The 55,914-nt window shown below is 69.1% G+C and carries 55 protein-coding genes and 1 tRNA gene (2 of these 56 running past the window's edge); 22 read left to right on the plus strand and 34 right to left on the minus strand.

What is annotated here, in order from left to right:
• The 5 genes in view from AC6CCG_RS05630 to AC6CCG_RS05650 are tightly spaced (at most 47 nt apart) and all read right to left on the minus strand, a layout consistent with a single transcriptional unit that may run on beyond the window.
• Positions 1-865, minus strand: partial view of an amidohydrolase family protein gene (locus tag AC6CCG_RS05630; RefSeq protein WP_496653488.1) — the 5' portion only. Its footprint begins 239 nt before the window's first position; only the first 865 of its 1,104 coding nucleotides appear in the window; the start codon lies at positions 863-865; its stop codon lies off the left edge, out of view.
• Between the two features lie 47 nt (positions 866-912).
• Positions 913-1,362 carry a Rieske (2Fe-2S) protein gene (locus tag AC6CCG_RS05635; protein WP_496653489.1) on the minus strand — a complete coding sequence of 150 codons (450 nt, stop codon included), beginning with the start codon at positions 1,360-1,362 and terminating at the stop codon, positions 913-915.
• Positions 1,363-1,380: 18 nt separating this feature from the next.
• The gene (locus tag AC6CCG_RS05640; protein ID WP_496653490.1) at positions 1,381-2,301 is read right to left on the minus strand and encodes a carbohydrate ABC transporter permease; all 921 of its coding nucleotides are present in this window, start codon (positions 2,299-2,301) and stop codon (positions 1,381-1,383) included.
• Complete coding sequence (locus AC6CCG_RS05645) at positions 2,298-3,236, minus strand: carbohydrate ABC transporter permease (protein ID WP_496653491.1); 939 nt, start codon at positions 3,234-3,236, stop codon at positions 2,298-2,300. Before AC6CCG_RS05645 ends, AC6CCG_RS05640 begins: the two co-directional genes overlap by 4 nt.
• The gene (locus AC6CCG_RS05650) at positions 3,233-4,633 is read right to left on the minus strand and encodes an extracellular solute-binding protein (RefSeq protein ID WP_496653492.1); all 1,401 of its coding nucleotides are present in this window, start codon (positions 4,631-4,633) and stop codon (positions 3,233-3,235) included. Before AC6CCG_RS05650 ends, AC6CCG_RS05645 begins: the two co-directional genes overlap by 4 nt.
• A 234-nt stretch (positions 4,634-4,867) precedes the next feature.
• Here AC6CCG_RS05650 and AC6CCG_RS05655 point away from each other — a divergent pair, with 234 nt between their 5' ends.
• The 3 genes from AC6CCG_RS05655 to AC6CCG_RS05665 all read left to right on the plus strand — a co-directional run bounded on the left by AC6CCG_RS05655 (position 4,868) and on the right by AC6CCG_RS05665 (position 7,519).
• A complete protein-coding gene (locus AC6CCG_RS05655) occupies positions 4,868-5,305 on the plus strand; it encodes an NfeD family protein (protein ID WP_496653493.1) in 438 nt (145 codons plus the stop codon).
• Between the two features lie 24 nt (positions 5,306-5,329).
• Positions 5,330-6,394 (plus strand): SPFH domain-containing protein, encoded by a 1,065-nt coding sequence (locus tag AC6CCG_RS05660; RefSeq protein ID WP_496653494.1) that lies wholly within the window; start codon positions 5,330-5,332, stop codon positions 6,392-6,394.
• A 501-nt stretch (positions 6,395-6,895) separates the two neighbouring features.
• Entirely contained in the window at positions 6,896-7,519 is a 624-nt protein-coding gene (locus tag AC6CCG_RS05665) for a hypothetical protein (protein ID WP_496653495.1), read from the plus strand.
• On the opposite strand, the gene AC6CCG_RS05670 is transcribed toward AC6CCG_RS05665, so the two are convergent.
• Entirely contained in the window at positions 7,459-8,121 is a 663-nt protein-coding gene (locus tag AC6CCG_RS05670) for a hypothetical protein (RefSeq protein ID WP_496653496.1), read from the minus strand. The two genes, AC6CCG_RS05665 and AC6CCG_RS05670, sit on opposite strands and share 61 nt — an antisense overlap.
• Before the next feature lie 101 nt (positions 8,122-8,222).
• Between AC6CCG_RS05670 and AC6CCG_RS05675 the strand changes: the two genes are divergently transcribed.
• On the plus strand, positions 8,223-8,831 hold the full coding sequence (locus AC6CCG_RS05675) for a hypothetical protein (protein ID WP_496653497.1): 609 nt from the start codon (positions 8,223-8,225) through the stop codon (positions 8,829-8,831).
• 1 nt (position 8,832) lies between these two features.
• On the opposite strand, the gene AC6CCG_RS05680 is transcribed toward AC6CCG_RS05675, so the two are convergent.
• From AC6CCG_RS05680 to AC6CCG_RS05700, 5 genes are all read right to left on the minus strand, one after another.
• Entirely contained in the window at positions 8,833-9,987 is a 1,155-nt protein-coding gene (locus tag AC6CCG_RS05680; RefSeq protein ID WP_496653498.1) for a Wadjet anti-phage system protein JetD domain-containing protein, read from the minus strand.
• Positions 9,984-13,388 carry an ATP-binding protein gene (locus AC6CCG_RS05685; protein ID WP_496653499.1) on the minus strand — a complete coding sequence of 1,135 codons (3,405 nt, stop codon included), beginning with the start codon at positions 13,386-13,388 and terminating at the stop codon, positions 9,984-9,986. Before AC6CCG_RS05685 ends, AC6CCG_RS05680 begins: the two co-directional genes overlap by 4 nt.
• Positions 13,381-13,965: a DUF4194 domain-containing protein gene (locus AC6CCG_RS05690; protein WP_496653500.1), complete on the minus strand. Its 585-nt coding sequence runs from the start codon at positions 13,963-13,965 to the stop codon at positions 13,381-13,383. Before AC6CCG_RS05690 ends, AC6CCG_RS05685 begins: the two co-directional genes overlap by 8 nt.
• The gene (locus AC6CCG_RS05695; RefSeq protein ID WP_496653501.1) at positions 13,962-15,389 is read right to left on the minus strand and encodes a DUF3375 domain-containing protein; all 1,428 of its coding nucleotides are present in this window, start codon (positions 15,387-15,389) and stop codon (positions 13,962-13,964) included. Before AC6CCG_RS05695 ends, AC6CCG_RS05690 begins: the two co-directional genes overlap by 4 nt.
• Before the next feature lie 80 nt (positions 15,390-15,469).
• Positions 15,470-16,645 carry an IS30 family transposase gene (locus AC6CCG_RS05700; RefSeq protein ID WP_496653502.1) on the minus strand — a complete coding sequence of 392 codons (1,176 nt, stop codon included), beginning with the start codon at positions 16,643-16,645 and terminating at the stop codon, positions 15,470-15,472.
• Positions 16,646-16,782: 137 nt separating this feature from the next.
• Here AC6CCG_RS05700 and AC6CCG_RS05705 point away from each other — a divergent pair, with 137 nt between their 5' ends.
• Positions 16,783-17,229, plus strand: coding sequence for a hypothetical protein (locus AC6CCG_RS05705; protein ID WP_496653503.1), 447 nt, complete (start codon positions 16,783-16,785; stop codon positions 17,227-17,229).
• Positions 17,230-17,326: 97 nt separating this feature from the next.
• On the opposite strand, the gene AC6CCG_RS05710 is transcribed toward AC6CCG_RS05705, so the two are convergent.
• Together AC6CCG_RS05710 and AC6CCG_RS05715 are read right to left on the minus strand one after the other, a co-directional pair.
• The gene (locus tag AC6CCG_RS05710; RefSeq protein WP_496653504.1) at positions 17,327-18,013 is read right to left on the minus strand and encodes a hypothetical protein; all 687 of its coding nucleotides are present in this window, start codon (positions 18,011-18,013) and stop codon (positions 17,327-17,329) included.
• Positions 18,014-18,027: 14 nt separating this feature from the next.
• On the minus strand, positions 18,028-18,483 hold the full coding sequence (locus AC6CCG_RS05715; RefSeq protein ID WP_496653505.1) for a helix-turn-helix domain-containing protein: 456 nt from the start codon (positions 18,481-18,483) through the stop codon (positions 18,028-18,030).
• A 226-nt stretch (positions 18,484-18,709) separates the two neighbouring features.
• Between AC6CCG_RS05715 and AC6CCG_RS05720 the strand changes: the two genes are divergently transcribed.
• Both AC6CCG_RS05720 and AC6CCG_RS05725 read left to right on the plus strand, forming a co-directional pair.
• Positions 18,710-19,231, plus strand: coding sequence for an HNH endonuclease (locus AC6CCG_RS05720; RefSeq protein ID WP_496653506.1), 522 nt, complete (start codon positions 18,710-18,712; stop codon positions 19,229-19,231).
• The gene (locus AC6CCG_RS05725) at positions 19,228-19,677 is read left to right on the plus strand and encodes an SMI1/KNR4 family protein (RefSeq protein WP_496653507.1); all 450 of its coding nucleotides are present in this window, start codon (positions 19,228-19,230) and stop codon (positions 19,675-19,677) included. The genes AC6CCG_RS05720 and AC6CCG_RS05725 overlap by 4 nt, the downstream gene beginning before the upstream one ends.
• A 17-nt stretch (positions 19,678-19,694) precedes the next feature.
• Here the strand turns inward: AC6CCG_RS05725 and AC6CCG_RS05730 are convergent, their stop codons facing one another.
• Together AC6CCG_RS05730 and AC6CCG_RS05735 are read right to left on the minus strand one after the other, a co-directional pair.
• Entirely contained in the window at positions 19,695-20,924 is a 1,230-nt protein-coding gene (locus AC6CCG_RS05730; RefSeq protein ID WP_496653508.1) for a type II toxin-antitoxin system HipA family toxin, read from the minus strand.
• Complete coding sequence (locus AC6CCG_RS05735) at positions 20,902-21,147, minus strand: helix-turn-helix domain-containing protein (protein WP_496653509.1); 246 nt, start codon at positions 21,145-21,147, stop codon at positions 20,902-20,904. The genes AC6CCG_RS05730 and AC6CCG_RS05735 overlap by 23 nt, the downstream gene beginning before the upstream one ends.
• A gap of 155 nt (positions 21,148-21,302) precedes the next feature.
• On the opposite strand from AC6CCG_RS05735, the gene AC6CCG_RS05740 reads away from it, so the two are divergent.
• The 3 genes from AC6CCG_RS05740 to AC6CCG_RS05750 are packed head-to-tail and all read left to right on the plus strand — an operon-like array spanning position 21,303 to position 23,951.
• Positions 21,303-22,313 carry an ABC transporter ATP-binding protein gene (locus tag AC6CCG_RS05740; RefSeq protein WP_496653510.1) on the plus strand — a complete coding sequence of 337 codons (1,011 nt, stop codon included), beginning with the start codon at positions 21,303-21,305 and terminating at the stop codon, positions 22,311-22,313.
• Entirely contained in the window at positions 22,306-23,154 is an 849-nt protein-coding gene (locus AC6CCG_RS05745; protein WP_496653511.1) for an ABC transporter permease, read from the plus strand. The genes AC6CCG_RS05740 and AC6CCG_RS05745 overlap by 8 nt, the downstream gene beginning before the upstream one ends.
• Complete coding sequence (locus AC6CCG_RS05750) at positions 23,151-23,951, plus strand: ABC transporter permease (RefSeq protein WP_496653512.1); 801 nt, start codon at positions 23,151-23,153, stop codon at positions 23,949-23,951. Before AC6CCG_RS05745 ends, AC6CCG_RS05750 begins: the two co-directional genes overlap by 4 nt.
• Here AC6CCG_RS05750 and AC6CCG_RS05755 read toward each other — a convergent pair.
• Positions 23,930-24,505 carry a P-loop nucleotide/nucleoside kinase family protein gene (locus tag AC6CCG_RS05755; RefSeq protein WP_496653513.1) on the minus strand — a complete coding sequence of 192 codons (576 nt, stop codon included), beginning with the start codon at positions 24,503-24,505 and terminating at the stop codon, positions 23,930-23,932. The genes AC6CCG_RS05750 and AC6CCG_RS05755 overlap by 22 nt on opposite strands.
• Positions 24,506-24,569: 64 nt before the next feature.
• On the opposite strand from AC6CCG_RS05755, the gene AC6CCG_RS05760 reads away from it, so the two are divergent.
• A complete protein-coding gene (locus AC6CCG_RS05760) occupies positions 24,570-25,004 on the plus strand; it encodes an ester cyclase (protein ID WP_496653514.1) in 435 nt (144 codons plus the stop codon).
• 80 nt (positions 25,005-25,084) lie between these two features.
• Positions 25,085-25,720: a TetR/AcrR family transcriptional regulator gene (locus AC6CCG_RS05765; protein ID WP_496653515.1), complete on the plus strand. Its 636-nt coding sequence runs from the start codon at positions 25,085-25,087 to the stop codon at positions 25,718-25,720.
• A 5-nt stretch (positions 25,721-25,725) separates the two neighbouring features.
• Here the strand turns inward: AC6CCG_RS05765 and AC6CCG_RS05770 are convergent, their stop codons facing one another.
• Genes AC6CCG_RS05770 through AC6CCG_RS05800 form a run of 7 tightly spaced genes read right to left on the minus strand, consistent with a single transcriptional unit; the run spans position 25,726 to position 30,972 of the window.
• On the minus strand, positions 25,726-26,199 hold the full coding sequence (locus AC6CCG_RS05770) for a PPOX class F420-dependent oxidoreductase (protein WP_496653516.1): 474 nt from the start codon (positions 26,197-26,199) through the stop codon (positions 25,726-25,728).
• 50 nt (positions 26,200-26,249) lie between these two features.
• The gene (locus AC6CCG_RS05775; protein ID WP_496653517.1) at positions 26,250-27,290 is read right to left on the minus strand and encodes an NAD-dependent epimerase/dehydratase family protein; all 1,041 of its coding nucleotides are present in this window, start codon (positions 27,288-27,290) and stop codon (positions 26,250-26,252) included.
• Entirely contained in the window at positions 27,290-27,730 is a 441-nt protein-coding gene (locus tag AC6CCG_RS05780; RefSeq protein ID WP_496653518.1) for a hypothetical protein, read from the minus strand. Before AC6CCG_RS05780 ends, AC6CCG_RS05775 begins: the two co-directional genes overlap by 1 nt.
• Positions 27,727-28,872: a molybdopterin-dependent oxidoreductase gene (locus AC6CCG_RS05785; RefSeq protein WP_496653519.1), complete on the minus strand. Its 1,146-nt coding sequence runs from the start codon at positions 28,870-28,872 to the stop codon at positions 27,727-27,729. The genes AC6CCG_RS05780 and AC6CCG_RS05785 overlap by 4 nt, the downstream gene beginning before the upstream one ends.
• A complete protein-coding gene (locus AC6CCG_RS05790; protein WP_496653520.1) occupies positions 28,869-29,531 on the minus strand; it encodes a methyltransferase domain-containing protein in 663 nt (220 codons plus the stop codon). Before AC6CCG_RS05790 ends, AC6CCG_RS05785 begins: the two co-directional genes overlap by 4 nt.
• A complete protein-coding gene (locus AC6CCG_RS05795; protein WP_496653521.1) occupies positions 29,528-30,283 on the minus strand; it encodes a TIGR04282 family arsenosugar biosynthesis glycosyltransferase in 756 nt (251 codons plus the stop codon). The genes AC6CCG_RS05790 and AC6CCG_RS05795 overlap by 4 nt, the downstream gene beginning before the upstream one ends.
• Entirely contained in the window at positions 30,280-30,972 is a 693-nt protein-coding gene (locus AC6CCG_RS05800; RefSeq protein WP_496653522.1) for a glycosyltransferase family 2 protein, read from the minus strand. The genes AC6CCG_RS05795 and AC6CCG_RS05800 overlap by 4 nt, the downstream gene beginning before the upstream one ends.
• Positions 30,973-31,086: 114 nt before the next feature.
• On the opposite strand from AC6CCG_RS05800, the gene AC6CCG_RS05805 reads away from it, so the two are divergent.
• The 3 genes from AC6CCG_RS05805 (at position 31,087) to AC6CCG_RS05815 (ending at position 34,237) form a co-directional block, all read left to right on the plus strand.
• Positions 31,087-32,436 (plus strand): hypothetical protein, encoded by a 1,350-nt coding sequence (locus AC6CCG_RS05805; RefSeq protein WP_496653523.1) that lies wholly within the window; start codon positions 31,087-31,089, stop codon positions 32,434-32,436.
• 89 nt (positions 32,437-32,525) lie between these two features.
• Positions 32,526-33,215, plus strand: coding sequence for a response regulator transcription factor (locus AC6CCG_RS05810; RefSeq protein WP_496653524.1), 690 nt, complete (start codon positions 32,526-32,528; stop codon positions 33,213-33,215).
• Positions 33,215-34,237, plus strand: a complete 1,023-nt coding sequence (locus tag AC6CCG_RS05815; protein ID WP_496653525.1) for a sensor histidine kinase — start codon at positions 33,215-33,217, stop codon at positions 34,235-34,237. The genes AC6CCG_RS05810 and AC6CCG_RS05815 overlap by 1 nt, the downstream gene beginning before the upstream one ends.
• Before the next feature lie 4 nt (positions 34,238-34,241).
• On the opposite strand, the gene AC6CCG_RS05820 is transcribed toward AC6CCG_RS05815, so the two are convergent.
• The 4 genes from AC6CCG_RS05820 to AC6CCG_RS05835 all read right to left on the minus strand — a co-directional run bounded on the left by AC6CCG_RS05820 (position 34,242) and on the right by AC6CCG_RS05835 (position 38,358).
• Positions 34,242-35,294, minus strand: a complete 1,053-nt coding sequence (locus AC6CCG_RS05820; RefSeq protein WP_496653526.1) for a hypothetical protein — start codon at positions 35,292-35,294, stop codon at positions 34,242-34,244.
• A gap of 44 nt (positions 35,295-35,338) precedes the next feature.
• Entirely contained in the window at positions 35,339-36,619 is a 1,281-nt protein-coding gene (locus AC6CCG_RS05825) for an RNA polymerase sigma factor (RefSeq protein WP_496653527.1), read from the minus strand.
• 34 nt (positions 36,620-36,653) lie between these two features.
• Positions 36,654-37,064: a YciI family protein gene (locus AC6CCG_RS05830; protein ID WP_496654393.1), complete on the minus strand. Its 411-nt coding sequence runs from the start codon at positions 37,062-37,064 to the stop codon at positions 36,654-36,656.
• Between the two features lie 256 nt (positions 37,065-37,320).
• Positions 37,321-38,358, minus strand: a complete 1,038-nt coding sequence (locus AC6CCG_RS05835; protein ID WP_496653528.1) for a LacI family DNA-binding transcriptional regulator — start codon at positions 38,356-38,358, stop codon at positions 37,321-37,323.
• Between the two features lie 123 nt (positions 38,359-38,481).
• Here AC6CCG_RS05835 and AC6CCG_RS05840 point away from each other — a divergent pair, with 123 nt between their 5' ends.
• Together AC6CCG_RS05840 and AC6CCG_RS05845 are read left to right on the plus strand one after the other, a co-directional pair.
• Positions 38,482-39,936 (plus strand): ABC transporter substrate-binding protein, encoded by a 1,455-nt coding sequence (locus AC6CCG_RS05840; RefSeq protein ID WP_496653529.1) that lies wholly within the window; start codon positions 38,482-38,484, stop codon positions 39,934-39,936.
• A 36-nt stretch (positions 39,937-39,972) separates the two neighbouring features.
• Positions 39,973-42,225, plus strand: coding sequence for a family 43 glycosylhydrolase (locus AC6CCG_RS05845; protein ID WP_496653530.1), 2,253 nt, complete (start codon positions 39,973-39,975; stop codon positions 42,223-42,225).
• A gap of 12 nt (positions 42,226-42,237) precedes the next feature.
• Here the strand turns inward: AC6CCG_RS05845 and AC6CCG_RS05850 are convergent, their stop codons facing one another.
• On the minus strand, positions 42,238-42,918 hold the full coding sequence (locus AC6CCG_RS05850; RefSeq protein WP_496654394.1) for a GntR family transcriptional regulator: 681 nt from the start codon (positions 42,916-42,918) through the stop codon (positions 42,238-42,240).
• 142 nt (positions 42,919-43,060) lie between these two features.
• Between AC6CCG_RS05850 and AC6CCG_RS05855 the strand changes: the two genes are divergently transcribed.
• The 5 genes from AC6CCG_RS05855 to AC6CCG_RS05875 all read left to right on the plus strand — a co-directional run bounded on the left by AC6CCG_RS05855 (position 43,061) and on the right by AC6CCG_RS05875 (position 48,452).
• Entirely contained in the window at positions 43,061-44,386 is a 1,326-nt protein-coding gene (locus tag AC6CCG_RS05855; protein ID WP_496653531.1) for an MFS transporter, read from the plus strand.
• Entirely contained in the window at positions 44,383-45,156 is a 774-nt protein-coding gene (locus AC6CCG_RS05860; RefSeq protein WP_496653532.1) for a LamB/YcsF family protein, read from the plus strand. The genes AC6CCG_RS05855 and AC6CCG_RS05860 overlap by 4 nt, the downstream gene beginning before the upstream one ends.
• An 11-nt stretch (positions 45,157-45,167) precedes the next feature.
• The gene (locus AC6CCG_RS05865) at positions 45,168-45,818 is read left to right on the plus strand and encodes a 5-oxoprolinase subunit B family protein (RefSeq protein ID WP_496653533.1); all 651 of its coding nucleotides are present in this window, start codon (positions 45,168-45,170) and stop codon (positions 45,816-45,818) included.
• Complete coding sequence (locus AC6CCG_RS05870; protein ID WP_496653534.1) at positions 45,815-48,337, plus strand: 5-oxoprolinase/urea amidolyase family protein; 2,523 nt, start codon at positions 45,815-45,817, stop codon at positions 48,335-48,337. The genes AC6CCG_RS05865 and AC6CCG_RS05870 overlap by 4 nt, the downstream gene beginning before the upstream one ends.
• Before the next feature lie 33 nt (positions 48,338-48,370).
• Positions 48,371-48,452, plus strand: a tRNA-OTHER gene (locus AC6CCG_RS05875).
• A gap of 32 nt (positions 48,453-48,484) precedes the next feature.
• Here AC6CCG_RS05875 and AC6CCG_RS05880 read toward each other — a convergent pair.
• From AC6CCG_RS05880 to AC6CCG_RS05905, 6 genes are all read right to left on the minus strand, one after another.
• On the minus strand, positions 48,485-49,834 hold the full coding sequence (locus tag AC6CCG_RS05880; RefSeq protein ID WP_496653535.1) for a class-II fumarase/aspartase family protein: 1,350 nt from the start codon (positions 49,832-49,834) through the stop codon (positions 48,485-48,487).
• Positions 49,831-51,558: an ABC transporter permease gene (locus tag AC6CCG_RS05885; protein ID WP_496653536.1), complete on the minus strand. Its 1,728-nt coding sequence runs from the start codon at positions 51,556-51,558 to the stop codon at positions 49,831-49,833. Before AC6CCG_RS05885 ends, AC6CCG_RS05880 begins: the two co-directional genes overlap by 4 nt.
• Entirely contained in the window at positions 51,555-52,622 is a 1,068-nt protein-coding gene (locus AC6CCG_RS05890) for an ABC transporter ATP-binding protein (protein ID WP_496653537.1), read from the minus strand. Before AC6CCG_RS05890 ends, AC6CCG_RS05885 begins: the two co-directional genes overlap by 4 nt.
• A gap of 6 nt (positions 52,623-52,628) precedes the next feature.
• The gene (locus tag AC6CCG_RS05895) at positions 52,629-53,678 is read right to left on the minus strand and encodes an extracellular solute-binding protein (protein ID WP_496653538.1); all 1,050 of its coding nucleotides are present in this window, start codon (positions 53,676-53,678) and stop codon (positions 52,629-52,631) included.
• Positions 53,679-53,761: 83 nt separating this feature from the next.
• Positions 53,762-54,814 carry a LacI family DNA-binding transcriptional regulator gene (locus AC6CCG_RS05900; RefSeq protein WP_496653539.1) on the minus strand — a complete coding sequence of 351 codons (1,053 nt, stop codon included), beginning with the start codon at positions 54,812-54,814 and terminating at the stop codon, positions 53,762-53,764.
• A gap of 115 nt (positions 54,815-54,929) precedes the next feature.
• A protein-coding gene (locus tag AC6CCG_RS05905) for a DUF4091 domain-containing protein (protein ID WP_496653540.1) crosses the window boundary here: on the minus strand, positions 54,930-55,914 show its 3' portion. The gene runs 1,538 nt beyond the window's last position; only the last 985 of its 2,523 coding nucleotides appear in the window; its start codon lies beyond the right edge, outside the window — the gene reads right to left on this strand; the stop codon is at positions 54,930-54,932.

Consider the following 55,914-nt stretch of genomic DNA (forward strand, 5'->3'; position numbering starts at 1 on the left):
GCGGTCTGGTGACCCAGGGAACCTCCCGGCGCAAGCCCTTCCAGTCCTTGTCGAACCGCCACATCAGGGACGGCAGCCAGGCGAACCCGGCCTCGATGGTGGCGATCCGCAGTTCGGGGAACTTCACGAAGACGCCTTCGGACACCAGGCTGAGCAACTGTGCCTGGAAGGCCAGCGAACCGTCGACGTAGTCCTCGACGAAGTAGGTCGGCCAGCCGACCGGCGTCGTCGGATTGCCACTCTGGCCGCCGGCCTGGATGCCGACCGTGAGCCCCGCCTCGGTCGCGGCCCGATAGATCGGCCAGAATCCGCGGCGGCCCAGCGGTTCGCGGCTGCGCGCCGGAACGGTGACCTGGACGAACTCGCCGAACTGGGCGGCCCAGGCGATCTCGGCGGCCGCGTACTCCGGGTTCTGCAACGGCACCACGACCGAACCGCGCAGACGCTGGTCGGCCTGCAGCCATTCCTCCAGCTGCCACCGATTGATCGCGCGAGCGATCACCGCGGCGAAGTCGTCATTGTGGATCGAGTCCACGCTGTAGCCGCAGTTGAGCACCGCGATGTCGAGCTGCCATGGATCCAGCAGTTGGCTGCGGAGAAGATCGAGGTTCGATCCCGGTGGGCCGTCCGGAGGTCGAGATCCCGGCAGGTAGAGGTTCGGCGCACCGGCGGGAAGGTTGGCCGGCAGCCCACCCAGGCCGGATTCGCTGATGTAATCCTGCCATCGCGGTTCGAGATACGGATACAGGGTCTTCAGCCCGCCGATCGTGATCCGTACATCGGTGTCGATCAAGCGCTCCCCGACCCATTCCGGCGGCCGTGTGTAGGTTGCCGCGGGGCGATGCTCCAACTCCACCTCAGTCATCCTCGGGACTCCATTCCATGTTCGCCGCGCAGCGCCCGCGGCGATGATCAGATATTGACGATGACGTATTCGCGATCGATCTCGACCTCGTACATCTCGGACTTGTACGGGCCCGGCTGATAGCCGGCGGCCAGCAGTTCGGGGTTCGTCCGGGGCATGTCCCGGCCGGCTTCGACCTCGGCCGGATAGGCGGCCACCCGGGTCTTGGACGGATCGAACCAGGACTGCCCGGTGGCGATCTCGTACTCCCAACCGTGCCAGGGGCAGCGGATGATCTCGCCCCGCATGATGTAGTCGTAGTGGCCCGGCTCGTTCGAGGTGGCCAGACCCGACGTGATGCCCTCGCACATCGGTCCGCTGGCATGCGGGCACTTGTTCCGGATGGCGTAGAAGCGGCCCTTCACGTTGAACACGCCGATCGAACGTCTGGCGATCTCAACGATCTTCCTTCCTCCCGGCGGGATCTCATCGACGGTGCCTACGACATATTTCGTCACAACGGCTTCCCTCCTGTCTCACTTGATCCCGGTCAGCGTGATGCCGCGGCTGAAGTACCTCTGCGCGGCGACGAACACCACGACCGTCGGGATGATCGCCAGCGTCGCGCCGGCCATCAGCGGTCCGTACTGGGTCGAATCCTGGGTCTGGAAGAACGCCAGCCCGACCGGGATCGTGAACTTGTTCAGGTCGGTGAGGTAGATCAACGGACCGAAGAAGTCGTTCCAGACGTTGACGAAGGTCAGCACCCCGAGCGTCGCCAGGGCCGGCTTGGACAGCGGCAGGATGATGCTGACGAAGATCCGGAAATGACTGGCTCCGTCGACCAGCGCCGCCTCGTCGTACTCCTTGGGGATCGACAGGAAGAACTGCCGGAGCAGGAACGTGCCGAAGGTGTTGGCGACGATCGGTGGGACGAGCAGCGGGAAGTGCGTGTCGATCAGTCCGGCCTGCACATAGATCGAATACAGCGGTAGCACCATGAGGAGTTCCGGGATCATCAGCGAACCGAGCAGCACGCCGAACGCGACGTCGCGGCCGCGGAACTCGAGCCGGGCGAATCCGTACGCTGCCAGCGCGCAGACGAACAGCCGGCCGATGATCACGACGATCGTGATGTAGGCACTGTTACCGAGGAACCTGCCGAACGGGAGGATGCCGTTGTTGATCAGGTAGTCGTAGTTCTCGAACGTGACCGGATCCGGGATCAGCCGTGGTGGCAGGCTGATCACGTCGCCGGCCTCCTTGAACGAGCTCGACACCATCCACAGGAACGGGCCGATGGCGATCGCGGCCATGAGTACGCAGCCGAGGTAGGTGAAGGTCGCCGCCGAGATCTGTCGTCGGCGTCGCCCGCCGCGGGCTTTCGGGGCGACCCGATCCGGCTCGATCGTGGCCGTTCGGGTGCGGCTGGCGGGGAGCATCTCGGTCCGGGTCACTGGTAGAACACCCACCGTCGGGACAGGCGGTTCTGCAGCCAGGTGATCACGGCCAGCACGATGAACAGGACGATCGCCATCGCCGACGCGTAGCCCATCTTGCGCAGCGTGAAGGCCTCGTACCAGAGGTGGTAGATGTAGACATAGGTGCCGTCTCCCGGGCCGCCACCGGTCATCACCAGGATCAGGCCGAAGACCTGGAACGATCCGATCGTCTGCAAGATCAACAGGAGGAAGATCGTCGGGGTCAGATACGGCAGCGTGATGTGGCGGAATCGATTCAGCCTGCCAGCACCGTCCAGCGTCGCGGCCTCGATCAGGCTGTCCGGAACACTCTGCAGCGCCGCCAGCATGATGATCATCGTGAAGCCCATGTTGGCCCAGACGGCGGTGACGATCACCGCCGTCATGGCCCAGAACCGCTCGCCGAGCCAGTGCGGGCCCGAGATCCCCGCCAGGTCGAGCAGCCCGTTGATCACGCCGTACTGATCGCTGAACACCCAGCGCGCCACGATGCCGACCGCCACGAGGGATGTCACGTAGGGCAGGAAGATCAGCGCGCGGAAGACGGCCATCCCCGGAAGGTGGTTGTTGACCAGTAACGCCAGCAGCGTGCCGAGGATGATCCCGCCGGGCACGAAGCCGGCCGTGTAGATCAACGTGTTCACCAGACTGCGGGAGAACAGGGGATCGACGCCGGTGAACATCTCCTGATAGTTGGCCAGCCCGATGAATTCGGGAGCAGTCAGTCCGTTCCAGTTCGCAAAGCTCGTGATCGCGGTCGGGATGATCGGGAGCACGTTGAACAGGAGCGTGCCGACGACGACCGGACCGATGAACATCCATCCCCGCAGGTGCTTCCGCAGCCGACGACGTCCGGAAGGGTCCGGCGGCGGACCGGGCCTTCCGAGGACGACGTCCGTGGCTGCGCTCACGTGATCACCTTCGTGTCCGGGTCGGTGAGCGATCCGCCCTTCTCCAGCAGTTCGGTGCCCTGGCTGGCATCCCAGCCACGCTTGGCGATCTCGGCGTTCACCTGTTTCCGCCCGTTGTCGATGTAGTCGGCGGTCGGTAGTTCGCCGCTCATCAGTCCGTTGGCGTTGACGCCGTTGACGAAGGCGTCCGCGAGTGCGGTGCCGATCGGTCCGCGCGGAAACGGGATGTCGATCGGTCTGCCGCCGATCTCATCGAGCGTCTCGGACCAGATGGTCGGTGTCTGCGGATAGGGATGATCGGTGAACGCGGATCCGGTGGCCGCCGCGGTCAACGCGGGCACCGCGAACCTCGCCTTCGCCAGCACCTCCGAGGCCGCCGGCCCGCAGAGCGCCTTCAGCGCGAGGTAGGCCGCCTCGGGATCCTTGGCGGTCCTGGGGATGACCCAGGTCCGGGCATAGTTCTTGGTCATGGCATACAGCGGGGTCTTCGGCCAGGGCATGATGTCCCACTCGATCTCGTCACTGATCTGTGCCGCGATATCCATGCCCTGCCAGGCCATGGCGACCTTGTCGGCGTTGAGCAGCGGCAGGACCTCGACATCGACGGTCGGCGCGAATCCCTCCCGGATGTAGGCGATCTGCTTGTCGATCGCCTGCAGCGTCTCCGGCTTGGCGTACCCGCACTCCGTCTGCTCCTCGTTGAGCGCGGTGTCCCCCGCGCCGTACGCGGTGGCCTGGATCGTGTTGACGGCGAACTGGACGCCATAGACGTCGGTACGGTCGCCGTTGCGTTTCGTCAAGGCGCGGACAGCGGCGTCGAACTCCTCCCAGCTCCAGGCCTCCGCCCAGGAGGTGGGGGCCGAGATTCCGGCTTCGGCGAAGAGCTTCTTGTTGTAGTACAGCACGTTGGCGCTGACCGCCGGCGTGATCGAGAACTGGTAGTTCTCGACCGCGACCCGGGTCGGGAACGTCGGGCTGTACTGCGAAAGGTCGAAGCCGATCTTGGGGTCGAGCATCATCTTGTCGAGTTGCACGATCTTGCCGCTCGTGGCGAGGTCGTAGACCCGGTCGTCGTCGATCCGCTGGATGTCCGCGGTCGTGCCGGAGGCGAACTGGAGCATGACACTCGGCCAGTCGTCTCCCGGCGCCGGCTTCCAGATGATCTTGATCTGTTGATCGTCCAGGCTCTCCTCCTGGGCCGCGGCGATCATGTCCTTGAACATCTGCTGCGTCTTGGCATCGCCGATCGAGCTGAAGGTGACCTCGGTGAAGCCGGGTGGCGTGCCGGACGAGCTCTCGCCACAGCCGGTCAGCGCACCGCCCAGTGCGCCGGCTCCCGCGACGGCCAGACCTCCCTGCAGCAACCTCCTGCGTGGAACCCGGATCCCTGTGCTCATGTTGCCGTCCCCCTTGACGTCACCGACGCGGAGGTCGGCAGCCAGGCCATCGGCCGATGGACGAGGCAGTGGGATAATGGAACTAAAATGTCGCTATATGGAAGATTAACTCTGTGTTGATCGACCTGCAATAGGCATCTCGGCGTCCTGATCCGGCGAGTCAGTCCGAGCGGATCGGGATCCTTCCTTTCCGAGCTAGAGTGATCGTCAACCCCGATGGAATGGGTTGACACAATGGCGTGGATCGTTTGGCTCGTGCTCGCGGCCGCCTTGGGCGTCGTGGAGTTCTTCACCCTGTCGCTGATCTTCGGGATGCTCGCGGCAGCGGCGCTCGTTGCCGCGCTCGCGGCCGGGCTGGGTGCCCCGGTGCTGATCCAGGTGCTCGCGTTCGCCGCGGCGGCCGCCGCCGGTCTGCTCGTGGTGCGGCCGATCGCCCGGCGCCACATGGCACATCCGCCGCTGACGCGTGAGGGCAGCGACGCCCTGATCGGCCGGACGGGCGTCGTCCTGCAGCAGGTCACGGCGGGGCAGGGGCTGGTCAAGCTCGCCGGCGAGGAGTGGTCGGCGCGTTCGTACGACGAACACCAGGTGATCGAGGCCGGCACGATGGTCGACGTGCTGGAGATCGACGGTGCCACGGCTGTCGTCTATCCACGGGAGTTGCTGCCTTAGCGCACCTCGAAAGGTGGAAGGGTCATGGGGATCTTCGTACTGTCCATCGTCATCGCGGCCGTGGTCGTGTTCCTGGTCGCCGCCACGGTACGGATCGTGCCGCAGGCGCACCGCTACAACATCGAGCGGTTCGGCCGCTATCGCGGGACGCTGCAGCCAGGCCTGAACTTCATCATCCCGCTGGCCGACCGGGTCAACACCAAGCTGGACATCCGTGAGCAGGTGCTCTCCTCCCGCCCGCAGCCGGTGATCACCCAGGACAACCTGGTGCTCAACATCGACACGGTGCTCTACTACCAGATCACCGATCCGCGGGCGGCCGCGTACGAGGTCGCGAACTATCTCCAGGCGATCGATCAGCTCACCGTCACCACGCTGCGCAACGTCATCGGCAGCATGGACCTGGAGCAGACGCTGACCTCCCGGGAGAACATCAACAACCAGCTGCGCAAGGTGCTGGACGAGGCGACCGGCAAGTGGGGCATCCGGGTCAACCGGGTGGAGATCAAGGCGATCGACCCGCCGAACACGATCAAGGAGGCGATGGAGAAGCAGATGCGCGCGGAACGCGACAAGCGGGCCGCGATCCTGCACGCGGAAGGCGAACGCCAGGCCAAGATCCTCACCGCGGAAGGCACCCGGCAGCAGGAGATCCTGGTCGCCCAAGGTGATCAACAGGCCGCCATTCTCCGGGCGGACGGTGAGGCCAAGGCGATCGAGCAGGTCTTCCAGTCCGTGCATCGCAACAACGCCGACCCGAAGGTGCTGGCCTACAAGTACCTGCAGATGCTGCCCCAGTTGGGCGGCGGCGAGAACAGTACGTTCTGGGTGATCCCCGGCGAGCTGACCCAGGCGATCAAGTCCGTCACCGAGGCCTTCGGTGATCATGCCGCCAGCCAGCTCCCGCTGCCGAAGCAGGACACCGGCGAACCGCCCGCGAAAGCGGACGACAACACCCGCGAACTGACCGACGGCAAGAACGGCCGCGACGCCTCGACCGCCGCCCTGGAGGCCGCCGAGCAGGCCGCGGCCGCCGTGGACGAGGCCAAATCCCAGGTCGCCGCCGTCGAACGCAACTCGCTGACCTAGCGCTGACCCTCAGGAGATGCCTATTCGCACTGACGCGAGGCAGTACTGCGACTGCACATGGACCCTCCGGACGGGTCGCGAATGCCGGGCATTTAAACCGGCAGCCTAGAGTTCCATGCCTCCATCGATCCAGGTGAAATCGCATCTGCTCCACCGATCTGTGGTTGATCGGCACGTCCGAGGCATCTACTGTCGGAGGCATCCTTTGGAGTCCTGCACTACCAGGTCTGCCGCCAGTTCATCGAGAGCCCGGCTTTCTCGACAGATTCGAGATAGCGCTTGTACGTCGAGTCCCCAGCCGAAGCCTCACCGACTGCATGTCCAAGTCTGGAACGTGAGATTTGTTCAGATGGAGGCGATCTTAGGGCTCGAACACGCCACCGCTATTCTCAACCAGAAGCCCCTCGGTCACCGAGCACCGCAATACGGACTCCAACCGTTCTCGTACCTTTGCTCCGAGGCGCACAACGCCGAGCGACGCTCATCGCCCTGCCGTTGGACGTGACCTGGCTGACCAAGTGGGTCGATGAGTTGTGCGATGAGATCGACCAAGTCGGACTGCCCGTCGCACTGATGCTCGGACACACCGTCGACCCGCTGAGCTTGGTTGGTGCGATCAGTGGTCTGATTGAAGTCCTCAGCGTTCCGGTGCCGTTTTGTCTGCTGCGTTGTGATGTCAGCGCGATCGGAGCGCTCGCCTATGGAGCGGCCGTCGGGGCGGTGGGGACCTCGACCAGTTTGAGGCACATCTTCCCCGTGGGATCTGGCGGCGGCCGTAACCGCGGGCAGACCGCAGCGATCGTGCCGCGCGCGCTGATGTACAAGCAACTGGACCGGATCCAGGAAGCGATCAGGGTCATCGACGACGTCACGTTCTGGACGTGCAGCTGTGTCGTGTGCGAGGGGAAGACTATCGATTGGATCATCGCCGACGAGGACGCCTTCCGTCATTCCATCGCGACGCTGGCGGATCTCTCGGCCCATGTTCTGCATTCAACGGACCCCGTGAGCAGCTGGCTGTCGTCCTGCCGGGTTGCATCCCACCTAGTCGACGAAATCGCGATTCAAGGGCTCGGCTGGGAGATTCCGACCGGCATCCGACGCTGGCTTGAGCTGCGCTCCTGATCTGCGTCCAACCTGAGCATGCCGGTGTCCAGGGCGAACTGAAACATCTGCTCGTTGCGAAGGAGATCCCACGCCGTTCTTGGGCGTTCGGCCGGCGGGTCGACGGTGGATTTCGTTCCGGCTGCCATTGCGTTCCGGCCGTCGCAGGCGACGGCACAATGGTCGAAGTAGTCGCACTGCGCCACCTGAAACGGATCGAGCGGTCGCCACAGGGGGATCGCCGCGCACGTCGGGGCCCAGGTTCGCAGTCCGACCAGATGGTCCTTCACGTCCCTGAACGGCTCGACAGTGACGTAGCCGGACAACTGCACGGCGGTTCGTGGAGCCAACCGCGGAGACGCTGATCGGTCGCGAAGGACCGAGCGGTCCAGAATCGGCCCTTCCCCCATACTCGTGCGCTCGGCTATTGCATCCGCGTCGACTTGCACGAACGGGAAGACCAATCGGCCGTCGACTCGGGTGTAGCCGAGACCCTGTCCCTTGATACCTGCGTGCTCGGCCACAACCGATGCCACGAGCCCCAGATCGAGACCGTTCCAATGGCGCACGGTCCGCTCCTGGAAGTCAACGGACACCAGGCGGTCGCTGCTGCGGATGACCACGATTGCTCCCACTTCTAGTCGCTGACCAAGGTAGCGTCACCGCATTCGGCACCGAGTCCGGGGCCGGTCACAAGACGCTGTCGAGGACGAAAATGTGGGAGGTGACGGACGTGGACGGAGCTGACGGCACGGACGATCGGGCGCAACCGGAGCAGGACGGCTTCGATCCGGAGCAGATCAATTCCAGCGACAATCTGGCCCGAGTGCCGACTCCGGTGGGGCGCGCGAAAACGGCGCGGTACGGGAGGTTGATCCCGGGGCGGACCGAGACCGTGCGGGAGGCGCTGCGCGGCGTGTCGTGGGACGACCAGTACCAGCTCGGGGTCGACACGCTGAATCAGGAGTTCGCCCGCTACCGCCGGGATCCGGTGGACGAGTCCCGGGACGCGATCAGGAGCCTGCTTCTGGACGCCGAGGCGCGCATTCGCATCTCCGCATCGGCGGAGGAGTCGAACGCCGCAACGGAGTACGCGGTGGCGATCGCAGACTACTGGGAGAGGGAGGGGCGTCTCCTCGAACTGCTGACTCCGTTGACGGAGGAGCAGGAGCCGGACCAGGTGAGATTCGGTGCGGCGTCCGTCCTGCTGCATCGCGGGCACGCCGAGATGGCACTGCCCGTACTGGCCGCGCTGGAAGCCATCGAAGCCAAGGCGCTCATGATGATCTGGGAACGCGATCGGCGTCGCGGGGACAAGCCCTGGACCGGCTGAATCACGTTTCCGACAGTCGCTGATCGACCCAAGCCCAGTCGAGGCGCTCCTGCTCCAGCCGTACGGACTCGCCATACCGGTCGGAGACGAGGTCGCGGTAGAGGGCCTCTTCGGCCGGCTGGAGGCGGTTGAGGTGGGCCCGGGTGGGGGAGGGTTCGCGGACCCAGCGATCTTGGTGTTCCAGCAGGGTCTCCCAGTCCATCAGGGTTGAGCGGGTCTGGGGGAGCCAGGCTCGGAGTTGATTCAAGATCGCGAAGCCGTGGGTGTCCAGGTCGCCCCAGTAGGTGATCGCGGAGCCGGCGAGCCAGGGCATCGCGCCGGCGCGGTCGACCTCGAAGCCCTTGCCCCAGATGATCATGCCGCGGTCGGGTACGGGGACGGAGAGGAAGGTGATCTCGTTCTCGATGATCATCGCCGATTCGACCTCGGCGGGGAGCGCGGCCAGTTCCTCGACCCGCAGCGTGGCCTCGGTCAGGCAGGAGGGCAGGGCGAGGACGGCCGGGTCGAAGCGGACCCGGATCAGGTCCGGCTTCGCCCGCAACCCCAAGTCGGCCAGGAATCCCTGCGACGTCTGGGAAACGCCGAGGAGCTGACCGAGCAGGCTCCGATGCCGCTCGACAAACTTCGTGTCCACGCCGGGGGCACTGATCTCGCGCAGGTAGTGGCCGGAGCCGCGGGCGCCGTCGAGCCAGGCGTAGGCAGCCAGCAGGCCCGGCCATTCCGGGTCGGCGGCGAGAGTCTTCAGCGGATTCTTGATCATCCAGCCCTGCACCCTGGAGGTCGAAGCGGCGAGGTCGAGGATGGCTCGGAACCGGCTCGCTTGGCGGGAGACGCCGAGCATGGCCCAGGCTTGGTCGTAGGTTTCAATCCGGGCCCGGGCCGGGATCTGGTTGCGGCCGAAGTGCCGGCCGCCGATCGCTGCATAGTCGATCAGATATCGCCGGCCGTCCTGAGCCCCGCTCTCCAGGTCGGCGATCCAGGCCCGCACCTCGTCGAGCCGCAGCCCGATCTCGGCGGCCGTCGGCCCGGTGATCGGCAGGTCCAACGCCGGGAACGGTTCGCCACGGCCGAACGCCGACAGCAGGGTGCCGTCGTTCCAGCGGCGCCTGACCCTGGCGATCAGCTCGGCCGACGCTGTCCACCGCTTCCCGGTCACCCGCCTTCGGCCCGTCCGTCACGGCGGGCACGGAACTCCTCGATCGTCAGTGTCTGCAGCCGCGAGTAGCTGCCGGTCGGGTTGTCGACGAATCCGATCGATCGCACGTACGGCTCGATGATGTGCACCTTCTGCAACGGAGTGACGATCAGAAGTTGCAGGCCGAGTTTGGCGAACAACTCCAGCGCGTATCGGGTGGAGAGGTCGGAGCCGCGGCCGAACGCCTCGTCGATCACCGCGAACCGGAAGTCCTTCGATTTCTCAACACCCCACTCCAGCCCGAACTGGTAGGCCAGCGAAGCCGCCAGGATGGTGTACGCGAGCTTCTCCTTCTGGCCGCCGGACTTCCCGTCGGAATCGCGGTAGTGCTCCCATTCCGCGTCGGACTCCCGGTCCCGCTCCGACGCCGAGAACGTAAACCAGTTCCGGACATCGGTCACCCGCCGGGTCCAGGCCTTGTCCGCGTCGGTGTGGTTGGGTCTGCCGCGGAACCGCTCGATGATCCGCTGCACGTCGAGGAACCGCTGCTCCGAATAGTGATCATCGGCCGGCGCCAGGGCGTCGTCGGTGGCGGCGCGCAGCTCTGACCGGAACGCCTGGATCTCCGTATTGACGGTCCGCTCCATCTCCAATCTGATGTAGCGGCCGGGCGCGTAGTCGATCGCGCCGAGCGCCTCGTTGATCCTGTCGATCCGGTCGCCGATCTCGTCGGACTGGCGTCGCAGCCAGCTGTTGAAGCCGGCCAGTTCGCGGATCGTGTTCGTGTTCAGCTGGCGCTTGAACTCGTCCTCGAACGCCGGCAGGTCGTCGGTCGCCACCCGCTCCCGGAACGAGCGAAACTCGTCGCGGGCCTCGATGTCGGCGTCCATCTCGGTGGTCGCTTCCGGCCAGCGGCGGCGGACCTCGTTCATGTAACCGACCAGGCTGGTGATGTAGCCGCCGATCTCCTTGCCGAGCCTGTCCACCTCACGCTGCAGCCGCTGGGTCAGCTCGGCGGCCACGCCCTGACAGGCATCAGCCTCGGTCGGCCGGTCCCGGCCCAGCCGATCGGTCAGGTCGTCGTACCGGGACCTGGCCTCGGCAAGATCGACATCGGTGTGGTCATCGACGAAGTCGAGCTCCTGCCGGCGGGCCCGGTCGGCGCGGCCGATCCGATCGTCGAACACGGAGATCCGTGAACTGAGCTTCGTGATCTTGTCGCCGAGCCCGGCCAGCGCCTCCCGATTGAGCTGGAGTTGCCGGTCCAACTCGGCGAGTTCCGGGGTCCCGTCCAGCAACCGCTGCCGCTCCTGCTTCGCCGCGTCCGCCCTGCCATCCGCTTCCTGCCAGTCCAAATCCCGCCAGTCCGTGACGGTCTCCAACTTGTCCAGCGCGGTGACACGGGCGTCGAGATTCGTGCGCTCCTCGTCGATCTCGCGGAGGGCCTGCTCGGTCCGGTCGAGTTCCTGCTGCTGCTCGTCCAGGTGCGCGGTCAGCGCCTCGATCTTGCGCGCGTTGGCCCAGCCCAGCACCCAGGTGCGCGGATCGTCGACCCGAGACCGGTCGTCCTTCTCGTGATGATCACCGGAACGGACCTGGCCCTCCGGCGTGACGGCGCGGTGCTCCTGCCGGAACTCGGCCAGCGACTCGGTGCACCGGTGGTCGGCGCGCCGGTGAAGTTGATCACCGAGATAAGATTCGAACGGACCGGGCGCGACCTCCAGCGTCTGCGCCAGCAGCAGTCCCGCTGCGTGGCTCGGCGGCTGCAACGCCACCTGACGCAGCGGTACGCGCTCGTAGACCAGCCGCATCCCGCGCCGCTCACCGTCCCGCCGCCGGTACGTCAGCCGACGCCCGTTCACCCAGTCGGCCACCGCCGGGTAGTCGTCCTGCCGGACCAGCAGGGACTGCGCGAAACCGCGCAGCACCCGTTCAGCGGCGCCGCGCCAGGCCTCGTACCCCTCGGCCACGTCGATCAACTCGCCGGCGAACGGAACGGACTCGACGTCGAGGCCGAGGTCCTGGCAGAGCTGGTCTCGCAGGTCGAGCAGGCTGCTCGGCAGGTTGCTGCTGCGGCCGGCTAGGCTGGCGAGCTCGAGCCTGGTCTCCTCCTGCTGCCGGCGGAGTTCCGAACGCCGGGCGGCGTGCTCGACCAGCCGGGTATCCAGCTCCGTACGCTGCCCACGCAGCTCGGCTAGCCGCCCCGTGATCATCGGAAGCAGTGCCCTGAAGCCGGCGGAGTCGGTCACCGGAGCCAGGCCCGCGGTTTCGAGCTGATGACTGAACCGGTCGAAGCGCTGCCGCCGGCTCTCGGCCTCTGCGCGGGCGACGGCCTCGTCGCGTTCCAGCTGGGCGACCCGGTCGCCCCCGACCGCGGCACGCTGCGTGATCAGCCCCTCGCCGCGCTCCCGGAGCCGGTCCTGCTCCAACTCGGCCTCGGCGAGCTCGTCTCGATGACCTTGCTGGTGGGACTCGTGACCCTCGATCTCTTCGCTGAGCAACGCGATCCGCAACTCGGCGAAATAGAGCCGGACCGCGTCGCGCTGCCGCTCCAGACCGCTCCGGCGATCCAGCGCGTTGTCGTACCGCTCGGCGGTCGCGACCAGCGGTTCTAGCGCAGCCAGTTGCTCGCGCGCTCGCCGTACCGCCTCGTGCGCCTTCGTCAGATCCTCGAAGTGACCGATGATCGCGTCCACCCGTTCGGCCGCGTCAGCCGGTTCGAGCATGTGGTTGCGGACGAACTCGTTGAGGTTGCCGACCGACTTCATCGACACGGTCTGGTGGAACAGGTCGAGCGCCTGGTCGGACTTGATCCCGAGGGCTCGGCGCAGTTGCCGCGCGTACTCAGGATAGACGTTACTGATCACCGAGCCCGAGGACCGCAACCGGCGGCGCAGCTCGCCCAGGTCGGCACCGAAGTCGGTGAAGTCGGCCTCAATCGACAGCGGCTTGTCCGACGTGACGAAGAAGCGGTCCGGCTGACCGGCCCGGTCCTTCTGGTGGAACACCTGGGCCAGCGTCACCGTCTCGTCGTGGCCCTCGTTGCCGAAGACCCCCAAGATCACCGAGTACGACGTGTGATCACGAAGCCCGACCGCCTTCGAGGTGCCAGTGCGCTCGATCCGCTCCGACTTGTAATGTCCCTCGACGTAACTGCGCAGCGTACGCTCCCGGGACTCGGCGCCGGCCGCCTTGTTGTAGGCGATCCGGTGCGCCGGCAGCAACAGCGTGGTGATCGCGTCGACCAGGGTGGACTTGCCGCTGCCGATGTCGCCGGTGAGCAGGGAGGTCTCACCGTCCGGCGTGAGCTGCCACACCCGGCCGTCGAACGTGCCCCAGTTGAACAACTCGATCCGGTGCAGTCGGTAGCCGGCCCGGTGCCCGCGGTCGAGCTCGATCGCCGAGAACAGTCCGCTACTCATCCTGATCACCGCCGCCGGCGTACTCGCGCAGCTTGCCCGCGTAGTCCGACAGCGTCTGGGCGTCGACGTAGGCCTTGAGAATTCGTCGCACCTCCCACTGGTCCGGCTGCCCGCGCAACGGACGCAGAAAGCCAAGCTCGGCGACCTGCTTGATCGTCGTCTCGGCCCGGTCGATCACCCTCGCCTCGTTGGTGGAATCGGCCAGGAAGACCCGCAGGAGGTCGACGAGTTGATCTTTGCTGAGCACCAGCTTGCCCTCGGCGCCCTTGGTCTCGAACTCGACCAACCGCTTGCGCAGCAGGACCAACAGCAGGCTGACGTTGTAGGTGAGGCTGCGCCGCCGGACCAGCCGGGGGAGTTCCTCGCCCTCGTCGTCGACCGGTTCACTGCGGAGATAGGCGTACCCCTCGACGTCGTCGACAACGAGCTCCACGCCGATCGCGCCGAAATGATCACGAACCGCCGGCCCGAATCGATCAAGCGACTGCCACACCGTCTCCTGGGTCTCGCGATAGACGACCCCTCGCATCAGTTCGATGATCGCGGTCGCGATCGCCTGCTCCTCCGCGGTTCTCACTGCCGGCTCACCGTCACTTTCGGCAGCCGGGCCCGTCGGCTGCACCCCTCCGGATCGCGGTAGTCGATGATCGTCTCCTCGGCCTCGTCGAGGTCGACGGCAAGATCGGCTTCGTTCAGCGAGAGGTAGCCGATGATCTCCGCGGCGCCCTGAGTGACGGGATAGAACTCGACGATGTCGGATAGCAGGGTGGAGCTCCGTTCCGGGAGCACCGCGCGGATGTTCTCGGCAAGCCGGGCCTGATCGACGAACGACTGCCCGAACAGGGCGGACAGATCGAAATCCTCCTCGCCGGTCGGCGCCAGCAGGCTGTCCACCCGGGCGGCCGGCCGCGCATCGTAGAGCGGGCGTTCGAACGGCAGCATGATCGGCACGCCAGGCAGGTCGACGGTCAGCCCCTCGGCCGGCGGGTCGTCCCGGCAGGCCAGGGCGGCCGCCTCGATCGAGCGGACCAGCTCCAGCACCCGCCGATTCTCCAGCCAGACTTGATCATCGAGGAAACGGCGCAGTTGTTCGGAGATCTGCCTGACCGTCTGCTGGGTCCGTTCGGCCGCCTCGGCCCAGTCGTGGTGGATCGAGGCGAGCCGCCGGTCCGCGTCGATCGGAGCCAGCGACTGCACCTGGTTCAGCAGCTCGCCGAGTTCGTCCTGCCGCGCCTCGGAGAGTAGGAAGTCGTAGAACGCCTGGAAGCTGCTGCCCTGATCGGAACCGGCGATGTCGGAGCGGCTGGCCACCAGTTCGGCGAGCAGCTCGCCCTTCGACCCATCCCAGGAAGCGATCCGCTCCCGGGCGGCGCGGTCGAGCAGCCGGAAGTTCTCCTCGACCTCGCGGAAGTCCGACAGCAACTCTCGTGCCGTCCTGGCGAACTGCTGATAGCGGTCCCGGACCGCGGTGTCGCCGAGCAGGTCGAGGTTCCCGGCCTCGGCCTCGGCAATGCGGCGGTCGAGCTCGTCCCGCTCCCGGCGCAGCATGGCGATCCGGGTGTCCGGGTCCGCCTCGGTGCCGTGCACGATCTGGCGCAGCAGGTCGACCAGGATGTGCAGCCTGGACTCCGTACCCACGAAGGCGCGGGCGCGCAGGCCGGTGACCCAGCTGTACGCCTTCTCGAATTCCGCCGTCGCGTCGTAATGCACCTCGTCCGACCGGGTCGGATAGAACCGCCGCAGCCATCCGGACTCCGGCTGCGACCAGGCCTCCAAATAGCCCTGTGGCGGCCTTGGGAAACGCGGCTCGGCAGCCGTGGCGTTGATCTCGTACAGGTAGTCGTCGAGCCCGCTGATCAGCTCGTTGGCCGGCGTCGAGCCCCGATTGCCTTCGACGAAATGGGAACCGAGGAAGCCGAGGATCAGCGCCGCGTTGTCCGCACGGAGCAGTCGCCAGGCGGGATGCCGATCCCGCAGCGCCTCGATCGCCTCGAACTCCACCCGTCGCCCTCCGCTCCTTGCGATGCAGGAGCCTAAATGACCCCGCCGACAACGGTAGCGACCTCGTGGGGTGCTTGGATTCAAGCGGTGAACGCAACGGAATCGGTTGGTTCGGATAGTAGTTCCTCGAGTTTCTCGGCCGGGGTCTTCCAGTCGTGGCGTTTGCGGGGTCTGGCGTTGAGTTCGGCTGCGATGTTGTCGAGCATGCCGGGCCCGTAGAAGGAGAGGTCGGTGCCCTTGGGGAGGTACTGCCGCAGGAGCCCGTTGGTGTTCTCGTTGGTGCCCCGCTGCCAGGGCGAGTGCGGGTCGCAGAAGTAGATCGGGAGTCCGGTGGCCTCGGTGATCTTGGTGTGCAGTGCCATCTCGCGGCCCTGGTCCCAGGTCAATGATCGGCACAGGATCTCGGGAATCTCCGGGATCTTGGCGGTGATCGCCTCCGCGAGGGTGGCGGCGGTGCGATCACCGCGAAGATGCAGCAGCACAACGAAGCCCGTGCTGCGTTCGACCAGCGTCCCGACCGCGGACAAGCCCTTGGCGCCGATGATCAGATCACCCTCCCAGTGGCCCGGGACAGCCCGGTCAGCGGCCTCGGCAGGGCGCTCGCTGATGTTGATCATCCCGCGTAGCTTCGGCCCGTCGGCGCTGGCCCGGCCGCGGACCTTGCGGCGGGTCCGACCGGACCGCAACGCGGCCTTGACCTCCTCGCGCAGTTCCCCACGGGCTTGCACGAACAAGGCCTGGTAGATCGTTTCGTGAGACACCCACATCTCCGGATCGTCGGGAAACTCGGCATGCAGCCGGTTCGCGATCTGCTCCGGACTGTGCCGCTTCTTCAAGCGTTGCAGCACCTCGGTGAACAGTCGAGTCCCCGGCGCCAGCTTCCGGGCCCGAGGCCGCCGCCGGTTCTCATCCACTCGGCCCTGAGCGATCACCGCCCGATACGGGCCCTCCGGGCCGGTCCGGCCCCGGGCGATCTCCCGGGTGATCGTCGCGGTCGGCCGACCCAGCAACTCACCGATCCGCACCGGCCGGTATCGGGCCCGGAGCAGGTCCTCGATCCGGCAGCGAGTGACGAAGTCCAACCTCCCTTTTCCCGGCGTGATCGACGCTTCCAAGACCGGGTTCACCGTTCGTGGTCTCACCCCGCCAGCCTCGGCCAGCCACCCGGCCCCCGTGAACCGTGACACGCCAGCCGCCGCTGACGCCGCCTTCACCGTGATCCCAGTCCGCAAGGCATCCCAGAACGCATCACGCATCGAGTCCGGAAGCCGACCGCCCTCCGGACGCCCACGACCGCGAAAACCCATCAACAACTCCACTCAGCTCGGAGTTGCGTTCACCACTTGAGTCCAAGGTGGTAATGCGCCCCAGCGGTGAGGTATTGACGCGGACCGTGCAGGAATCACGCCGATATCCCGCCACTCGATCCCTGCCCCGGGCGGACGGCGACGCGAAGGCGATCGAGCAGGTCTTCCAGTCCGTACACTGCAACAACGCCGACCCGAAGGTGCTGGCCTACAAGTACCTGCAGATGCTGCCCCAGTTGGGCGGCGGCGAGAACAGTACGTTCTGGGTGATCCCCGGCGAGTTGACCCAGGCGATCAAGTCCGTCACCGAGGCCTTCGGTGATCATGCCGCCAGTCAGATTCCGCTGCCGAAGCAGGACACCGGCGAGCCGCCCGCGAAAGCGGACGACAGCGCCCGCGAACTGACCGACGGCAAGAACGGCCACGACGCTTCGACCGCCGCCCTGGAGGCCGCCGAGCAGGCCGCGGCCGCCGTGGACGAGGCCAAGTCCAAGGTCGCCGCCGTCGAACGCAACTCGCTAACCCAGCGCTGACCCTGCCTTCGCCAAGTGGCACTGGATGGCATCTCAATGCCGCCTCGAGGCCGAAATCCGGCCTCCGGATCGCTTTGAGATGCAATCCCGTGCCACGTCATTCGGTCTTGGTTTGATGTGGCCGATCCGTACCGCGTTCCTTGGCGAGGATTGCCATCGCCAAGGAACGACAGTCGAGGTCGTGATCGAAATCGCCCGACTCCACTCGCCCAAGGACGGACCTGATGATCCGCCTCCCTGCCAACTGTCGGGTGGTGGACATCGATACGTACCTGTCGGCGAGGACGAGCCCGTGGAACTGGTCGAACAGATGATCGGGGCGTTCAACGGCGTTGAGCACCATCCGCGGAGTGACCAGGTCGAGACGCTCCTGCAAGACACCGAGCGCCCAAATGCGCAAATCCTCGTTACCAGTCCAGAACTGTCGGCGAACCTCATCTGGGTCGACCGCGCGATCACGACCGTCCGCGCGAGCCTGGTCGATCAGCCGTTCCAGGGCGGCTGTGCGCTCGGGTCCTGACGGAAGGTCTCTCCTCGCCGCGCGGTACGACTCCGCTGTGCCGTGCATGCGGGCACCGATCCGATCGGCCGCGCGCGCAAGGTCTGCGGCGGCCGCCACGTCCCCCGCATCGGCCGCAGCTTCGGCCTTCCTCCGGAGCACGAGTTCGAGATCGCCGTACTTGCGACTCTCCAGTCGGTCACCGAAGGCAGCGAACAGCAGGAGGACCCCTCCGACGGCGACGAGGGCTGCGCCACCACCCTCCCGCGTGCTGATCAAGATCACGAGGAACCCCGCGGCTATCGCGGCCGCACCCAGCCCACCAAGGATGAGCACTCGGATCCGGGTTCCGCTGGAACGCAGGGACGGATGGGATGCGGTAGGATCCGACAATTCTGTGATGGACGAAATCCCTGCCCAGATTCGAAGATCTCGTCGGGTATCCAGTCGAATCCGAGTTCACGTCCCGCGTGTCGCCTCGCCGGCGGTCGGGCCGACCGCGACGTCGCGGGTCGGGCCACGTCGGCGTGATCCGGGTCGATCACCGCGATGAGGCTGGTGCCGGTCAGGCCCAGCAGGGCGAACAGGCGGTCGACGACGATCGAATGCTTGCCGGCTTCGAATTCCCAGATGTAGCGCTGGGTGGTGCCGAGCCAGCGGGCGAGTTCGCGTTGGCTTAGACCGTTGGGGCGCCTGGCCTGGCGCAGGACGTTGCCCAGGGATTCGGGGCTCGAGATCAGTTCCGTGTACGCCACGCCGCCCTCCCGTGACTACCTTTGCGTAGTCTTCGGAACCTGACTACGCATTCGTAGTCAGCTTGTCGCAGTCGCAGCAGTGCCGGTCACTCGATCTTGATCATCGAATCCTCCGCAAACCGTTGTGGGACAACGGGGTGACGCGGGAGAGGCCATCGGCCGAAGAGTTGTGGCTGATGCCTGCCGCACCAGGTTCGATGGGAGATGACTGCGGGAGGTGACCGCCATGGCCGTCGATGAGCCCAGGAGTACCGAAGCGGGCCACACCGAGGAGCGGCCTGAGGTGTCGCCACCGAGGGAGTTGGGCGGTCCGCGATCGAAGTACGACCCGAGCCTGACTGAGGCGGAACGGCAGGAGCGGATCGCCGAGCTGGCGCCGAACGCCGAGCGGGCGGTCGGCGCCACCAACTGGTCGAACCGGAGCCGGGCCGGGACGGTCTATCGCGACTACTGGAACCCGACCCTGCACGAGAAGTACCCGGACGGTGTTCCCTTCTCCTACGAGGGATTTCCGCAGTTCGAGGACTACGCGATCGCCGCCGTGCCCTTCGAGGAAGGCTTCGTGGGCGACTACGAGACTGACTTCAGGAGATCCAACCTCGGTGCTGGACTTTCCCGGCAGCCCAGGGGAACGGTCTGGCATCATCACGAGGACGGCAAGACGCTGCTCCTCCTGGACCGTGATCTTCACAGCGATGTGCGGCATTGGGGCGGTGTACGGGTGATCCAGGAAAGGATCCATGGATGAGGTTGGCGATTGAACCCGAGGCTCCGGCCTCGGAGGAGCAGATCGCTGCGGTCGAGACCGAATTGGGGGTACGGCTCCCCGTGCAGTACCGGAACTGGTTGAAGCAGACCAACGGTTGCCTGGTGGGGGAATACACCCGGGTGCCCGGCGTCGGCGAGGGTACGTTCTCCGAGATCGACGCGGTCGAGTCGCTGCCGTCGATCAACCGGTCCTCCTTGAACGACCTGATCCCCGATGACTACCTGCAGGTGACGATCAGCTTCGGCGGTTCGCTGGCGATCAAGATCAAAGGGGACGACGAGGGCTCGGTCTGGTGGGCGAGCTCTTGGAAGGCAGAGGTGGAAGGCATCCTGGACGAGCCCAGCCGCGAGATCATGATCCGGCTGGCCGACGACTGGGACTCCTTTTTGGCGATGGACTTCCCGGAACCGAAGATGCGGTCCTGACCTTCGGCGGCACCCGGCTACGGTTCTCCGATCGGCTGTCCTGCCCGTAGTCGGTCGATGAACGCGGAGAGCTGCTCCTGGAGCCGTGGAAACGCGCGATCCTGCGGAGTCTCGCCGCCGACCACGGCCGCGAGTTCGTCCAGGGTGTCGTCGATCAGCACGGCGGCTCGCCGCAACCCCCAGCTCGTGACTTCTGCTTCGAGGTCGTCGCGGGTGATCGCCGAATGGTGGTACGTCTTGTTGACCGCAAGGGCGAGCTTGCCGTCGTTCCGCAGGTGGGCCTGGGGCACGACGTCGTAGGCGGGCGCGAGCCGCACTTCTCCGTCCGCTGGATGGAGAAGGCTGAGGTTCTTGGTGTGCAGGTCGAGATTGCCGATCGCCACCGCGAGGACCACCATGCGGGCAAGGCGACGCAGGTCCGCATCGGGGGCGTGCCGTTTCAGGATCTCGGCGATGCGACGAAGGCTGACGACTCCACCGAACTCCTGGTACTTCTCGTTCCTCCGCGCCCCGAGAGCCTGGCTGAAGTCTTCCTGGTGAATCCGCTCGCCGTTCCGGCGGTCGTAGCGCTCGATGACGAGTGCCGGTAGGCCATGGAATTCCTCGATCGACGTCTCGAATTTCGCCAGCCCCATGCGGCGGGCGACGCGTGAGCCGAACTCCTCGTCGAAGATGATCGTGCTGATCTCACCGTCGAGTTGCGGCTTGAGAATGTGCGTCGTCGGGTAGCCGCCGAGCGACTGCGCCCAGCCCTGCTCGGTCCGCACCAGAACGATCTTCGGCTGAACGCCGCCCAGAGACGATTTTCCCTGTACTGGTTCGTTTCCCAGTGGGGTGTTGATCGGGTCCTCGAGGAGCCGGCGGACCTCGGCCGCGGTCGCCGGCTTGAGCGCGGGCGTTCTCGGCTCCGTCGGGTCGTCGAGATCCCAGATCTGCAGGGCACCGGCGACATCGCGGCCGTAACGGGCGAGAAAGGATGGCGTGTCGCCGCGGCGGATTCCGCTACTGGCCAGCATGAACTCGTACTGGTCGCCCTCGGGCAGCAACTCCTCGAACCAGGTTCGGCGGCGCGCGGAGCGATCCCGGCGCAGGGTCGGCGTCAGGGGGATGATCACGGACAGGACCGGGCTGTTGGCGCCGAACTGTTCGATGGCGCCTGTGTCCGGAACGAAGTCGAAATCTCGGGCGTCCCCCTCGATCCTGCCGACCAGGCGTCCGTACAGCTCAACGGCCAGTCGCATGATCATCTTCCCAGCTCGCGGTGAACTCGATGCCGGTCGCTCGAGCCAGCGCCAGGACGCGGCGCAGATAGATCGTCGACTTGCCGCCCTCGATCTCGCTGATCGTGCTCTGACTGACGCCGAGCGCTTCGGCCAGCTCGCTCTGCGACAGGCCGCGTGCCATCCGCGCCTGCTGGATGGCCAGCCCGAAGTCGGCAGGCGCACGCAGGCGCGCCAGGTGCTTCGCCACGGGCGACCTCCGGGGTATCGGGATTTCAGAATACCTCGGTTCTATCGGGATTTCACGATCGTGCCGTGGTATCGGGATTTCCCGATGATGGAGGAAGCGGGAGAGGTAGAAGTTCGCCCTGACGAAACGTCGGTGCCGGCGGTTAGGGTCCTGCCATGCCAGCGATTGTGGTGGACCGACTCCGCAAGACGTACGTCGTTCCGGAGCGTGAAGGGGGGATCAAGGCGGCGGTGGCGGCCTTGGTCAAGCGGCGGACTCGGGAGGTCGAGGCGGTCAAGGACATCAGCCTGAGCATCGAGCCGGGGGAGGTGGTCGGGTTCCTCGGGCCGAACGGCGCCGGGAAGACGACCACGCTGAAGATGCTGTCCGGGCTGCTGTACCCGACGTCCGGCGGTGCGACGGTGCTGGGCTACACGCCGTGGAAGCGGGACCGCAGCTATCTCGGCCAGATGGCGTTGATCATGGGGCAGCGGAGCCAGTTGCAGTGGGACATCCCGGTGATCGACTCGTACCGGCTGAACAAGGCGATCTTCCAGATCGACGACACCGACTTCGCCACCCGGCTGGACGAACTGACCGAGCTGCTCGAGTTGCAGGACCTGCTCCGCAAGCCGGCCCGCAACCTGTCCCTCGGCGAGCGGATGAAGTGCGAGTTCGCCGGCTCGCTGCTGCACCGGCCGCAGGTGCTGTTCCTGGACGAGCCGACGATCGGGCTGGACGTCGCGATGCAGCGCCGGATCCGGTCCTTCGTCGCCGAATACAACGCTCGCACCGGCGCGTGCGTGATCTTGACCAGTCACTACATGGCCGACGTCGAGGCGCTCTGCCGGCGGGTCGTGGTGATCCACCACGGCGAACTGCTCTACGACGGACTGCTGTCCGGGCTGGTCCGCCGGTTCGCCGCCGACAAGACGATCACCGTCGAGCTGACCGAGGGACACCGGGTCGAGCAGAGCGATGTCGCCGCCATGATCAACGGGGCGCCACTGGAGTCGACCGGGTCGGGCTGGCGGATCCAGGCACCGGCCAGCCGGACGCCGGAGGTCGCCGCACGGCTGCTGTCCAAGCTCCCGGTCGCCGATCTGACGATCGAGGACCAGCCGATCGAGACCGTGATCGAAAAGGTGTTCGCGACGTCGGCACCGGAACCGGGTGCCGATGTCTGACACAGCCGTTCGCGCACCGGACTTCCGGCACCTGCCGTGGCGGGCGCTGCGCGACTACTACCGCGGCGAGTTCGTCGCGTCGACCCAGGTCAATCTCGCCTACCGCGGCCAGGTGATGATCTGGGTCGTCACGTCGGTGATCCAGCCGCTGGTCATGATCGTCGTCTGGCAGACGGTCGCCGGCCCGTCCGGCACCGTCGGCGGTTACACGGCGGGCCAGTTCGTCACCTATTTCGCGATCATGATGGTGGTCGAGCACCTCACCTTCATCTGGCTGATGTGGGAGTTCGAGTGGCGGATCCGGGAGGGCGCCTTCTCGCCGCTGCTGCTGCGGCCGATCCATCCCATCCACAAGGACATCATCGACAACGTGTCGTACAAGATCATCGGGCTGTTCGGCGTGCTGCCCGGCGCGATCCTGCTGATGATCATCTTCGGCGCCGACCTGTCCGGGATCCGGCCCCTGCAGCTGCTCGCCTTCGTTCCGGCTCTGATCGGTGCCGCGGTGCTCCGATTCGCGATCGAGTGGGTGCTGGCGCTGAGCGCGTTCTGGCTGACCAAGGTCTCGGCGCTGAACAACCTCTACTTCTCGGTCCAGCTGTTCCTCGGCGGCGGCTTCGCGCCGCTCGCGGTGATGCCGGCCGCCTTCGCCGTCGTCGCCCAGTGGGCGCCGTTCTCCTGGTCGCTGGCCTTCCCGGTCGAGGTCGCGATGGGCCGGCGCACCGGTCTCGACATTCTGTACGGGTACGCGATGCAGGCCGGCTGGATCATCGTGGCGATCATCGTGTTGCGCCTGGTCTGGTCCCGGGCGCTGCGCCACTACTCGGCGGTGGGCGCATGATGGCCCAGCTCCGCCACGGCGGGCTGATCATCCGGACCTACGTCCGGCTCGGCATGCTGAACTTCATGCAGTACCGGGGCGAGTTCTTCATCGCCGTGATCAACGCGGTGATCACTCTGCTGGCGCAGGTGATCGGGCTCTGGGTGATCTTCTCCCAGACCGCCACCCTGGACGGCTGGACCAGCGCCGGAATGATGCTGCTGGTCGGGATCCACTTCATGATCTCCGGGCTGATCGGCATGGTGATCCGGCCGTCGGTGGAGGCGATGATGGAGGGGATCCGGCTCGGCACCTTCGATTTCACGCTCACCAAGCCGGCCGACTCCCAGCTGCTGGCGAGCGTGCAGCGGATCTCACCGGCGGCGCTGGCGGACTCGGTGCTCGGCGTCGGCGTGATCATCTGGGCCGGCGTCCAACTGGACAGCGTCGCGCCGCTCGGTGTGCTGGCGTTCCTGATCACGCTGATCTGTGGCGTGGTGATCGTCTACAGCTTCATCCTGCTGCTCGGCACCTGCGCGTTCTGGTTCGTCAAGCTGGACAACATCATGGCGATCTTCGGCTCGGTGTTCGGCCAGGCCGGGCGCTGGCCGGTGACGATCTTCCCGGGCTGGTTGAGGGTGGTGCTCACCTTCGTGATCCCGGTCGGCTTCGCTGTGACGGTCCCGGCCCAGGCACTGTCCGGCACGCTCGACCTGCTCACGACGTTGCTGTCGGTCGGCGTGGCGCTCCTGTTCTTCGTCGGCTCCCGCGTGTTCTGGTTCTTCGCCCTCCGCCGCTACACCGGTGCCTCGGCCTGAGCCCTGGGTTCGCGGCCGGGCCAGGACGGCCACCGTTGCGCGGCCCACGCGGACCAGTTCGCGTGCCCAGGTGGCGCGGGAGGGATCCGGGCACCGAACAGTTCGTCGTCCGGCGCCTCGAACCGAGCCCGCCATTGCTCGAGCTCGACGTCGCTCATCCGGAACGTCTGATCCGGCGTCGCCGCGAACCGGCTGGTGACCCGCCTGCGTTGCTCCTGGTGGTCGATCGGCAGATAGACGACTCGGCTGCGCGCGCCCACCGCGTTCGCGATCCACCGCAGCGCCGATCGTTCGTCCTTGCTCCAGAGCCCGAAGTCGAGGACGACATTGGTGCCCAGCTCGGCGACCCGCATGCCGAGCTGGATCAACTTGCCCTCGACGAGGTCGCGCTGGTCCGGCGGGTTCCGATCGCCGAACAGCATGATCTGCCACTCGTCCGGCGTCAGCCGCAGCGCCGGCGCGCTGAGCTCGAGTTCCTTGGCGCGGGTGGTCTTGCCGGCGCCGGGGAGCCCGACGATCAGATACACGGTCGCTCGCTGCTCGGCTGGCTGCACGGTGGCTCCTGGGGCATAGGGTCGACTGCGGAAGCAGCCACTCCGACCACAGTGAAGGACTGCCATGACTTCGATCAATCCGGCGCTGCCGGCGGCGCTGCGCGTGATGGACGGGATCAACAGCGGCGACCTGTCCTGTCTCGACGAGGCGGTCACGGCCGACTTCGTCGATCATGGTTCGCCGTTCCCGATCCCGCCCGGGCCGGCCGGCTACCGGCAGATCCTGACCTTCGTGACCACGGTCCTGCAACTGAAGTACGAGATCCAGGACGTGATCGAGACGGCCGACCGGGTGGTGATCCGGGCCACCGGGACCGGGATCGGCGTCGACGCCGTGCACGGGCCGGGTGCCGCCGGGAAGACGTACCGGATGGAGACCGCGCACATCTATCGCACCGAGGGCGACCGGCTGGCCGAGCACTGGGGCATCCGGGACGAGTACGGTGCGCGGATCCAGCTCGGCACCACGGCCCCGCCGGATCCGGCCTCCTTCGGCTGACCCGGGATCCGGTCAGCAGCCCGTACGGCCTGCAACGCGTACTGTAGGCGCGACAACGCAGGGTGCAGGAGGAGGATTCCATGGCCGGAAGGGCGACCAGGACGCGACCGGCGGGCGGCCTCGCCGACAAACGCCGAGCCATTCTCGACGGCGCCCTGACGATCTTCGCCCGGGACGGCTATACCCGGGCCAGCATCGACGCCATCGCGGCCAAGGCCGGCGTCTCGACCAGGACGATCTACAACCACTTCCAGGACAAGGCGGAGCTGTTCCAGGTCGTGATCAAGGAGAGCGCGAGCCGGGTCGCCGACGCTCAGATCGCGGTCATCGAGAGCTATCTGCGCAAGGTGACCGATCTCGAGGCCGACCTGATCGAGTTCGGGCTGGCCTGGGTCACGCCGATGCCGGACTATGCCGATCACTCGGCGCTGGTCCGGCAGATCAACGCCGAGTCGGGTCACATTCCGCGCCGCGCGATCAAGGCCTGGCAGGAGGCCGGGCCACGCCGGGTGCTGGACGCACTGGCCGACCGGCTGGCCCGGCTCTCCGACCAGGGCCTGCTCGACGTGGACGACCCGCAGCGCGCCGCGCACCATTTCGCCGTCCTCATCACGGTGCCGAATCCTTCCCTGCAGGCCGGGGCGTTGAGCGACGACGACCGCGGCGAGATGGTCGCCGCGGGGGTCCGCACCTTCCTGTACGGCTACCGCGGCTGAACCGGTCAGCCGGAGTTCGGCAGGATCGTGCTCACCGGCTCGCCGGCCGGTGCTCCCTCGTCGGCACGGTGCACCGTCCGGCGAGGCACGAACTCGCGATCGTTCGAACCGTCGAACGGCTGTGACTCCAGGTTCCAGCTCCAGGAGACGGTCGGTGTGATCCGCAGGTAGGTCCCGGGGCCGAACATCCCTTCGTGGTCGACGAAGTCGCCGGTGCCGTAGACGCGGAGGAAGCGCGGCGTCCAGGGCTTGATCGCGACCACGTCGTCCCAGAGCAGGACGACCTTCTCCTGGCCGCCGGCGACGTTGAGGAACTTCCGGGTCTTCTGGGGCTCGTGACCGCCGCCGACGTAGAAGTAGCGGCCGTCGAACTCGATCCCGATCGGCACGGCGTCGGGCTGGCCGTCGCCGTCGACCGTTCCGATCCGGCCGACCGGTTGCGAACGCATGTACTCGATCTCTGCGGTGGTGAAGGACATGTCGCCAAGGGTACAACGATCGTTGCAAGGACAAAATCGATCGTTGTATGTCAGTCAGCAGTCAGCCCGGCGACCCCGTCGGCGAAGCCGATCCGGGCGGTGAACCCGAGCACGGCGCGGGCCCGGGCCGGCGAGGCGACGATGTGCCGCGCGTCGGTGGCCCGCCCGCCGCCGACGATCACCGGCGCCGGGCCGGCCAGTGTGGCGGACAGGACCTCGGCCAGCTCCGCGACCGTGTGCGGGTCGCCGGAGGCGATGTTCAGCGGCAGCAACTCGTGGCCCGGCTCGGCGACCAGGCGTTCCAGCGCGAGCTGGTTGGCCCGGGCGACGTCGTGGACGTGGACGAAGTCGCGCCGTTGCCGTCCGTCCTCGTACACACGCGGCGGCGCTCCGGCGGCCAGCGCCGACCGGAAGATCGACGCGACGCCCGCGTACGGAGTGTCCCGCGGCATCCGCGGGCCGTACACGTTGTGGTAGCGCAGCGCGGTGACGGCGGCGCCGGTCTCGCGGGCCCAAGAGGCAGCCAGCAGTTCCTGGCCGTGCTTCGTCACCGCGTACGTGTTCTGCGGGTCGGCCGGCGCGCTCTCGTCGACGGAGGTGTCGACCAGGTCCGCGGCGCAGTGCGGGCAGCGGGGCTCGTACCGGCCGGCCGCCAGGTCCTCCGGCCGGCGGGGCAGCGGCCGGACCGGGCCGTCGCCCAGGCAGCGGTAGCCGCCCGGCCCGTAGACCACCATCGAGGACGCGAGCACCAGCCGCCGGACGCCGGCCCGCGCCATCCCGGCGAGCAGCACGGCCGTGCCGAGCAGGTTGTGCGCGGTGTAGTCGGGCAGATCCTGCACGTCCACGCCGACCCCCACCATCGCCGCCTGGTGGCACACCGCGTCGACGCCGGCCAGCGCCCGGTCGACCACCGCGGCGTCCCGGAGGTCGCCGATGATCAGCTCCGGATCCGCCCAGTCCGGCCGCGCCGCGCCGGGATGGGCCTTCGGCAGCAGCAGGTCCAGGCCGACCGCGTCGTGGCCGGCCGCCCGGAGCCGGTCCATGATCGTCGACCCGATGAAGCCGGCGGCTCCGGTGACCAGGACACGCATCAGGATCCCTTTCGTGGTTGGACTGCGGCCCGGATGCCGCCCCAGAGGCCGATGCCGGCCCAGATCACGGCCAGCGCGATCGCGGTGCCGAGCAGGTACGGGCGGTCCAGCAGCGACGGGTTGTCGGGACGCCGGCCGATCCCGGACACGAACGGCGCCGCGATCACCAGCAGTGCACTGCTGATGATCATGCCGACGATCAACGGGGCCTTCCAGGGGCCGGCGGCTCGAGCGGCGACCAGGGTGCCGAGGAGTCCGATCACCGGCACCAGCAGTAGGTCGAACACGACCGGCGGCAGGCCGAACCAGAGCGCGGCGGCGATCACGTCGGGCCAGCGCCTGAACGTGGTCAGGGCCAGGAGCAGGCCGTAGCCGATGCCGGCCGCGCCGGCCACCCCGACGGCGATCCTGATCACGGTCACGGGGCTCGGCGGCCTCATCGCACGACCTCGATCCTGGTCAGCCACTTGGTCTGCAGCGCGCCCGGCCGATTCGGCGCGATCAGCCGGGCCGGGAACCCGTGATCATGATCGAGCACCTCGCCGTTCAGGGAGAGCGCGATCAGGGTGTCCGGATGCAGGGCCAACGGCCGCGGGACCACACTGCGCCCGTACGGACCGGCGTCGAAGGACACCATCCGGACCTCGCCGAACGCGCGATCATCGGTCAGCGCCAGCAGGTCGGCCAGCCGGACGCCGGTCCAGGTCGCGAGCTGGGACCAGCCCTCGACGCAGGCGATCGGCAACTCGACCGTCTGCTGCGGCAGGGCCGTGAGCTCGGCCAGGGTGAGGTCGACGGTCCGGGACCCGGCGACGGTCAACCGGTAGCCGGCGCCGACCTGGTCGGCCGTGATGCCGGCGGCGGCCGCGGTGCGGTTCACCGGGAGTCCTTGCGGTCCGGTGCCGGACCGCTGCGCCAGGAAGGAGACCCCGCGCAGGGCCGGGATCTTGTCGCCGAGCGTGGCGACCGCGATCAGCGCGCCGGCGGCGGTGATGCCGCCCAACAGTTGCCGCCGGGTGACCGTGGTGCCGGCGGGCGTCCGGGCCCGCGCCTCGCGACGGACGGCGCTGACGATCACCGGGAGCTTGACGGCCACGTGCAGGGCCACCGACCCGATCAACACCCACGCCATCAGGTGGTGCACCTCGGGGAAGAAGAACGGCCACAGGTACGCCTCGGCGACGTTGAGCAGTCCGGTCAGCACCTCGAAGAACGCGCTGCCGACGAGCAGCAGAATGGTGCCGCGCTCGATCACGGCGATCATGGTCGCCTTCGAGAGGGCGATCGGGAACCGGTGCCAGAACTTCGGTGCGACCGACCACAGTTTCACGGCCAGCAAGGGAATCGAGACCATCCCGGTCGTCACGTGCACGCCCTGGGTGACCCGGTACAACCAGGACGGCCCGGTCGGCCAGGCGAACCAGTCCGGCGGGTGCTGGATCAGGTGACTGATCAGTCCGGTGATCAGGCAGACGGTGAAGACGACCCCGAGGGCGATCCCGATCAGGCTGGTCAGGGTGGCCGAGCGGAGCGGGGACCGGAAGTCCTCCTCGCGCGGCGGCCGGAGGTCCTTGATCATCATGGCTGCACCGTGATCAGTTCGGCCTGCCACCGATCGCGCGCGGTCCAGTGGTCCGCCAGTCGCAGCCCACACCACTCCGCCAGTACGGCGAGCGCCCGGTGATCGATCCAGCACCACGGGAACCAGCCGCTGACCCGGCCGACCGCGGCCAGCCGGACCTGGCGGCGGACGTAGCCGGTGCCCGGCTCGGCCAGGTCGAGCAGGACCCGCCCGGCCGACGCCAGCAGCGCGCGGCAGCGGGCGAGCAGCCGGACCGCGTCGCCCCCGATCCCGATGTTGCCGTCGGCCAGCAGGATCGTCTGCCACCGGCCCTCGGCGGGCAGCGGTGCGAACAGGTCCCGGCGCAGGGCGACGACGCCGCGGCCGACGGCGGCGCGGACGGCGCTGGGGGAGACGTCGACCCCGAGCACGGGGGCTCCGGTGGTCTGCAGGGCCTGGGTCAGTCGGCCGGGCCCGCAACCGAGGTCGAGCGTCGGCCCGGTGCACCGGTCGAGCAGGACCCGGTCCGCGGCGCCGGCCGAGCCGGCCCAGGCCTGCACGGGCAGTCGTTGCTCGTCGCCGGAATCGGTGATCATGGTCGTGGGCCGGCCGTCCAGCGCGGCCGCGTAGAGCCGGAGCGGGCTGAGCCGGGGCGGGATCTGTACCGGGGCGGTGATCATCGCGCTCCGGTCCTGGTGTCGGACTCGTTTCCTGAGCTTGTCGAAGGGCGAGGAGCGATCCGGCTCGGCACGTCGACAGGCTCAGTGCGCGTCGGGTGGCGGATCAGCGTGCCGACCAGTCCGGCGAACCTGGTCGCCGGAGCCGTGGCCGCCACCGCCTCGGCGTCCGCGGCGGTGTCCACGTCGCGTAGCACCGGCAGCAGGCCCACCCGAAGTCCGTCCGCCCGCAGCGCCGCCAGCGTGTCCGTGCCGGTGCTCGGCGTCGACATCGCGACCGCGCCGACCGGTCCTGCCCGGTCCGGTCGGCGCAGCCCGAGCCCCCACCAGCCCCCGTCCTCGGCCGGTCCGAGCACCGCGTCCGGCCCGTCCCGGCGGACCAGGTCGCCGACGGCGCCCATGATCAACTCAGGCGTCAACTGCGGGGTGTCCATGCCGACCTGGAACACCGGACCCGGTCCGGAGTCCAGGTGCGCCTGGACGATCCGCTCGGCCAGTCCGACGCCGCGCTGCCTGATCACGCGGAAGCCGGCCAGGGCACCGTTGATCATGGAAGCACCGAGGGCCTGGTCCAGGTCTCCGCTCAGGGCGAGGACCCGCCGGACCCGGGGCGTCGCCCCGACCGCGGTCAGGGTGTCGGTCAGCGCTGCGGCGGCGAGGGCGGCAGCCTCGTGGTGCGTCAGCGGCGGGCAGAGCCGGGTCTTCACCCGGCCGGGCTCCGGCGCCTTGGCCATGATCAACACCGTCGCGATCACCGGGCCGCACCGCCCTCCGGTCGTGCCTCGGCCCGGGCCACCCGCAGCATGTCGGCGGCGACCGCGACGGTGCCGCGCAGGGTGCCGGTGATCTTGGACCGGGTGCCGTCCGGGCGGGGCCGGTAGCTCACGTCCCGCTCGACCACCCGCCAGCCGGCCCGAGCCGCCCGCAGCAGGGTCTGCAGCGGATAGCCGTACCGGGCGTCGGTGAGGTTCAGCCCGAGCAGCGGCCGGCGCCAGGCGACCCGGACCGGGGCCAGGTCGTGCAGCCGGACCCGGCCGCCCAGGCTGAGCAACGCCGCCAGGGCGGCGTTCGCGAGCCGGGAGTGCAGCGGCCAGGATCGTCGTCCGGTCGGCCGGCGCCGGCCGCAGACCAGGTCGACGGGCCCCTCGACCAGGGCGGCGACCAGCGCGGGCAGCTCCACCGGGTCGATGGTGGCGTCGCAGTCCATGATCACGACCAGGTCGGCCGTCGCCGCGGCGAGTCCCGCCTGCACCGCCGCCCCGTAGCCGCGCCGCGGTTCCCGGACCACCAGCGCGCCGAGCTCGGCGGCGACCAGTTCGCTGCCGTCGCGGGAGCCGTTGTCCACCACGATCGCCCGGTAACGGCGCGGCAGCCGGCCCATGATCCAGGGCAGCGCGGCCGCCTCGTCGAGGCAGGGGAGGATGACGTCGACCCGATGCTCCATGCCTCGAACCTAGGAAGAACGACCCTTACGGATCGAGGGCCAGGTTCTTACCGATCTCTTTCGGGTCCGCCGGCGCGGTGTTCCCGCGCGGCCCGGCACACTAGGGTCCGAGGCGTGATCAAGACGGACCGGATCGCCGTCGGTGCGGCGTGCTTCTTGATCATCGCCGCGGCCGCCGTCGGTGCCTGGCTGCTCGCGATGGGGGTCCGGATCGAGGTCCATGCCCCGCCGCTGTTCGGCTGGCTCTCGCCCCGGATCGGCCCGGGAACCCCCGCGGTGATCGTGCTGGCGATCATCGCTGTGCTGGGAGCCGGCTGGCTGGCCGCCGCCTGGCCGTGGCGCCGGGTGATGATCAGCGGCTACCTGGCGGCGATCGCGTGGACGGTGGCGCTGGCCATGATCGACGGCTGGTCCGGCGGGCTCGGCTCCCGGCTGACCAACGGACACGAATACCTGCACGAGCTGGGCCGGATCGGCTCGCTCGCCGACTTCCTGGCCACGTTCAGCGATCACATTCTCGACTTCCAGCCGGGCAGCTGGACGACGCACGTGGCCGGGCATCCGCCGGGCGTGACGGCGCTGTTCTGGCTGCTCCGGCAGGCCGGGCTGGGTGGCGGCGACTGGGCGGCGGTGATCATCGTCGTGGTGGGCTGCCTGGCCGCGGTCGCGATCCCGGCCACCGTGTCCTCCCTCGGCGCCCCCGAGGCGGCCCGCCGAATCGTCCCGTTCACCGTCTTCCTGCCCGGCGCGCTCTGGGTCGGCGTCTCTGCCGACGGGCTGTTCGCGGGCGTCGCCGCGGCCGGGCTGGCGCTCGTCGTCGCCGGAGTACGGAATCGTCGGCCGGCCTGGCCGGTCCCGGTGATCGCCGGCGGACTCCTGCTCGGCCTGGTGCCGTACCTCTCCTACGGACTGATCTTGTGCGGTCTCGTCGTCGCGGCGGCGGCCGGGCTGACGCTCCGGCTGGACGGCCGGAGCGTGCTCGGTCGCTGGCTGGTCGCAACCGGCGCGGCGGCTCTGGTCGCGGTGATCTTCACCGCGGCCGGGTTCGCCTGGTGGGAAGGGCTGTCGCTGGTGCACACCCGCTATTACCAGGGCGTCGCCGCCGACCGGCCGTACGCCTATTTCGTGTGGGCCAACCTGGCCGCGTTCCTGATCATGGTCGGCCCGATCGCTGCCGCGGCGATCGTCCGGGCGATCCGTGCCCTGCCCGGTCTCGGTGGTCCGCGATGGCCGGCGGCGGAGCAGTTGGTGCCCGCGGTCCTGGCGCTTGCGGGCTTCGCGGCCGTGCTGCTGGCCGATCTGTCCGGGCTGTCCAAGGCCGAGACGGAACGGATCTGGCTCCCGTTCGGCTACGTCGTGATCATCGCCGCGGCTCTGCTGCCCGCGGCTGCGGCGCGCGCCGGTCTCGCGCTCTCCGTCGGCCTGACCGTCGTCGTCGCGCACCTGGTCTGGACGCCGTGGTGAGCAGACCACCCCACGACGCAGTCCTCCTCCGCTGCGCTCCCCCGAACTGCGCCGCGGGGACCCCGGGGTTGATGGAGCAGACTGTCCTCATGCAGCGGGTTCTGGTGGTCGACGACGACGAGACGGTACGCGACGTCGTCCGCCGCTACCTGTCCCGGGAGGGCTACCAGGTGCTGGAGGCCGGGACCGGGCCGGACGCGCTGACGGTGTTCCGGGCGGAGCGGCCGGACCTGGTCGTGCTCGACCTGATGCTGCCCGGCACCGACGGGCTGGAACTGTGCCGGATCATGCGGGCCGAGGCGCCGGTCGGCGTGATCATGCTGACCGCGCTCGGCCTCGAGTCGGACCGGGTGGTCGGGCTCGAGCAGGGCGCAGACGACTATGTGGTCAAGCCGTTCAGCCCGCGCGAGCTGACGCTGCGGGTGGCCCGGCTGCTGGAGCGGCTCGACCCGCCGGCGCCGCGGAGCGAGCCGGAGCCGACGCTGACCGACGGGGATCTGATCATCGACACCCGGGCCCGTACGGTCCAACGGGGTGACGCGCCACTCGGCCTGACCGGGCGCGAGTTCGACCTGCTGGTGTTCCTGATCGGCAACGCCGGGCAGGCGTTCACCCGGAAGGAGCTGCTGGAGCGGGTCTGGGACTGGTCCTTCGGCGACGACTCCACGGTCACGGTGCACGTCCGCCGGCTGCGGGAGAAGATCGAGGACGACCCGTCCCAGCCGCGCCGGCTGGTCACCGTCTGGGGCCGCGGCTACCGCTACGACCTGGAGTCCTGATGGACGACCTGCTGCACATCCTGCCCTGGGCGGCTCTGGCCTGCGTGCTGACGACCATGATCGAACTCGTCGTGCTCCGGCTGGTCCGGGACCGGCCGGCCGAGGTCATGATCACCGTCCTGGTGGTGGTGCCGATCCTGGCCGTGTTGATCTTCGTCGTGTTGATCAGCGGGTTCATGTTCACGCCCCAGCTGGGCTGGACCGCGGTCACCTGCGGCCTGATCGCGGTCGCCGTGATCCCCACCGCGGTGGTGCTGGGCCGCCGGATCACCCGGCGCGGCATCCAGGCCGAGGCGGCGCGCGCGGCCGAGCGGCAGGTCGACGCGTCCCGGCGGGAACTGGTCGCCTGGGTCAGCCACGACCTGCGTACCCCGCTGTCCGGGATTCGCGCGATGAGTGAGGCGCTGCAGGACGGCGTCGTCACCGACCCGGCCGAGGTGGCCGGCTACGCGGGCCGGATCTCGGCCGAGACCGACCGGCTGTCCCGGATGGTCGACGACCTGTTCGAGCTGTCCAAGATCACCGCCGGGGCGCTGCAGCTGAGCTATCGGCCGGTGCCGCTGGAGGACACCGTCTCGCAGGCCGTCGATGCGGTCAGCGTCACCGCGGTCCGGCGCGGCGTGACGCTCGAGGTCGACCCACCGGCCAGCTGGCCGACCGTGTCCGGTTCCGGTCCCGAGCTGGACCGGGTGCTGCGCAACCTCTTGATCAACGCCGTCCGCCACACGCCCGACGGCGAGTCGGTGATGATCATCGCCCGCGTCGACGGCGGGAGCGCCCGGCTGACGGTCCAGGACGGCTGTGGCGGGATCCCCGAGGCGGAACTGCCCCGGGTGTTCGAGGTCGGCTTCCGCGGTGGCAGTGCGCGGACACCGGGCATCGACGATCCGCAGACCGGGGCCGGCCTCGGCCTGGCCATCGTCCGCGGTCTCGTCGAACTGCACCGCGGGACCGTGACCGTGCGCAATCACGGGCCGGGCTGCCGCTTCGAGGTGTCCCTCCCGCTGACACCCGCTCCCTGACCGGTCAGGCGGCGTCGGGAAGATCGTTCCGGGTCCGCCGGGCGATCGTGGCCCAGGCATCGAGCAGTCGGTCGGCCGAGCCGCCGACCGGTCCGACCGCGTCGTAGAGCACGTCCTCGTCCGGCAGTTTCGCCTCCCTGATCGCCGGTACGGCCTCGGCCGGGTCATCGATCGTGGCCGAGCAGACGTCGAGCAGGTAGTCCGGCACCGTCAGCGCCGGATCGACGCAACCGACCACCGGGACGCCGGCCGCCGCGATCAACGGGAACACGGTGCCCGGGATCCCGATCGCGGCCTCGGCGCGGGCCGACGCCTGCAGGGACGGGACCGTGCTGAGCTCGTACCGGCTCCACAGCTTCGGGTCCTCGCGCGGATGCAGGCCGACCAGGATGTGCCGGCCGTCGGCCTGCAGGCGTTCCGCCGCGTCCAGCAGCAGCTGCGTGCCCGGCGCCGCGCCGCCGGTCTGATCCGGATAGGTGACGCTGGTCAGCACCAGCACGGTGCCCGGCTCCGGCGCCCGTACCGGAAGGGCATCGGTCTGCGGCGAGCCGACCACGCGCAGCCGCCGGTGGCTGCCGAGGTAGGCCGCGAACGCGCGGCCCTCGGCCGGCGACGACGACGTGATCAACTTCAGCCGGCGCCGGAACTCCTCGGCGTGCGGCGCCTCGACCGGATTCAGGTACGCCAGCGAGCTGGCCGCGAGCGGCAGCCGGGGCAGCGCCGCAGCACACTCGGCCGGCCAGTCGGCGGCCCCGGTGATCACCAGCAGATCCGCGTCCGGCGCGTCCTCCAGGGTCGCCACCGGCACCGGGTCGGCCGGGTCCACCGAGGCGAGGTCCGGCACCAGCTGGGTGATCGCCCAGCCGCGCCGCTCGGCCGCGGCCAGCAGCGGCTTGACGTGGTACGTGCCCCACGGCTCGTTGGTCGCGACCAGCACCCGGGCCCGCGGCGGGGTAGGTCGCGCCCAGGCCGGCACCCCTCCCACGGAAAGGGTCGCGGCGCCACCCACGGCACCGGCCAACAGGGCGCGACGAGACAGTCCCCGAACCTGTTCCATGATCGGCAGGCTAGGAGCCGGACCTGAACGCCGGGTGAACTCGGTCAGTGATCAAGGTCGGCCAGCTTGCCGGCCAGCACCGAGCGCTCCCGCTCGTTGCCGCACAGCTCGATCGCACGCTCCAGCTCCGTCCGGGCCTCGGCGGTCCGGCCGAGCCGGCGATACAGCTCACCGCGCACGGTGGGCAGCAGGTGCGACCCGGCCAGCGTCTTGTCGCCGGCGAGCCGGTCCACCAGCGGAAGGGCCGCACCCGGCCCGTCGGCCATCGACACCGCGACGGCGCGGTTCAGGTCGACGATCGGGGACCGGGTGAGCCGGCCCAGGGCCGCGTACAGCATGACGATCCGGGGCCAGTCCGTCGCGTCGACCGACGGCGCGACGGCGTGACATTCCGCGATCGCCGCCTGCAGCCCGTAGGCGCCGAGCCCGCGGCCGGACTCCTTCGCCTTGGCCAGCGCCGCCCGGCCGCGCTGGATCGCCGGCCGGTCCCAGCGCCGCCGGTCCTGATCTTCGAGCAGCACCGGCTCGCCGTCCGGACCGGTCCGGGCCGGGAACCGGGCCGCCGTCAGCTCGAGCAACGCCAGCAGCCCGTACGCCTCGGGCTGATCCGGCATCAGGCGGGTCAGCACCCGGGCCAGCCGGGCCGCCTCCCCGGCCAGGTCGAACCGGATCAGGTCCGCGCCGGAACTGGCCGTGGAACCCTCCGTGAAGATCAGATAGATCACGTTGAGCACCGAACCGAGCCGCTCGCCGCGCTGCTCGGCGCCAGGCACCTCGAACGGCACCTGGGCCGCGGCGAGCGACTTCTTGGCCCGGGTGATCCGGGCCTGCACGGTCGCCGTCGGCACCAGGAACGCCTTCGCGATCTCGTCACTGGTGAGACCGCCGACGACCCGCAGGGTCAGCGCGACCCGGGCCTCCTTGGCCAGCACCGGATGGCAGGAGATGAAGATCAACGCGAGGACGTCGTCGTCGATCCGGTCCAGGTCCCAGAGCTCGGCGTCGCGCTCCGGGTCGGGGGTGCCGCCCGAGGTCGCACCACCCTCGTCGAGCTCGTGGGCCATGGCCGCATACCTCTCGTCGAGCGCCGAACGACGGCGGAAACCGTCGATGGCACGGCGCCGGCCGACCGTCAGCAGCCAGCCGGCGGGATTGTTCGGTACGCCCTCCCGCGGCCAGGTCACCAGAGCCTCGGCGAGGGCCTCCTGAGCGAGGTCCTCGGCCAGCACGAAATCGCCGGTGTAGCGCGCGAGCGCGCCGACGATCCGTGCCGACTCGATCCGCCAGACGGCGGCGACCGCCTCCCGGCCGGTCGGATCACTCATGCCCGTCCCCGGATCCGGGGCGAACCTGCCTCACTCAGAGCTGCCCGGTGGCTTCGCGCCAGGCCCGCTCCTTGGCGATCCACGGGTTGTCCTGCGGGAACTCGTCGATCGTCGTGACCCGCCGGATCTCGGTCTTGAAACCGGCGCCGGCGCCGGGCAGCCGCTTCGCCCACTCGATCGCCTCCTCCTTGGACGCGACGTTGAGGATGTAGTAGCCGCCGAACAGTTCCTTGGTCTCGCCGTACGGGCCGTCGGTGACCACCGGCGGCTCGGCGCCGTGATCGACCACGACCCCCTCGTTGGCGTCGTCGAGCCCCTCGGCCGCGAGCAGCACACCGGCCCGGATCAGCTCGTCGTTGAACTTGCCCATCGTCTCGATGATCTCGGTGAAATCGACGTTGGCCATGTTCGCGTACGCCTCGTCTGTGGCCCGCATGATCAGCATGTACTTCACGGTTCTTCTCCTGTTGTTCCGGGTCTCTCTCGGACCCTCTCATCCCCAGGTCGAACGGGGTAGGACTCGGATCGACATCCTGCCCGAACTTTCTTCAGAACGAGTGTGGAACGTCGAGCCCATCAGACGCGGCGGAGATTTCCACGTTGTCGCCGGAACGGAGCAGGGCGGTCGTGAAGCCGGGGCCGCAGGCGCGGACCACCAGCGCGGGCTGGGTGACCGGTGGGATGTCCCACGGCGACGATGATCATCGGGCCTGCCCTTCGACAGGCTCGGGGAGCTGAGGTCCTTCGGTACTCTCGCGGGTGACCAAGGTCCAGCCGGTGCGGCGGGTGGTCGGGCGGCCGTCGTCGCCGTCCAGCCGGCGCTGGACCAGGTCGAGGGCCTGGCCGGCCAGGCGGCCGAGGTCGGGGGCGATCGTGGTCAGGGTCGGGGTGCTGTAGCGGCCGTCCTCGATGTCGTCGAAGCCGGCCACGGCGATGTCGTCGGGGACCCGGATGCCCCGACTGAGCAGGGTACGCAGGGCGCCGAGGGCGAGCAGGTCGTTGTAGCCGAAGACCGCGTCGGGCGGCCGCGGTGAGTCCAGCAACCGCTCCATCGCGGCGGCACCGTCGGCCCGCTGGAAGCTGCGGATCTCGCCGACCAGGGCCGGATCGAAGTCGATCCCGGCGGCGGCCAGTGCGCGTCGGTAGCCGCGGGTCCGATGCTCGGCCGTGCGGCCCGCCGGCCGGGCCGGCCGGCCGATCGCCGCGATCCTGGTCCGGCCCCGGTCCAGCAGATGCCGGGTGACCGCCTCGGCGGCCGCGGCGTCGTCCATGATCACCCGGTCGAAGCCGTGGCCGGTCGGCTTCTCGCCGAGCAGCACGACCGGCGTGTCGCCGGGCCGGCGGCGCAGCTCGGCGTCGTCCAGGGCGAGCGGGCTGAAGATGATCGCGTCGAACAGCGAGGCACGCTCCGGCCGGCTGACCAGATCCCGTTCCCTGGAAGGGTTTCCACCGGTTCGCTCGATCAGCACCGTGAAGCCGCGCCGTTCGGCCTCGTCGACCACGGCACCGGCAAGATCATGGAAGTACTGCACGTCGAGTGGCAGGACGAGCGCGATCAGCCCGGACCGGCCGCGCTGCAGGCCGCGGGCCAGCAGGTTGGGCTGGTAGCCGAGTTCGTCGACCGCGGCCTGGACCCGGGCCCGGGTCTCGTCGGCGACCCAGGCGAAGTCGTTGATCACGTTCGAGACCGTACGGACGGAGACGCCCGCCCGGCGGGCCACGTCCCGTTGCGTCACCATGTCGGCTCACCTTCCCCGCATCCTCGGTCTCAAGATCCTGCCGCACGACCTTGCCACGCGGCAAGGTTCATGTCAGATTGGTCCTTGCCACGTGGCACACGATGCAGGAACGAGGAGCACGAGATGGCTGACCTGACCCGACGCCGGGTCCTGCAGGCGGCGGCGCTGACCGCGGCCGGAGCGCTGACCGCCGGCTGCAGCACCGGCGGAGGTGCGGGCGGCGGTGCCTCGGCGGCCGCCGGCCGGCTGACCTGGTGGGACCACCAGAACCAGCTCGAGCCCGCGAAGCGCAAGATCTTCGAGAAGTTCGCCACCGCCGAGGGCGGCGTGCCGGTCGACTACACGTACAACAATCCGGCCAAGCTCGGGCAGGCCCTGCAGCTGGCCAAGCAGAGCAACCAGCTGCCGGACGTCCACTCCAACGCCGGGCTCCAGGTGCCGGTGCCGCAGCTGATCGCCGGCGGCTGGGTCGGGCCGCTGGAGCTCAACGACGCCGCGCTGAAGCGGTTGGACGGCAAGCTGATCGAGGGCATTCACGTCTTCGACGGCAAGGTGCACTCGTTCCCGATCTTCGACCATCACGTGTACAGCAACGTCACCTGGTTCAACACGAAGTTGATCACCCAGGCGGGCCTCGACCCGGAGGCGCCGCCGCGGACCTACGACGAGTTCCGGTCGGCCGCCCGGGCGGTCCGGGACGCCTCGGGCGGCAAGGCGCAGGGCTGGATCTGGAACATCGGGATGACCGACCGGATCGGTGATCAGGTCAACGTGCTGGCCCAGGCCGCCGGCTTCGAGGGCGGCGGGGGAGTGCTGTACCGCACCGGTGAGTACGCCTACCACTCGGAGCCGTACCTGACCGTGATCGAGTTCCTGCTCTCGCTGCAGCAAGATCAACTTCTGGTGCCGGGCTCGCAGACCCTGATCGACGATGCGGCCCGGACCCGGTGGACGGCGGGCATCGCCGGCTACTACTTCGACGGCCCGTGGTGTCCCGGCGTGGCATTGAAGAACACCCCGGAATTCGCCGAATCGCTCGGCGTCGGGCCGATCCTGACCCCGAACCCGGGCGAGCCGGCCACCTACCGCGGCACCCAGGGCGGGGAGTACTGGATCACGCCGACGACCAAGCTGGCGGACCGGGCCAACCAGTTGCTCAGCGACTACTTCACCACCGAGGAGTACTCGGTGGAGATCGCCAACACGATGTCCCAGCCGCCCCGTGATCTTGGTGCGGTGGCGAAGTCGACCGCCCACCCGGCGTACAAGAAGTTGATCACCTGGTTCGCCGACCAGGTGTTCCTGGCCCCGGAGGCGGTGGTCAAGAATCCGCAGACCAGCAAGGTCGGCGCCGAGACCAAGGCGATCAAGCCCGGCCTCGGCGACATCGTCCAGGGTGCGTTCTCCGGCGACGTTCCCGACGTCCCGGCTGCGCTGAAGGAGCTCAGCGACAAGTCCAACGCCGAGCGGGAGCGGGCGGTCGAGGCGGCGAAGCAGAAGGGGGCCGAGGTCTCCTTGGACGACTACGCCTTCCCGAACTGGAAGCCGCGCGCGGACTACGGCAAGGACCAGTACTGATCAGCTGACCTGAGGCGACCGGCAAAGGAGCCGATCATGAAGCGACCGCACGTTGTCCTGATCATCATCGTGGGCGTGATCATGGGACTGACCACGGGCACGGCGCCGGTCGCCGTGGCCGAACCGCAATCCGTCCCGGCGACGAGCGGCTACCGGAACCCGGTCGCGGCGTCGCCGCCGGCGAGTTTCGCCGATCCGTCGGTGATCCGGGGCCGGGACGGCTACTGGTACGCGTACACGACCAGCAGGTCGATCACCATCCAGCGGTCCCGCGACCTGATCACCTGGGAGCCGGCCGGCACCGTGTTCGACGACGCGAACCGGCCGGACTGGTTCCGGGACACGACCGGGATCTGGGCGCCGGACATCTCCTGGCTGGACGGTCGTTACGTGATCACCTTCAGCGCGATCGACGCCGCCATCGCGCCGAACCCGAACCGGTCGATCGGCGTCGCCTCAGCGCCGACCCCGACCGGACCGTGGCGGGCCGATCCGGCCCCGGTCATCCCGCCCGGCACCTGGCAGCCGTTCCCGGATCAGCCGCCGCGGATGCAGGGGATCATCGACAGCGAGCTGTTCATCGCTCCGGACGGAAGGCGCTACCTCTACTACGGCGGCTTCAACGGCGGAGTGTTCGTGGTCGAGGTCGACGGGTCGGTCCGGCAGCGGATCGGTGATCCCGTCCAGGTGATCAGGGAGGACGCGTTCGAGGCGCCGTACGTGGTCCGTCGCGACGGCTGGTACTGGCTCTTCTTCTCCACCGGGAACTGCTGCAGCGTGCCGAACAGCGGCTACACGGTGTCGGTCGCCCGGTCGAAGAGCCCGACCGGACCGTTCGTCGACCGGACCGGCGCCCGGATGGACGCGCCCTACCCGGGCGGCACCCCGGTGCTGACGCCCAACGGCAACGCCTGGACCGGGACCGGCCACAGCACCCAGATCACCGACGCCGCCGGGCAGGACTGGCTGGTCTATCACGGGCTGGACCGGCACCGGCCGGCGCCGCTGGTCCGCTCGATGTTCCTCGACCGGCTGGACTGGATCGACGGCTGGCCGGTCGTCCGGGCCGGGCAGTACGCCAGCGACGGGCCGACGCCCGGGCCGGTCCCGGCGTCGTTCGCCTACGCCGTGGAGGGGACGGCCGAGCCGAGCGCCGAGCTCTGGGCCGACCGGACCGGCTGGACGGTCCGCAGCGAGGAGGCCGGTGGCTACCTGCACGCGGAACCGGACGACGCGACCCGGCTGCTGGCGCGGCAGCGGTTCGGGCCTAAGCTGCGCGCCCGGGCCGCGTTCCGGGTCAGCGGTGCCGCGGCGGCGGGCTTCACCCTCGGCGCGCGCGGCGACGATCCCGGAGTCGCCGTGCGGCTCGACGCACACCGGCGCACGGTGATCGTCGAGGCTGCCGGGAGACGCGCCGAGGCGGTGCTGCCGGCCGCTGTCGATCTTGAGCATTGGCACGAGCTCGAGGTCCGGCTCGATGGCCCTACGGTGATCACCGAGGTGACCGAGGCCGGCCTCGGCGACCCGCTCGCCCGGATCGAGGTGGACCTCGCGAATCCCTTGCGGGGCGGGGCGTTCGGGATTCTCGCCGACGGCGGGCCGGTCGACGTGGACGATGTCACGGTGGCCGCCCTGGCGGCTCCGGTGACCGAGCGGGTGGCCGAGCCGGCGGCCGGGCCGGCGATCCCCGGGGCGGCCGACGAGTTCGACGGCCCGCTCGGGGCGGCCTGGTCCTGGGTGCGGGATCCGGCCGCGACGGTCGAAGGCGGGGCGCTGATCTTCCCGGTCCAGAGCGGCGACCTCACCGGCACCACGAACTCGGCCTCCGTGCTGCTCCGGGACGTCCCGGCCGGTGACTGGATCGTGGAGACGAAGGTGACCCTCGCTCTCCATGATCGACTCGACCCGCGGTTCCCGCAGGCCGGGCTGGTCGTCTACCGCGGCGACGACGACTTCCTCCGGTTGGCCGTCCGGGGTCACGGCCGGACCGCGCTGACCGAGTACGGCAAGGAGTCCGTACCCGGTACGACGCCGACGTTCGGCAGCGTGCTCAACCTCGGCGCCGCCGGCCCGACCAGCCGGCTCCGGCTGGCCCGGACCGTCGATCCCGCCACCGGCGAGCAGTTCTACCGGGCCGGCGTCAGCCGGGACGGCGAGACCTGGACCTGGGGTCTGACCTACACCCTGCCGGCCGGCACCACTCCGCGGCTCGGCCTGATCGCCCACGGTGGCGACGACGCGCAACCCGCCGCCTTCGACTACCTCCGCTGGTACGCCGTCGCTCCCTGACCTGAGCCTGGCTCAACTCTTCGGGTCGAGGTCGCGCAGGACGTCGCGCTCGGCGGCATCGAGGTAGTCGGCCAGTTCCTCGGCCAGGCGCGCCGTGTCGCCGGTTCCGATCAGTTCCAGGAGGGCACGGTTGCGGACCAGGTAGGGCTGGTGCAGCTGTCGCGAGTCCGAGAGTTGGAGGAACGCGAGCCGGAGTTCGGCCAGCAGCTGTTCGAACATGGCCGACAGGTGCGGGCTGCCGCAGGCGTCGACGAGGATGCGGTGGAACTCGATGTCGCTGGTCCCGACGTCCTGCCAGTCGCCTCGTTCGGCGGCTTCCGCGGCCTCGTCCACCACGGCGCGGAGCCGGACCTGCGCCTCCGGATCGGCCAGGACGGCCTTGATCCCGAGCGGTTCGATCAGGTGGCGGGTGCGATACAGGGCCCGGATGTCGGCGGCGCCGAGACGGCGGATGTGCACACCGCGGTAGGGAATGTGCTCGACCAGACCCTCGTGGGCCAGGAGCTGGAATGCCTCGCGAACCGTGTTGCGGGAGATCTCGTACTCCCTGGCGTACTCCTCCTCGCGCAGCGGCTGGCCCGGCAGCAACTCGCCGCTGATGATCAGTTCGCGCAGGGCCGTGGCGGCCTGCTCGGGGCGGCTCGGAGTCCGAGGCAGGCCGCGGCGGCTGACTTCGGGCGACTTCGTGCTGATGGTGCACCCCTTCTCGGGTCGACGCGCTCAGCGTAGGACCGCACGAACAGATCGTCCAATTGTCCTCTTGTCATATTGTTCAACAATCCTTACGCTGTGATTCAGCCCACTTCATCGGGTTCCGATATCCAGGAGGTCAACGATGTCCGCCTCAGCTCTCCCTCGCTCCCAGGAATCGCCGCCGTCATCCGCCCGCAAGGTCGTCGTGGCCAGCCTGATCGGCACGTCGCTCGAGTGGTACGACTTCTTCATCTACGGCACCGCGGCCGCCCTGGTCTTCAACAAGCTCTTCTTCCCGAGCTTCGATCCGCTGGTCGGCACGCTGCTCGCCTTCTCCACGTACGCGGTCGGCTTCGTGGCCCGGCCCCTCGGCGGCGTGATCTTCGGCCACTTCGGCGACCGGCTCGGCCGGAAGAACGTCCTCGTCGTCACCCTGCTGCTGATGGGGATCTCGACGTTCCTGGTCGGCCTGACGCCCACGTACGACACGATCGGGGTGATCGCGCCGATCACGCTGGTGGCCCTGCGGTTCCTGCAGGGGCTCGGCCTCGGCGGCGAATGGGGCGGCGCCATCCTGATGACCCTGGAGTCCGGCGATCCGAAACGGCGCGGGCTCAACGCCAGTTGGCCGCAAGTGGGCGTACCGATCGGGCTGCTGCTGGCCAACGGCGTGCTGTCCCTGATGGGGGCGCTGGTGCCGGGCGCGGCGTTCGACGCCTGGGGCTGGCGGGTGCCGTTCCTGCTCAGCGGCCTGCTGGTCCTGGTCGGCCTGTGGATCCGGGTGTCGATCGCGGAGAGCCCGCTCTACCGCGCTGTCGAGGCGTCGGAACGCAAGACCACCGCGCCGATCCTCGAGGTGCTGCGGCGCTACCCGAAGCAGGTGCTGCTCGCGCTGGGCGCGCGGGTCGGGGTGGACGTCATGTTCTACACGTTCGTCCTCTTCATCACGACCTACATCACCACCTTCCTGCATCTGCCGAACCACTACGCGCTCAACGCGGTGCTGATCGCGGCCGCGATCCAGGTGGTGGCCATCCCGTTCTTCGGCCATCTCTCGGACCGGATCGCCCGGCGCCCGGTCTATCTGGTCGGCGCGATCGCCACCGCGGTCTGGGTCTGGGTGTTCTTCGCGCTGCTGGACACCGGTCAGTTCGGCTGGATCCTGCTCGCGGCGATCGTCGCGCTGACCTGCTGGGCGGCGATGTACGGACCGCAGGCCGCGTTCATCGCCGAGATGTTCCCGACCAACGTCCGCTACACCGGGGCGTCGATGGGCTACCAGCTGGCCGGCCTGGTCGGCGGCGCGCTGGCGCCGATCATCTCGGTCGCGCTGCTGGACCGCTTCGACACCTCGGTCTTCGTCTCCGTCTACGCTGTCGCGATGCTGGTGATCACGATCGTCTGCGTCCTGGTGGCGCCGGAGACGTCCAAGATCGCGCTGGAGGAGAAGGAGCCGACGCCGCGATGAGCGGGCTTCGGATCGACCTGAACAGCGACCTGGGCGAGGGCTTCGGGATCTGGCGGCTGGGCGACGACGACGCCCTGCTCGACGTGGTCAGCAGCGCCAACGTCGCGTGCGGCTTCCACGCCGGCGATCCCGACATCCTGCGCCGGGTCTGTGATCGGGCGGCCGAGCGCGGGGTGGCGATCGGGGCGCAGGTGGGCTATCGCGACCTGGCCGGCTTCGGTCGCCGGGACGTGGACGTACCGCCGGGGACGCTGACCAACGAGGTGCTCTATCAGCTCGGGGCGCTGGAGGCGTTCGCCCGTACGGCCGGCAGCCGGGTCAGCTATCTGAAGCCGCACGGTGCCCTGTACAACAAGATCGTCACCGATGAGCGACAGGCGGCGGCTGTGGTGGCGGCGGTGCTGGCGTACGACCAGGAGCTGCCGGTGCTCGGACTGCCGGGCTCGGCCTGGCTGCGGCTGGCCGCGGAGGCCGGGCTGACCGTGATCACCGAGGCGTTCGCCGACCGCGGCTACACCCCGGCCGCGACCCTGGTGCCGCGCAGGGAGCCGGGCGCCGTGATCACCGATGTCGACGAGGTGGCCGGCCGGGTGCTCCGGATGATCACCGAGCAGCGGGTCCGGGCGGTCGACGGCAGCGACGTCGAGGTCTCCGCCCGGTCGGTGTGCGTGCACGGCGACTCGCCGGGAGCGGTGGCGATGGCCGTCGCGGTACGGGAAACGCTGGCCGCGGCCGGCGTCGAGATCGCCCCGTTCGTCGAGCAGCGATGACGGGAACCTTCATGATCAGTACGGGCGACCAGGTCGAGCTCCGGCCGGCGGGGGACCGGGCGCTGCTGGTGCTGCCCGGTCGGGCCGACCTGCTGGCCGGGATGCTGGCGACGGTCCGTTCGGCCGGGGTGCCCGGGGTGGCCGACCTGCTGCCGGCGGCCGAGACGCTGTTGATCACCATCGACGAGGGTGTCGATCAACAGACCGTGGCCCGCGACCTGCGGGCCCTGCTGGCTGATCATGAAGCCTGGTCCACGGTGCCGGACGACGAGGCCGGCGAGGTGATCATTCCGGTCCGCTACGACGGAGTTGATCTTGACGAGGTGGCCGGCCTGCTCGGACTTGATGTTCCGGGCCTGATCGCGGCGCACACCGGCCGGGTCTGGCGGTGCCGGTTCGTCGGCTTCACGGCCGGGTTCGGCTATCTCGAGTCCGACGAGCCATGGCCGGCGGTGTCGCGACGGTCCCAGTCGCGGACCGCCGTACCCGCCGGGTCGGTCGGGCTCGCCGACCGCTACAGCGCCGTCTACCCGCGCCGCGCTCCGGGCGGCTGGCAGCTGATCGGCACCACGGACGTCGCGATGTGGGACCTGGGCCGGCCGCAATCGGCGCTGCTGGCGCCCGGCACCCGGGTCCGGTTCGTCGAGGCGGCCGCCGGATGAGTACCACCCCGGGGAGCTCGGTACGGGTGCTGGCGACCGGACCCGGCGCGACCGTGCAGGACCTGGGCCGGCCGGGCTGGTTCTCGTCCGGGGTCGGGGTCGCCGGTGCCGCGGACGCGGTGTCGCTGCGCCGGGCCAACCGGCTGGTCGGCAACCCGGACGGTGCGGCGGCCATCGAGGCCGTGCTCGGCGGGCTGGAACTGGAGGCCGACGGCGACGTCGTCCTGGCCATCACCGGAGGCCGGGCGCCGGTCACGGTGGACGGTCGGCCGGCTGCGGTCACGGGGCCGATCGACCTGCGGGACGGGCAGGTGCTCCGGCTCGGCCTGGCCGAGGCCGGCCGCTGGATCTATCTCGCCGTCCGCGGCGGCTTCGACGTCGAGCCCGTTCTCGGGTCACGCAGCCGGGACACCCTGGCCGGGCTCGGTCCGGAGCCGCTGCGGCCGGGCCGGACCCTGCCGATCGGCCCGGCCGGTGAACCCGTACCGGACGCCGGGCCGGAACTGCCCCCCGTGCCGATCGGGCCCGGCCCGCTGACGGTCCGGGTGGTCCCCGGACCGCGGCAGGACTGGTTCCGCAACCCCGACGACCTGTTCTCCGGATCGTGGCTGGCCACCGACGAGCAGGACCGGATCGGGGCTCGGCTGGCCCGGCCCGCCGGCGAACCCGTCCTGGTCCGCGCGGTGCCGGGTGAGCTGCCGACCGAGGGCATGCCGCTCGGCGCGATCCAGGTGCAGCCGAGCGGCGAGCCGGTGATCTTCCTCGCCGACCATCCGATCACCGGCGGCTACCCGGTGATCGGGGTGGTGATCGCCGAGGACGTACCGATCGTGGCGCAGGCCAGGCCCGGCCAGCGGATCACCTTCCGGCCGCACCAGCCGGGCCGCACCGACCGGCCGCCCGGCCCCGCCAAGGTGCTGATCGCCAACCGTGGCGAGATCGCGGTCCGGATCATCCGGGCCGCCAGGGACGCCGGGCTGGGCACCGTCGCGGTGTACGCCGACAGCGACGCCGACGCGCCGTTCGTGAAGCTGGCCGACGAGGCCCACCCGCTCGGCGGTACGACAGCCGCCGAGACCTACCTGGCCGGCGACAAGCTGCTCGCCGCGGCGGCCCGGTCGGGGGCGTACGCCGTCCACCCCGGCTACGGCTTCCTGTCCGAGAACGCCGACTTCGCCCAGTCCGTCCTGGACGCCGGCCTGGTCTGGATCGGGCCGTCGCCGCAGTCCATCCGCGATCTGGGCGACAAGGTGACCGCCCGCAGGATCGCGCTGCGCTCCGGCGCGCCGCTGGCCGCCGGGACCGAACAGCCGGTGGCCGGCGCCGCCGAGGTGATCGACTTCGCCCGCCGCCACGGCCTGCCGGTGGCGATCAAGGCGGCCCACGGCGGCGGCGGACGCGGCATGAAGATCGCCCGCACGCTGGACGAGATCCCGGAACTCTACGAAGCCGCGACCAGGGAGGCCGTCGCAGCGTTCGGCCGCGGCGAGTGCTTCGTCGAGCAGTACCTGGACCGGGCCCGGCACGTCGAGGCGCAGGTGCTGGCCGACCGGCACGGCAACGTCGTGGTCGTCGGCACCCGCGACTGCACGCTGCAGCGCCGCTTCCAGAAGCTGGTCGAGGAGGCGCCGGCACCCTACCTCTCGGCGGTGCAGCGGGAGCGGATCACGGCCGCCGCGAAGGCCATCTGCCGGGAGGCCGGCTACTACGGGGCCGGCACCGTCGAGTTCCTGGTCCAGGGCGACGTGATCTCCTTCCTCGAGGTGAACACCCGGCTGCAGGTGGAGCATCCGGTGACCGAGGAGACCGCCGGCATCGACCTGGTCCGGCAGCAGTTCATGATCGCCGGCGGCGGGCGACTGACGATCACCGAGGATCCCTTGCCCCGTGGCCATTCCTTCGAGTTCCGGATCAACGGCGAGGATCCCGGCCGCGACTTCCTGCCCGCCCCGGGCCGCTTGATCACCTACCGGGAACCGGCCGGGCCCGGGGTCCGGGTCGACTCCGGCGTGGCCGAGGGCGACGAGGTCGGCGGCCGGTTCGATTCCATGATCGCGAAGCTGATCGTCACCGGCGAGGACCGGGCGCACGCCCTGCAACGGGCCCGCCGGGCGCTGGCCGAGTTCCGGATCGACGGCGTCGCCACCGTGCTGCCGTTCCACCGGGAGATCGTGCGCCATCCCGCCTTCGCCGGCGACGATCCGGCCGAGTTCGCCGTACACACCCGGTGGATCGACACCGACTGGGACAACCCGCTCCCGCCCTACCAGGGCACGGATCCCGGTCCGGACCTGCCGTCCGGCGCGGTCGTCGCACCCATGCAGGGCACGGTGATCAAGATCGCCGTCGAACGCGGCCAGCACGTCGAGGCCGGCGCCCAGATCGCCGTCGTGGAGGCGATGAAGATGGAGATCCCGGTCACCGCGCCGACCGCCGGCACCGTCGTCGAGATCATCGCGGCAGCCGGGGAGACGGTCACCCAGAACGGTGCCCTGGTCCGCCTGAAAACCACTTCGTGATCTTGGTCGGCTGCACTACCCTCGATTCCGTACGGGGCCGGAAACGGTTCACCTGGACGCTAGAGCCGCATGCGGAGACGTCCGGGGAGGGGTTCGACTCCCCTCGGCTCCACCACGGGCGACCGGGCGCGGCCGCCACACTCGACGTCAACCGGCCGGCCTGGTGCCGGAGTCGCCGTCTCCGGCGAGCTCGGCGCGCACCCGAAGGGCGGTTTCGGTGGCCAGGGTCTCGCTGAGGCCCAGGTGGCGTTCCGGATCGAGCAGTTCCTGGACCTCCTGGCGGCTGAGGAGTGCCGTGACCGTCGGGTCGGCGGCGAGCACCTGCTCGAACGGCTGCCCGCTGCTCACCGCTTGCGTCGCCGCCCGGTGGACGAGGGCGTGGGCTTCCTGCCGGCCGATCCGCTCGGCCAACCGCATCATGACGGCCTCGGCCGTGATCAGCCCGCTGGTCAGGTCGAGGTTCTCCCGCATCCGTCGGGGGTGGACCCGCAGGCCGCGGAGCAGCTGTTCCAGCCGGTCCAGGATCTCGTCGAGCAACGACGCGGACCGTTCGAGCGCGCGGTCCATGGTCGCGTAGCGGGCTCCGTCGACCTCGTGCGCCTGAATGGTCGCTTCGACGGCCAGCGGCGCGAGCGCGCGGACCTCGGCGGCCGCGGTGATGATCGCCATCGACGCCTTGGCGTTGCGCTTCTGCGGCATGGTGGAACTGCCGACATCCGTTGCGGGCAAGTCCTCCTCCACCTCGCAGAACTCGGCCGACATCAGCCGGACCACCTCCTCGGCGATCGACTGGGCCGTCGCGGCGATGAGGGCGAGCAGGTTCACCCATTCCGCGAAATGATCAGCGATGGACCGGGACGGCACCGGCATCGGCGTCAGCCCGATCCGTTCGGCGACGCCGCGCTGGATGGCCGGGCCGAGCTCGCCGAACGTCGCGAACGTGCCGGCCGCGCCGCCCGTCATCGAGACGAAGAGGCGCGGTTCGATCTCGCGCAGCCGCTGCCGGTGGCGCAGCATGATGTCGGCCCAGACCGCTGCCTTGTAACCGAAGGTGATCGGTACGGCGTGCTGGCCGTGAGTGCGGCCGGCCATCGCCGTCGCGGCGTGGGTCTCGGCCAGATCGGCGAGCACGCGGAGGATCCGCTCGATCCGCGCGGTGAGGACGGCATGGGCCGCCCGGAGGCCCACGGTGTCACCGGACTGCTGGATGTTCTGGGTCGTGGCACCCCAGTGCACCCAGCCGCCGTGTTCGGGACCGACGAGTTCGGCCAGCGCCGTCACGAGCGGCACCATCACGTGACCGGTGGCCTGCTCGGCCGACGCCAGCGCAGCCTCGTCGATCTTGGCGATGTCGGCCTGCTCGGTGATGGCCGCGGCCGCTTCCGGTGGTACGAGGCCGGCGTCCGCCTCCGCCTGGGCGAGGGCCGCCTCGACGGCCAGCCAGCGCTGCCGCCTGGCCCGCGGTCCGAACAGGTCCGCGATCGATCGGGCCGTCAAGGGGTCACCGCCGGAGTCATGATCGTGTTGTCCTTCGCGTTCTTGGGCTTGTGCTCGATCACGTTGGAGATGAGCAGTACGACGAAGATCAGGAGAATCTGCAGGGATCCGTACGCCGCGGCAGAGCCCAGGTCGGCGGAGTAGAGGCGGTTGTAGATCTCGACGGACATCGGCGCATAGCCGGCCGGGTAGACCACCACGGAAGCGACGTACTCGCCGACGCCGTCGATGAACGCCAGCAGCGCGCCGGCGAGGACGCCACGCCACACCAGCGGCATCACCACGGTCAGCAGGGAGCGCAGTGGCGACGCACCCAGCGATTGCGCGGCCTCGTCGACCGCCGGGTCGAGGGTGTCGATCGACGCTCCGGTCTCCCGGAAGACGAGCGGCACATAGCGGACGAAGTAGGCCACGGGCAAGATCAACAGCGAGCCGACGAGCACCAGGCCGAGGTTCGACCAGGTGGGTTCGGCGAAGGCCGTGACCAGGTTGACGCCGATGACCGTGCCGGGCAGCGCCCACGGCAGCATCACCATGGCGTCCAGCAGGCCCTTGCCGCGCCGGAGCGGCCACCGGGAGATCACCCACGCGGCCGTCCCGCCGATGATCACGGCCACGATCGTGGCGTAGAAGGCCATCTGCAGCGACACGTTGACGGGGAACAGCGACTCCGGGTCGGTGAAGATCGAGACATAGTTCTCGATCGTGTAGCGGCTGGGCAGGATCTCGGTCGTCCAGGACCGGTTCTTGGAGAACGACAGCAGCAGGATCGCCGCCACCGGTGCGAGCAGGATCAGCGAGATCAGCGTGCTGCCGACCGCGGCCACGCCCGAGACCCAGCCCGTGGTCCGGGTCCGCGACCGCTGGATGCCCTTGGACAGGCTGCGATACGTCTGCCGCCCCTGGTACCAGCGCATCAGGAAGAGGAAGCCGACCGAGACCACCGCGAGCACCGTCGCCTGGGCCGCGGCGAGGGAGTAGTTGCCCCCGGTCCGGGTCGAGACGATCTGCATCGTGAGCGTCTGCACGTTGTAGAGCTGCGGAGCCGTGAACGACGCCATCGAGGTCATGAACGTGAGCAGGGCCCCCGCCACCAGGGCCGGCGTCAGCATCGGCAGGACGACGGTCGTCCAGACCTTCCAGCGCGGCGCACCGAGGTTCGCCGCCGCCTCCTCCAGCGAGGTGTCGAGGCCGGCGAGCCCGGCGGTGACCGACAGGTAGAAGAACGGATACATCGTGAGGACGTGGACGAGCAGCACCCCGCTGACGCCGGAGACCGCGACGGCGCCCGGGTCGACGCCGAGGAGGGCGTGCAACGCCCGCGGGAAGATCCCGGTCTCGTTGTAGAGCAGGGTGAACGACGCCGCGCCGATCAGCGGCGGCAGCGCCAGCGGCAGGACCGCGAGAACCTGGAGGACACGACGTCCCGGAAAATCGAACCGGGTGAGCAGTATGCCCAGCGCCGTGCCGACGATGGCGCACAGCGCCACGGTGCCGAGGGAGATTCCGACCGAGGCGACCAAGGCTCGCTGGGATCCGCCGGAGAGGAAGCTCACGTAGTTGGCCGCCGGCCCGTCGCCGCCGGCGCTCTGGATCGCCGTCTGCAGCATCGGCAGCACGACGAAGAAGATGATCACGGCGAACACCGGAAGCGCGAGCAGGACCACGAACCGCTCGGTCGGCGCGAGCCGTCGACGACGGCCGGTGCCGGCGACGCCGCTCATTCCGGGATCACCCAGCCCGACCGCGGTTCGACCTCGAGCCCGATGCCGGCTCCCTGGGTGACCTCGAGGTTCGGCGTGCTGACCGTGACGGTCCCGGCGACTCCTTCGAGCTCGACCTCGAGCACCGCGGTCGAGCCCAGGAACTCCCGGCTCCGGACCAGGCCGCGCAGCCGAGCCGTCTCGGGTGAGGTGACCAGCAGCGACTCGGGCCGGATCGACGTCTCGACCCGCTGTCCCGTCGCCACCGCGGCGTCCGGGTGCCGGCGCGCCTGGATCAGGCCGTCACCCAGCCGGACCTCGGCCGTGCCCTCGGCGAGTCCGACGATCTCGGCCGGGATGACGTTGCTGCGGCCGATGAAGCGGGCGACGAACGCGGTCGCCGGCTCGGCGTACACCTTCTGCGGCGTATCGATCTGGTGGGCGCGGCCGTCCGCGAGGACGGCGATCCGGTCGCTCATCGCCATCGCCTCGGCCTGGTCGTGCGTGACATAGATCGCCGTCGTCTCCGCGGCCTGCTGGACCTCGCGGATCTGCATCCGGGTCTCCTCGCGGAGCTTCGCGTCGAGATTGGAGAGCGGCTCGTCCAGCAGCAGCACCTCCGGCTCGATCACGATGGCCCGCGCGAGCGCGACACGTTGCTGCTGCCCGCCCGACAGTTGATCAATGCGACGCCGGCCGTACCCCTCGAGGCCCACGCGCTGCAACGCCTTCTCGATCCGCGGCAGGCGGGCTGCCTTCGTGATCTTGCGCAACTTCAGGCCGTACCCGACGTTGTCCGTCACGGTCAGGTGCGGGAACAACGCGTAGTTCTGGAACACCATGCCGATGCCCCGCTTGTGCGCCGGGGTCGTCGTGACATCCCGGTCGGCGAAGCGGATCCGGCCGGAGGACGGGGCCACGAAGCCGGCGATCATCCGGAGCAGCGTCGACTTGCCGCACCCCGAGGGGCCGAGCAGGGTGAAGAACTCACCCTGCTCGACCGTGAAGTCCACGCTGACGGTCGGAACGGCCGTGGCGGACTCCTGATAGGTCTTGCTGATCTTGTCCAGGTGAATCGGGATCACGGTGGTTCAGCCCTGGTTCTTGATGTTCTCGAGCCAGTGATCGATCCACTCCCGCTCGTGCTCGGCGGCCGCCGAGCGGTTGTACTCGAACTCCTTGCGGGTCAGGCCCTTCAGCCACTCGGGCTCGTTCGCGAGCTCGATCGTCGGGATCTGGAACGCGTTGTTGGCCAGCCATTCCTGGGTCTCGGTGCTGAACAGGAACTTCGCGAACGCCTCCGCGCCCTCGGGATTCTTCCCGCCCTTGATCTTGGCCACGCCGTCGGTGTTGATCGGCGAACCCGAGGCCGGCTCGAGAATGGCGAACGTCGCGCCCTCCTTGGCCTGGGCCAGGATGTCCTGCTGGTTCCACAGCGTGATCGCGGCCTCCTGCCGCTCCAGCCGGAGATAGAGGTCCTCCGGGTTCGCGGCATAGTCCTTCGTGTTCGCGTCGAGGGCCTTGAGCCAGGCGTAGCCGCGGTCGGGCTTCCCGTCCTCCTCGTAGAACCGGTCGATCATGGCCGAGTAGATCGCCCGCATGGTCCCGGACGCGGCGACATCGCGGATGAGGATCTTGTCCTTGTACTTCGGGTCCAGCAGATCGTCCCAGTCCTTGGGCATCTCCTCCGCGGTGATCATCTCGGTGTTGTACGCGAACAACTGCAGCTGGAGCTGCTCGGCGACCCACTTGTCGTCGTCGTACTGGTACTCGTCGTCGATGATCTTGAGTACGTCGTCGCTCCACGGCTCGATCAGATCCTCGTCGGCGGCGGGGCCGAACAGCGACGCGGTGCCGCCCCACCAGACGTCGGCCTGCACGTTCGCCTTCTCGGCCCGGACCCGATCGGCGACCTCGGCAGCGCCCAGCGTGACCAGCTGCACGTCGTAGCCGGACGCCTCCTCGAAGCGCGGAATGATCTCGTCGGTGATCGCCGACGGGCGCGGCGAGTAGATGGTGACGGTGCCCTTGGAGTCACCGCCGGCGCCGGTGCCGGGTTGCTGAAGTCCACAGCCGGCGAGGGCGAGGCCCATCGCGGCGACTCCTGCGACGGCCATTGCGAGCTTGCGCGTCATCTCCATATGCCTTCCTTGGCCGGTTGATGGATCGATCCACCACCGTGGTGGACCGATCCACCATAACAGCATCGGGAGAGCGGCGCCGGTCAGTCCGGAAGGGTCACCCGATAGGGCTGGGCGGACGGATGGGGTCCACACGACTCCCTGACCAGCAGCGATGGCCGGGGTCGCCTCGACTCGACCTCGGCCCCGGTCTCGATCGCCGTGACCAGCGCCTCGGCCGCGAGTCGTCCCAGCTCGTCGGCGTTGACGGCGAGCGTCGTCAAGGCGGGCTGCCAGTACCCGGAGGCGTCGACCCCGTCGTAACCGATCACCCGCACCGCACCGGGTTCGCCGGGCTCCGACATGCCGAGGTCTCGCAGGGCTCGCGCGGCGCCGAGGGCGACCAGGTCCCCATGGCCGATCAGCCCGTCGAAGTCGATCTTGTCCCGGACCAGTCCGGTCACCATCCGGTAGCCGCCGGAGCTCGTCGTCTCGCCCTCGACGACCGTGAGCCGAGCCGGCTCGGGCCACGTCTCCACGGCGCGGCGCACCCCCGCCACCCGTTCGCGGTGGATCGAGACGCCGGGGTGGCTGCCGATGTAGGCGATGCTGCGGCAGCCGTGCTCGAGCAGATGCTGCGCGGCGACGAAGGCGCCGTGCTCGTTGTCGATCCCGATGTACGGGTGGTCGATGCCGGGGATCCACCGGCTCACGAACAGGTTGGGAACGCCCCAGTCCGCGAGCGTGTCGATCAGGCTCTGATCACTGCCCGTCGCCGGGACGATGACGAGGCCGTCGACGTTGTGCTCGCGCAGCGTGCCGAGCGCGCGTTCCTGGCGTGGCAGCTGGTCCATCGTCGAGACGACGAAGAGCGTGTAACCCGCTTCGGTGAAGGCCTGCTCCATCCCGACGAGAAGCTCGCCGAAATGGGCTCGATGGATGTTGGTGATCACGACTCCGACGGTCCGGGAGGAACTGCCCCGCAGTGATCCCGCGGCTCGGTTGTAGACGTAGCCGAGTTCCTCCATGACGGCGAACACCCGATCGCGGGTCTCCTGGGATGCCCGACCGGTCCCGCGGACCAGGTTGGAGGCCGTCGTACGCGAGACGCCGGCGCGGTCCGCGACGTCGCGCAGCGTGACCCTCTTCTTCGACACCGGATCAAGGTATCTCGCGGGCGGTGATTCCTCGAGGCCCGCCGGCGACGTGCCGGCGGGCCTCGAGGGTCACGGAATGATCATGGTCCGGTCGACGGAGCTGCTGGGTTCATGATCAGAACCTGCCGAGCAGCACCGCCGTCTCGGCCACCTCGTGGCGCCAGGCCCGGTAGGCGACCGGGTCCTCGGTGAAGTGCCGCGAGTCGGTCACCACGTCGCGGGCACCGAGCGCCTTCTCGGCCCGTTCGATCAAGCCGCGGGGTGCGTCCGGGTGGGCCTTGATCGCACGGCGCAGCTCCTGCATCAGGTTGTAGTCCTCGAGGCCGTCGCGGACGTTCTCGAAGCGCAGCGAGGACATCGGGCCGTCGGCGCCAGGATAGTAGAGCGACCCGTCGCCGGCGGTGCCGTAGAACGTGGCCGGGTTCCACTTGGACAGGATGCCATCGTTCACCAGGAGTTGATCACCGCGATCGGCCTTCGGCCACCGGTTGGTGGCGTAGTAGAGGATGCCCTCGACGTTGGCCTGGTGCGACATCGCGCCCATCAGCATCCGGGTGTCGATCGGCGGGTAGCCGTTGAACCAGTTGGGCTGCGGGTAGTTGGTGGAGATCGCGTGGTACCACCAGACCCGTTCGCCGCGGGCCCGCGCCGCCTCGGCCACATCCTGTTTGTAGCCGTCGATCCAGGGCACCCAGATGTCCACCTGATCAGTCAGGCCGGAGTTCTGGCCGAACGTGTCGTCGCGCAGGGTCGTCATGATCGGCAGGTTCGGGAAGCGTTCCTTGATCCGGGTGAACGTGTGCTTCGCGGCCTGCAGCATCGGCCCGGTCGACTCGTCGAAGCCGTAGACCACGGCGTTCTCGGCGATGCCGGCCTTCTCGTACTCGGCCATCGCGGTCTCCAGTTGGCCGATCCAGATGTCGATCTGGGTGTCCCAGGTCTCCGGCTTGCTCGGGTCGAGCAGGCCGGCCCACAGGTAGAGCGCGGTGAACTGGGTCAGCCCGTACCGCTCCTTGATCTTGAGGATGTCGGCGGCCGGCTGCGGCCGGATCTCACCGGGCCCGGGGTCGGCCGGATTGTTCGCCGTGGTGTAGATCTGG

The sequence above is a fragment of the Microlunatus sp. YIM B11417 genome (genome assembly GCF_059617205.1).

Coding starts and splice junctions, on each gene's coding strand:
- AC6CCG_RS05790 (WP_496653520.1), bottom strand. CDS start 29,531: ATGATCACCGCCCCGGTACAGATCCCGCCCCGGCTCAGCCCGCTCCGG.
- AC6CCG_RS05820 (WP_496653526.1), bottom strand. CDS start 35,294: ATGGAACAGGTTCGGGGACTGTCTCGTCGCGCCCTGTTGGCCGGTGCC.
- AC6CCG_RS05810 (WP_496653524.1), top strand. CDS start 32,526: ATGCAGCGGGTTCTGGTGGTCGACGACGACGAGACGGTACGCGACGTC.
- AC6CCG_RS05720 (WP_496653506.1), top strand. CDS start 18,710: ATGGCCGTCGATGAGCCCAGGAGTACCGAAGCGGGCCACACCGAGGAG.
- AC6CCG_RS05770 (WP_496653516.1), bottom strand. CDS start 26,199: ATGTCCTTCACCACCGCAGAGATCGAGTACATGCGTTCGCAACCGGTC.
- AC6CCG_RS05660 (WP_496653494.1), top strand. CDS start 5,330: ATGGGGATCTTCGTACTGTCCATCGTCATCGCGGCCGTGGTCGTGTTC.
- AC6CCG_RS05775 (WP_496653517.1), bottom strand. CDS start 27,290: ATGCGTGTCCTGGTCACCGGAGCCGCCGGCTTCATCGGGTCGACGATC.
- AC6CCG_RS05885 (WP_496653536.1), bottom strand. CDS start 51,558: ATGAGCGGCGTCGCCGGCACCGGCCGTCGTCGACGGCTCGCGCCGACC.
- AC6CCG_RS05745 (WP_496653511.1), top strand. CDS start 22,306: ATGTCTGACACAGCCGTTCGCGCACCGGACTTCCGGCACCTGCCGTGG.
- AC6CCG_RS05895 (WP_496653538.1), bottom strand. CDS start 53,678: ATGGAGATGACGCGCAAGCTCGCAATGGCCGTCGCAGGAGTCGCCGCG.
- AC6CCG_RS05685 (WP_496653499.1), bottom strand. CDS start 13,388: ATGAGTAGCGGACTGTTCTCGGCGATCGAGCTCGACCGCGGGCACCGG.
- AC6CCG_RS05700 (WP_496653502.1), bottom strand. CDS start 16,645: ATGCGTGATGCGTTCTGGGATGCCTTGCGGACTGGGATCACGGTGAAG.
- AC6CCG_RS05725 (WP_496653507.1), top strand. CDS start 19,228: ATGAGGTTGGCGATTGAACCCGAGGCTCCGGCCTCGGAGGAGCAGATC.
- AC6CCG_RS05780 (WP_496653518.1), bottom strand. CDS start 27,730: ATGAGGCCGCCGAGCCCCGTGACCGTGATCAGGATCGCCGTCGGGGTG.
- AC6CCG_RS05835 (WP_496653528.1), bottom strand. CDS start 38,358: ATGGTGACGCAACGGGACGTGGCCCGCCGGGCGGGCGTCTCCGTCCGT.
- AC6CCG_RS05765 (WP_496653515.1), top strand. CDS start 25,085: ATGGCCGGAAGGGCGACCAGGACGCGACCGGCGGGCGGCCTCGCCGAC.
- AC6CCG_RS05650 (WP_496653492.1), bottom strand. CDS start 4,633: ATGAGCACAGGGATCCGGGTTCCACGCAGGAGGTTGCTGCAGGGAGGT.
- AC6CCG_RS05730 (WP_496653508.1), bottom strand. CDS start 20,924: ATGATCATGCGACTGGCCGTTGAGCTGTACGGACGCCTGGTCGGCAGG.
- AC6CCG_RS05800 (WP_496653522.1), bottom strand. CDS start 30,972: ATGGAGCATCGGGTCGACGTCATCCTCCCCTGCCTCGACGAGGCGGCC.
- AC6CCG_RS05815 (WP_496653525.1), top strand. CDS start 33,215: ATGGACGACCTGCTGCACATCCTGCCCTGGGCGGCTCTGGCCTGCGTG.
- AC6CCG_RS05825 (WP_496653527.1), bottom strand. CDS start 36,619: ATGAGTGATCCGACCGGCCGGGAGGCGGTCGCCGCCGTCTGGCGGATC.
- AC6CCG_RS05785 (WP_496653519.1), bottom strand. CDS start 28,872: ATGATGATCAAGGACCTCCGGCCGCCGCGCGAGGAGGACTTCCGGTCC.
- AC6CCG_RS05740 (WP_496653510.1), top strand. CDS start 21,303: ATGCCAGCGATTGTGGTGGACCGACTCCGCAAGACGTACGTCGTTCCG.
- AC6CCG_RS05655 (WP_496653493.1), top strand. CDS start 4,868: ATGGCGTGGATCGTTTGGCTCGTGCTCGCGGCCGCCTTGGGCGTCGTG.
- AC6CCG_RS05855 (WP_496653531.1), top strand. CDS start 43,061: ATGTCCGCCTCAGCTCTCCCTCGCTCCCAGGAATCGCCGCCGTCATCC.
- AC6CCG_RS05845 (WP_496653530.1), top strand. CDS start 39,973: ATGAAGCGACCGCACGTTGTCCTGATCATCATCGTGGGCGTGATCATG.
- AC6CCG_RS05830 (WP_496654393.1), bottom strand. CDS start 37,064: ATGCTGATCATGCGGGCCACAGACGAGGCGTACGCGAACATGGCCAAC.
- AC6CCG_RS05760 (WP_496653514.1), top strand. CDS start 24,570: ATGACTTCGATCAATCCGGCGCTGCCGGCGGCGCTGCGCGTGATGGAC.
- AC6CCG_RS05865 (WP_496653533.1), top strand. CDS start 45,168: ATGATCAGTACGGGCGACCAGGTCGAGCTCCGGCCGGCGGGGGACCGG.
- AC6CCG_RS05870 (WP_496653534.1), top strand. CDS start 45,815: ATGAGTACCACCCCGGGGAGCTCGGTACGGGTGCTGGCGACCGGACCC.
- AC6CCG_RS05860 (WP_496653532.1), top strand. CDS start 44,383: ATGAGCGGGCTTCGGATCGACCTGAACAGCGACCTGGGCGAGGGCTTC.
- AC6CCG_RS05750 (WP_496653512.1), top strand. CDS start 23,151: ATGATGGCCCAGCTCCGCCACGGCGGGCTGATCATCCGGACCTACGTC.
- AC6CCG_RS05840 (WP_496653529.1), top strand. CDS start 38,482: ATGGCTGACCTGACCCGACGCCGGGTCCTGCAGGCGGCGGCGCTGACC.